Genomic DNA, 57,540 nt, shown 5'->3' on the forward strand with positions numbered 1-57,540 from the left:
AGAACCTCGAAGCCGATTCCATCGGCGTGGTGGTTCTGGGTAACTTCGAGTCCCTCAAGGAGGGCGACGAGGTCACGAGGACCGGCGAGGTCCTTTCCATCCCGGTCGGCGACGAGTTCCTCGGCCGCGTAATCAACCCCCTGGGTCACCCCATCGACGGCCTCGGCGCGATCAACGCCGAGGAGAACCGCGTGCTGGAGCTGCAGGCGCCTACCGTGTTGCAGCGTCAGCCCGTGGAGGAGCCGATGCAGACCGGCATCAAGGCCATCGATGCCATGACGCCGATCGGCCGCGGTCAGCGCCAGTTGATCATCGGCGACCGCAAGACCGGCAAGACGGCCGTCTGTATCGATACCATCTTGAACCAGAAGGCCAACTGGGAATCCGGCGATAAGAACAAGCAGGTGCGCTGCATCTACGTCGCGGTGGGCCAGAAGGGCTCCACGATCGCCGCGGTGCGCCGCACCCTGGAGGAAAAGGGCGCCCTGGAGTACACTACGATCGTGGCCGCCCCGGCCTCGGACGCCGCTGGTTTCAAGTGGCTGGCTCCCTTCGCGGGTGCCGCCCTGGGCCAGCACTGGATGTACCAGGGCAATCACGTCCTGGTCATCTACGACGATCTGACCAAGCAGGCGGAGGCCTACCGCGCGATCTCCCTGCTGCTGCGTCGTCCCCCGGGACGCGAGGCCTACCCCGGTGACGTGTTCTATCTGCATTCCCGCCTCCTCGAACGCGCGGCCAAGCTGTCGGATGACATGGGCGCGGGTTCGATGACGGCCCTGCCGATCATCGAGACGAAGGCGAATGACGTCTCCGCCTTCATCCCGACGAACGTGATCTCTATTACGGATGGTCAGGTCTTCCTGGAGTCCGATCTGTTCAACCAGGGCGTGCGCCCGGCGATCAACGTGGGTGTGTCCGTATCCCGCGTGGGTGGCGCGGCGCAGACCAAGGGCATGAAGAAGGTTGCCGGCTCGCTGCGCCTGGATCTCGCCGCTTACCGCGATCTGGAGGCCTTTGCCACCTTCGCCTCCGACCTCGACGCCGCGTCCAAGGCGCAGCTTGAGCGCGGACAGCGCCTGGTGGAGCTGCTCAAGCAGCCGGAGAGCTCGCCGCAGCCGGTGGAATACCAGATGGTGTCCATCTGGTTGGCCGGCGAGGGCGTCTTTGACGTGGTTCCGGTGGCCGACGTGCGTCGCTTTGAGGCAGAGCTGCAAGAGTACCTGCACGCCAACGCCCCGCAGGTCTTCGACCAGATCGACGGCGGTGCCGCCCTGAGCGACGAATCCAAGCAGGTCCTGCTCGCCGCCACGGAGGAGTTCACGGCTTCCTTCCGCACCAGCGATGGCACCCCCGTGATCAACGAGCCCGAGGTGGACGCCCTGGATTCTTCCGAGGTGAAGAAGAACCAGCTCAACGTCTCCCGTGCTAAGACGGCGTAAGTAGCGGAGATGATTCCGAATACCATGACCGTCATCAAGCGAGAAGGGAGGAGGGTATTCCATGGCTAATCTTCGAGAACTGCGCGATCGCATCAGGTCGGTTAATTCCACCAAGAAGATCACCAAGGCGCAGGAGCTGATCGCTACCTCGCGCATCACCAAGGCGCAGGGCCGCGTTCAGGCTGCCGCCCCGTATGCGACGGAGATTCAGAGCGTGGTGGAGCGGCTCGCCGCGGCGAGTTCTCTCGATCACCCGATGCTGCGCAAACGCGATAACGACAAGGTAGCGGCCGTCCTCGTGGTCACGTCGGACCGCGGCATGTGCGGTGGGTATAACCACAACGTGCTTAAGAAGGCGGCCGAGTTGACCCGCATGCTGGAGGACAGCGGCTACGAGGTGGTTCGCTTCGTCACCGGCACCAAGGGCATTGGGTATTACGATTTCCGCGGCGAGGCTGTCGCGGGTTCGTGGTCCGGTTTCTCTCAGGACCCGAGCTGGGACGCCACGCACGACGTGCGACAGCACCTCGTGCAGGGATTCCTGGCCGGTTCCGCGGGGACGGCGCATTCCCGCCCGGGGGTGGCCGATGCCCAGGGTTTCGATCAGGTGCACGTGGTGTACACGGAGTTTGTGTCGATGCTGACGCAGACGGCTCGCGCCCACCAGCTGTTGCCCATCGAGCCGGTTTTTGAGGACGTTCCCCTGGAACCGGGCGAGGACCTGCTTTCCACGGCGGGCGTGGCGGAGCCGGATTACGAGTTCGAGCCGGATCCGGACACGTTGCTGGAGGCGCTGCTGCCCAAGTACGTCTCGCGCAGCCTGTTTTCGATCTTCCTCGAAGCCGCCGCCGCGGAATCGGCCTCGCGCCGTACCGCCATGAAGTCTGCCACTGATAACGCCACCGCGTTGGTCAATGACCTTTCCCGTGTGGCCAACCAGGCGCGTCAGGCGCAGATCACCCAGGAAATCACAGAGATCGTCGGTGGCGCTGGTGCGCTCGCCGAAAGCGGAGAAAGTGACTAATTATGAGTACAGCTCTCAGTGAGCACAATGCACAGCAGGCGACCACCGCCGGCCGTGTTGTGCGCGTCATCGGTGCTGTCGTCGACGTGGAGTTTCCGCGCGGCGAACTCCCGGCGCTGTACAACGCGCTGACGGTGGAGGTGACCCTCGAAGCGGTTGCCAAGACCATTACCCTTGAGGTCGCTCAGCACCTGGGCGATAACCTCGTGCGCACCATTTCCATGGCTCCCACCGACGGCCTGATTCGCGGTGCCGAAGTCAAGGACAGCGGTGCCCCCATTTCCGTGCCGGTGGGCGACGTGGTCAAGGGCCACGTCTTTAACGCCCTGGGCGATTGCCTGGATGCGCCGGAGATCAACAACGACGCCGAGGTAGAGCGCTGGGGCATTCACCGCGATCCGCCGCCCTTCGATCAGCTGGAGGGCAAGACCGAGATCCTGGAGACCGGCATCAAGGTCATCGACCTCCTCACCCCGTACGTCAAGGGCGGCAAGATCGGCCTCTTCGGCGGCGCCGGCGTGGGCAAGACGGTGCTCATCCAGGAGATGATTACCCGTATCGCCCGCGAATTCTCCGGTACCTCGGTGTTCGCCGGCGTGGGCGAGCGCACGCGTGAGGGCACCGACCTCTTCCTGGAGATGGAGGAGATGGGGGTGCTGCAGGATACCGCCCTGGTGTTCGGGCAGATGGATGAGCCGCCGGGAGTGCGTATGCGCGTGGCGCTGTCCGGCCTGACCATGGCGGAGTACTTCCGTGACGTGCAGCACCAGGACGTGCTGCTCTTCATCGACAACATCTTCCGTTTCACCCAGGCTGGTTCCGAGGTGTCCACGCTGCTGGGTCGCATGCCCTCCGCCGTGGGTTATCAGCCCACCCTGGCCGATGAGATGGGTGTGCTCCAGGAGCGCATCACCTCCACCAAGGGCAAGTCGATTACCTCGCTGCAGGCCGTGTATGTGCCCGCGGATGACTACACCGACCCCGCCCCGGCCACGACCTTCGCCCACTTGGACGCCACCACGGAGCTCGATCGCTCGATCGCCTCCAAGGGTATTTACCCGGCCGTGAACCCGCTGACCTCCACCTCTCGCATCCTGGAGCCCAGCATCGTGGGCGAGCGCCACTACGAGGTAGCCCAGCGCGTGATCAACATCCTGCAGAAGAACAAGGAGCTGCAGGACATCATCGCCATCCTCGGTATGGACGAGCTGTCCGAGGAAGACAAGATCACGGTGCAGCGTGCTCGTCGCATCCAGCGCTTCCTGGGCCAGAACTTCTTCGTGGCCCAGAAGTTCACCGGCGATCCGGGTTCCTACGTCCCGCTGACCGAGACGATCGACGCCTTCGAGCGCATCTGCAACGGTGAGTTTGACGCCTACCCGGAGCAGGCCTTCAGCAACCTTGGCGGGCTGGACGACGTCGAGGCCGCCTACAAGAAGCTGACCGAGAAGTAGGAGAGTCATGGCTGCCATCACCGTAGAATTGGTCTCCGTGGAGGAGAAGCTGTGGCACGGCGAGGCCACCACCGTCACCGCCGAGACCACCGAGGGTGAGATCGGCGTGCTCCCCGGTCACGAGCCGATGCTTGGCCAGTTGGTCGAAAACGGCGTGGTCACCATTCGTCCCGTGGAGGGAGACCGCCTGGTGGCGGCCGTCCAGGGTGGGTTCTTGTCCGTGTCGGCGCAGAAGGTCATCATCCTGGCCGACTACGCCGTCTGGGCCACCGACGTGGACGTGGCCGCCGCCGAAGCCGACCTGGCCTCGCAGGACGATCTGACGCGAAGCCGCGCCGAGGCCGCACTGAAGGCGCAGCGTCGTCTCGCGCAGGCATAGCCTGCTCTCTTGTCCATACAGGCCCTCCCCGTGGGTTCGCCCGGGGGAGGGCTTTTATGTACAATTTTCCTCAATATTGTGGCCGGATAGCGGGCGAAAAAGAGGTGGGTGCCGCCGTGGGTGTCGTCGCCGTGTGGTTGGTTGTAGCGATGGCCGCTGGCTTCGCGGCGCTGGCGGCCTGGCGCTTCTTCGCCCTGCGTTCCCGCGGCACCACGGTGGTTCTGCGCTTGCTGCCGGCCTCGGGGACCCATGGTTGGCGTCACGGTCTGTTGCGCTACGCCGGGGAGGAGCTGCGTTATTACAAGCTGCGTTCTCTGGCCCCCGTGGCCGACGTCATCTTCGATCGTCAAGCCCTCGTTCTTGCCTCGCACCGCGATCTCAGCGCGCGCGAGGCTTCTTTTATGACCGAGGCCGCCAGGGTCGTGGTGGTCGAACACGGTAAGGAAACCTGGGAGATAGCGGTGGACGCGCGCGCGGAGATGGCGCTGCGGGCCTGGTTGGAGTCGGCTCCGGATGCGCGCCAGGAGCGCCCCAATTACCGGGTGCTCAAGAGCCGCATCACCCATCCGCGGCGTCGCTAGCTCGCTTCGATAGGCTAAACCCATGCGTTTAGTGATCGCCCAGTGCTCGGTGGACTACGTGGGCCGCCTGGAGGCTCACCTGCCCCTGGCGGATCGGCTTCTGTTGGTGAAGGCGGACGGATCGGTGAGCGTCCATGCCGACGATCGCGCCTACAAGCCGCTGAACTGGATGACCCCGCCGTGCACCTTAAGCGATATGCCCATTCAGGGTGAGGACGGGGAGGAGACCGGCGCGCGCCTGTGGGTCGTGGAGAACTCCAAGGGCGAGCAGCTGCGGATTACCATCGAGAAGATCCATCACGAGGCCTCCTTCGACCTGGGCGAGGATCCCGGCCTGGTCAAGGACGGGGTCGAGGCTCATCTGCAGGAACTCCTGGCGGAGCACATCGATACGCTGGGCGAGGGCTATAGCCTCATTCGTCGGGAATACCCCACGGCCATCGGCCCGGTGGACATTTTATGCCGCGATGCCCAGCAGGCCACCGTCGCGGTGGAGATCAAGCGCCGCGGCGGGATCGACGGAGTGGAGCAGCTTAGCCGATATCTGGATCTGCTCAACCGCGATTCCCTCCTGGCCCCCGTGAGCGGAGTCTTTGCGGCTCAAGAGATCAAGCCGCAGGCGCGCACCCTGGCGGAGGACCGGGGTATTCGTTGCGTGGTGCTGGATTACCAGGAGCTGCGTGGGATCGAGAGCGACGAGCTACGGCTTTTCTGATGGCGCGGCGTTCTTCCCGGCGGGTCTCGGCGCGCCGAAACCCGCACCGCCCCTTGGGTGCGGTCTGGGAAACCGCGCGCGTCGAGGGGTACCTGATGCGCCCGATCACGGCGGAGCGCGCCCTCAAGGAGTATCGCTGTCCGGGATGCCACCAGGTGATTCCGGCGCGCATGGCCCACGTGGTGGCCTGGCCGAAGGACGGCGGGCCGCAGGAACGCCGTCACTGGCATCGCTTTTGCTTCGAGCGGTGGCGCTAGGGCGGCTGCGACCCTAGTACAGTGGGCCGCATGGTCGTAGCCTTTTCTGTGGCGCCGACGCAGACCCCCGGACGAGACGCGGAGATGGCCGATGCGGTGGCGCGGGCGGTCGCCGTGGTGCGGGCCTCGGGCCTTCCCAATGAAACCAACGCCATGTTCACGCTGATCGAGGGGGAGTGGGACGAGGTCATGGCGGTGATCAAGGAGGCCTCCGAGGCCGTCCTAGCCGCCTCGCCCAGGGTGTCCCTCGTGCTCAAAGCGGATATTCTCCCTGGGCACAGCAATCAATTGCGCGGCAAGGTGGAATCGGTGGAGAAACGTTTGAAGGGAGAGGAATAGTCGTGACGGCCCCGGATAGGTTTATGTACGGTGCGGTGGATCTCGGGAGGGTCAAGGAAGCGGCCCAGGCGAAGGAGGCCTCCGGCGCGGGGATACCGGCGCTCACCGAGGTTACCGCCGCGAACCTGGAGGAGGCGGTGCTGCAGCGCTCCACCCAGGTGCCGGTGGTGGTGCTGGTGGGCACCGGACGCAGCCCCGAATCCGAAGACCTCAAGGCGGATCTGGCGGCCCTGGCCGAGGAATCGCGGCGGGCCTTCCTCGTCGGATACGTGGACGCTGATCGCGCCCCGGAGGTGGCACAGGTCTTTGGCGTGCAGGTGCTGCCCACGGTGGTGGCCGTGGCCGCCGGGCGTCCGGTGACCTCCTTTGAAGGCGGGCAGCCCCGCCAAGCCCTCCAACAATGGACGGACGCCCTGGTGACCCAGGTGGGAGGGCAGTTGACCGGGTTGGCCGAGGGAGGCGGCGACGACGCGCCGGAGGCGTCCGATGAACACACCGAGTTCGAGGTCGCCGTGGATCTTGCGGCCCGGGGCCACGACGCGCAGGCAGGCGAGATCTTCGAACGGCTTGCGCAGGAGGAACAGAATGATCGAGCCGCCGCCTACTTGGCTCTTTTCCGCAGGTTGGCCGCCAACCGCGCTGCTTGGGAGACCTCGGAGGGCGACGAGGCTACTGTGGCCCTGGCCGACGAGCACGCCTGGGCGGGGCGGCTGGGGGAGGCCTTTGACCTCGTCCTGGGGCTGGTGAGCACGGGGGACAAAGAGCGGGGCAGGAAGCGCCTGCTGGAGCTTCTCCGCCTGTGCGATCCTGCCGATCCCGTCGTCACTGCGGCGCGGACTCGCCTGGCCAGCGCCCTGTTCTAGGAGACGGGGTGCGGGGGCAACCAAACCCGGCCCCGCCCGTGAGACAACTTATGCCAAAATGGTGGGCGTGACTACGCAACTCCAGGACTTGTTGATTGATTTCCGGGACGTATCGGTGATCCGGGGCGGCACGACCATTCTCGGCCCGGTGACCTGGCGCGTGGCCCCGGGCGAGCGCTGGGTGATCGTGGGCCCCAACGGCGCGGGAAAGACCACACTGGTCACTATCGCCTCCGCCGGGGGATACCCCTCCCGAGGGCGCGTCGAGATCCTGGGGGAGCGGCTGGGGCGCACGGATCTGCGCGATCTACGCGCCGCCATCGGTATCTCCTCCTCGGCGCTGGCCCACCGCATCCCGACGGAGGAGCGGGTGGGTGACCTGGTGGTCTCGGCCGGCTACGCGGTGCTGGGCCGCTGGCGCGAGCGCTACGAGGACCAGGACTTCGACCGGGCCCACGAGATCCTGGAACAGGTGGGAGCCATGCACCTCACCGAGCGTCGCTGGGGCACCCTGTCCGAAGGGGAGCGCAAGAGGGTACTCCTGGCCCGCGCGCTGATGATTGACCCGGAGATCCTCATCCTGGACGAGCCCACCGCCGCCATGGATCTGGGCGGGCGCGAGGACCTGGTGGCGTATCTCAGCGACCTGGCCGAGGATCCCGCTTCCCCGGCCACGGTGATGATTACCCACCACGTCGAGGAGATCCCCCGGGGCTTTACCCACGCCATGCTCCTCGACGAGGGCGCGGTGGTGTCCCAAGGCCCCATCGAGGAGGTGCTCACCAGCGAGAATCTCACGCGGGCCTTCCATCAGCCCATCGAGCTCACGGAGGCAGACGGCCGGTACTTTGCGCGCAGGACGCGTCGGGGTGGTACTCACCGTCACGCCTGAGCAAGCGCGAAAGAGGCGAGCATGGATGAACCGGCGCTGCTGTCCGCCACGGTGCTCCTGGTCCGCGACGGCACCCAGGGCCTGGAGGTGTGGATGCAGGAGCGGGTGTCCACCATGCCGGACTATCCGGGGATGACGGTTTTTCCCGGCGGCCGGGTGGATGCGCGAGATCGAGGCGAGGTGAGCCGGGCCTGGTCCGGGGGTTCGGTGGAGAATACCGCGCGGGTTCTGGGCACAGATACTCACACCGCGCGCGGGCTCGTTTTCGCCGCCGTGCGCGAGCTCTTCGAGGAGACCGGCACCCTCCTGGCGGTTCACCGCAACGGAGCCACGGTGGGGGATGCCGCACCCTATCATGCTGAGCGCCTGGCCCTAGAGTCGCACCGGTTGTCGCTGACGGAGATGCTTGCCGCCAACGATCTGCGTGTTCACGCGGATCTGCTGCGCCCCTGGGCGCACTGGGTGGGCACCTCGGAGAAAGGGAGGGTCTTTGATACTTATTCTTTTCTCGCGGTGCACCCGGTGGGCCAGGAGCCCGACGGTGCCTCCTCCGAGGCGGACTCTGCGGGGTGGTTTGCCCCCCGCTTGCTTCTTGAGGGGTGGCGCCACGGCCTGGTGCGGTTGGTGATTCCCACCTGGGCGCAGCTGACCAGGCTGTCTCGGTGCGCCACCGTGGCCGAGGCGGTGGCGGAGGCGGAGGCCTCGGACATGACCCCTGTGGTGGGTGCGCCCCGGCACGATCCCCAGTATCACGAGTTTTATGCCACCCCCTTTCACGAGCGAATCTAAACACCGATGTCTTTTTCCCTTTCCGACGTGGAGTTCCTGCACGGCCACCGTGAGCAGATCGACGCTCTTTCCGCCCAGGTGGGCCTGACCAAGGCCACGGCGCTCACCGATGCCCGCCGCGCCCGCGAGCTGTTGGGCGATCGCGGGCGCGGCGCCTTAGAACTCATCCAGGCTCGGCGCGCCGGGGTCGGAAAGTTTCCCGGTTCCTGGTTGGCGGATCACGACGCGGCCCAGCAGGCCACGCCCGCCCCCGTGGCGATGCAACGGGCGCGTCGTATAGCGCGTCACGGCTCGGTAGTGCACGACGTCACCTGCTCCATCGGCACGGAGGCCCCCGCCTTTCAGCGCGAGGGCCTCACCTACCTGGGCTCCGACGTGGACGCGGCCCGGGCGCGTATGGCCGCCCATAATCTGCCCGGAACCCTCATCGCGCGTGCCGATGCCCTGTGTCCCGCCAGCAGCGCGGAGGTCATCGTCGCCGATCCGGCGCGGCGGGCGGGGGGACGCCGGATCAGCGACCCCGCCCGGCTGCTGCCGCCCCTGCCGAGCCTGATCGATGCTTATCGGGGGCGGCACCTGGCGGTAAAGTGCGCGCCGGGCATTGACTACTCCGCGTGGCCGGGTTTGGCCAGCGTGGTGAGCGTGGCCGGGGCGGTCAAAGAAGCCTGTCTGTACAGCCCCGGACTGGCGGAGGGGACCCGGCGCGAGGCGGTGATGGTGGGGCCGTGGGGGACAGATCGGCTGGATGACCTGCTGCCGGATGCCGTCTCTGCGGATGCCCCCGGACGCTATATCCTCGATCCGGACGGGGCGGTGGTGCGCGCCGGATTAGTCCGACACTACGCGGTTCGCGAAGGGCTGTGGATGCTCGACGAGCGCATCGCCTATCTCACCGGCGATCGCCTGCCGGCGGGCCGCAGCGGATTTATGTTCAGGGAAATGGTGCCGCTTAAAAGAGCGCGCGCGGCCCTGAAAAAACACGACGCGGGCGCGGTGGAGATCCTGGTTCGAGGCCTGGATATAGACCCGGACGTGCTGCGAAAGCAGTGGAAGCTCAAGGGCACGGCCTCGATGGCGGTGGTGTGTACCCGGATCGGTCGACAGGCCGTGGCCTTGCTTTGCGGACCCCGGATAAGTGAGGCTTGACTACACTGGCAGCAGCCATCCAGTGAACAAGTCAGGCAAGGAAGAGAGGGGATTGCGATGCCCGCCATCGTGGTGCTGGTAAAGAGCGTGCCGGATACCTGGTCGGAAAAGACCCTGGAACCGGATTACACCATCGATCGCGTCCAAGCGGATACCGTTATTGATGAGATTAACGAATATGCCGTGGAACAGGCGCTGCGCCTGCGCGAGGCCCATCCGGAGTCCGGGTACCGGGTGATCGCGCTGGGCGTGGGGCCGGAATCCGCCGACGCGGCGCTGCGCAAGGCCATCGCCATGGGGGCCGACGATGCGGTGCACGTGGTGGACCCGGCGCTGGCCGGTTCGGATGTTCTGGGCACCACCTGGGCTTTGACCAATGCCCTGAACACCATCGAGGACGTGGCGCTGGTGGTGGCCGGCGATTCCTCCTCCGACGGAGCCAGCGGCGCGTTGCCGGGGATCGTGGCGGAATACCGCCAGGTTCCGGCCCTCACCTATCTGCGCGAGGTACACCTGGAGGACAACGCGGTGGTGGGTGTGCGCGAGGATCACCGAGGAACCTGGGAATTGCGCGCCGGGCTTCCCGCCGTGGTTTCGATAACGGATAAGGCGGACAAGCCGCGCTTTGCCAACTTCAAGGGCATCATGGCGGCGAAGAAACACCAGATCACCACCCTGGACCTGGCCGCCATCGGGGTCGCCCCGGAGCAGGTGGGCTTGGCGCACGCTGCCACCGCGGTTACCGGGGCGACCCAGCGCCCGCCGCGGGCGGCGGGGCGCACGGTGCGCGGCGAGGAGGCCGCGGCCGAGGTAGCACAGTTCCTGGCCGATGAGAACCTGCTCTAACTCGACCTTTTCTTTAAGGAGATCACTATCATGACGAATGCTTATGTTTTGGTCGAGCACGATGGCGCGACCTTGGATCCCATCACCGGCGAACTGCTGACGGCTGCCCGGGTGTTTGGTCAGGTCACCGCCGTGCTGGTGGGCGGCGACCGCGAGGCTCTCGTCCCGCAGCTGGCCGCGCTGGGCGCGCACGCGGTGGCCGTGGCGCCCCCGGCACCTCAGCGCTTGCTGCTGGCGGAAGTAGACGCGGTGCAATCGTTGGCGGCCGTCGAACCCGCACCCATCGTGGTGGCGGCCAACCCGGCCGGCAACGAGATCGGCGGGCGGCTCGCGGCCCGCCTTGCTTCCGGTTTCCTGCGCGACGTGGTGGGCATCAACGCCGACGGCACCGCGCAGCAGTCCATTTTCGGCGATGCCGTTCAGATCAGCGCCGCGGTGGGGGGCACTAGCCCGGTCTACACGCTGCGCCCGGGTGCCGTCTCGGCCGTGCCGCAGGCCGCGCCGGGCGAGGTGACCGAGCTGCCGGAACTGCCCGCCGGTGCCACGGATGTGGAGGTGGCGTCCTTCCAGCCGGCGCAACGCGGGGAGCGCCCGGAGCTCACGCAGGCCACGGTCGTGGTGGCCGGTGGGCGTGGCGTGGGCGATCAGTTCCCGGACATCGTCGAGCGCCTGGCCGATGCCCTGGGTGGGGCGGTGGGAGCCACCCGGGATGCGGTGGATCTGGGCCATTACGACGCCCAGTACCAGATCGGGCAGACCGGGGTGACCGTGGCTCCCGATCTCTACATCGGCCTGGGTGTTTCCGGTGCTATTCAGCACCTGTCGGGGATGCAGACGGCCAAGAAGATCGTGGTGATCAATAACGACGAGGATGCGCCGATCTTCCAGGTTGCGGACCTGGGCGTGGTGGGCGACCTCTTCGAGGTGGTGCCCCAGCTCCTCGAGGAGATCGCCAAGCGTCGATGAGCCACTACTTTGACCATGCTGCCACCGCCCCCATGCGCCCCGAGGCGCGCGAGGAGTGGCTGCGCCATGCCACCGCGCTCAATCCCGGCGGGCAGTATGCCTCTGGCCGCGCGGCACGCAGCGTCCTCGATGAGGCGCGCGAGGAGATCGCGCATCTGCTGGGTGCCGACCCCGTGGAGGTCATCTTCACCGGGTCGGGCACGGAGGCCGATAACCTAGCCGTGCAGGGCCTGTACGAGGCCAGCGCCCTGGATCGCGTGGTGAGCAGCCCGGTGGAGCACCCTGCCGTGCGTGAGGTGCTCTTTCACCTGGGCCGCCGGGGTGCGCTGGTGGAGTGGTTGCCCGTGGACGGCGGCGGGCACGTGTGCGATCTCGCCGCGCTGGAAGCCCCGGCTGCGCTGGTGAGTTGCATGTACGCCAATAACGAGACGGGTGCCCTCCAGCCGGTGATCCCGTTGATCGCGCGCGCCCAGGCGGCGGGCACACCGGTGCACATCGACGCCGTGCAGGCCCTCGGGCGCTGCGCCGTGAACTTTCGCTCCCTGGGGGCGACTACCCTGGCCGGTAGCGCCCACAAGTTCGGCGGGCCGCGGGGAGTGGGGCTTTTGGTGGTTCGGCGCTCTCCGGCCCTCCACCCCGTGCTCTTTGGCGGCGGTCAGGAGCGCGGCCTGCGCCCCGGCACCCAGGACGTGGCCGGGGTGGCGGCCACGGCGGTGGCGCTGCGCCTGGCCCTGGCGGAGAGGGAGGCCGAGGACGCTCGGCTGCGCCGATTGCGCGATGATCTTGCCCGCCGCGTGCTTCACCGGATCGACGAGGTGCGGATCAACACGGTGGAGCCGGCGTTGCCGGGGCATCTTAGTCTCTCGTTCTCCGGGGCGGAAGGCGATAGCCTCATCATGCTGCTCGATTCCTTAGGCATCGAGGCCGCCACGGGTTCGGCCTGTCACAGCGGGGTGAACCGGGCCTCGGAGGTGCTGCTGGCGATGGGCGTACCGGAGGCGCAGGCGCGCGGTACCATCCGGTTGAGCCTGGGGGCGACCACCACCGAGGCGGACGTGGACTATCTGGTGGCACACCTCCCGGAGGTGGTGCGCCGCGCCCGGCTGGCGGGCATGGCTTAGCCGGGAAGTATGCGGGAAAGACTCAGCTTGGTGGCAGTAACCGGGAGTAGAACAAACGGTTATGGATTGGTTGTGGTCTTTTTCCCTGACGGGGGAGTCAGCCCAGGCGCTCATCGCCGCCGGCTGGCTGGGCGGCGTGGTCCTAGCCGCCTGGGGCGGGCATCGATGGCGCGCGGCGGGGTGGGCGCTTGTTCTTACGGTGGCGTTGTGGTGGCTGCTGGAGGTCGGGTGGCGTCCCTTCCCGGATCGGGTGGATTGGCGAGCCTACGCGGCGGGTTCGGGGATCATTTTTAGTCTGATGTGCCTGAGACAGCGTCGCCGAGCGGTTATCATCTCTGTGGTGCTTACCACTGTCGCCACCCTGGGGACGCTCAACTTGGTGTTCCAGGAGTACCCCACGGTGCGGTCCTTCGATCCCCCGCAGGTGGCGGTGCCGATGGGTTATGCGCAGTTTCGATCCATGACTCACCCTCCGCTCCTCGACGGCCGCGAGGTGGGTGCGCTGGTGACCGTCGATCTCCCGGGCTCGGGTTTTCAGCCCCGGCCCGCCGTGGCCTACGTGCCTCCGGCGTATTGGCACGGGCAGCGGCTGCCGGTGATGGTGCTCATGGCCGGCAACCCCGGCAGCCCGGAGCAGTGGTTTGGACCAGGGGAGGCGGCCGAGACCGCCGACGCCTATCAGCGATCCCACGCGGGCGCGGCGCCGATCGTGGTAAGCGTGGATGCCACCGGATCCTTCACCGGCAATCCGTTGTGCGTGGATGGGCCGGAACACAAGGTGATGACGTACCTCACGCAGGACGTTCCCTCCGGTCTTCGGAGCTTGTTTCGTGCCTCCGAAGACCAATCGCGGTGGGTGATCGGCGGGCTGAGCTATGGGGGTACCTGCGCTCTGCAGGTGGCCACCGCCCGCCCGGAGGCTTATGGCACGTTCCTTGACTTCTCCGGGCAGGCCGAGCCGACGCTGGGGGATCACGAGGAGACCGTGGCGCGCTTTTTCGGTGGGCAAGAATCGGTTTTCGCTGCCCATAACCCCGCCGACTTGCTGGCCAACCGGGCCTACCCGCACACCCGAGGGCGTTTTGTGGCGGGGGAGCGGGATAAGGAATCCGTGGCGGCCCTGACCCACCTTAACGACTTGGCCCGCGCGGCCGGGATGGACACCCGCATGTCCACGGTGCCGGGAGGTCATTCCTTCGAGGCCTGGCGGGTGGCCCTGGCCGAGACCTTTGCGTGGGCGGTGCGGGAAAAATAATCATGGCATCACCCAGGACTTTTCTTGCGCGTATACCCGCCGTGCGGCACATGCTCTTTTCCCTCACCACCCTGGCGGCGATGTGGTTGTGCCACTGGGTGGTTCCCCACGGCGTCTTGGCTCTGGGCATGTCCCATGATTCCCGGCATTGGCATCTCCTGAGCGCCGGGATAACCTCCGGTTCGCAGGTGGGGCTTGTTTTCGCCTCGCTCGCCGTGGTGGGGCTGGTGATTCCCGCCGAGCGCACCCTGGGCACGGCGCGCACGGTGGCGGTGGCGGTGAGCGCCCACCTGTGTTCCACCGCGCTAGGCCTGCTGGCGGTGCGCCTGGTCGCGAAGACGGGTTTTCATCGCTGGGGCAGCGATCTCCTCCATGCCTCCCTGCTCTCTCCGGTGTCCTGGATCTTCGGTACGGCGGCCTATGCGAGCACGGCCATGCCGCTGCTGTGGCGGCGTCGGATAGCGGTGTGGCTGCTGGCGCTGGCCAGCACGCTGGTGCTCTTCTCGGGAAGCGTATCCGACCTGGTGGCCCTGATCAGCACGGTGGTGGGATTCGCCGCCGGTGTGGCGCGGCATGGCCGGGTGCGCCTGTACGTCGGATCCGTGCGCGAGGTACGGGTGTTGGTGAGCACCATCCTGGCGGCCATCTCTTTCGGTCCCCTGGTGGCCAGCGCGCACCCGGGTTCCGGTAGCCCCCTGGCCTTCGTGGGCACGCTGACCTGGCTTCCCGTGCGCAGGGGCTACGAGGCGGCGATGATCTGTCAGGGGGAGGTGGACTCCCCTCAGTGCCGCGAGGCGGTGGCCTTGGCCCAGCAGGCCGGCGTGGAGCCCTCGGTGGCCAATCTCATGCCGGTGCTGCTGAATCTGGTGATCATCGCCGGGTTGCTCAAGGGACGCCGTGCCGCCTGGTGGCTCTCCTTGGGTGCGCAGGCCACGGTGATCGTGGCTCTCATCGCGCAGGTGGCGGTGGCCGGACGCGGGCAGTCGATGATGGTGCTGTGTGGCCGCGTCGTGCCGCTGGCCCTGCCGTGGTTGGGGGGGATCGTGCTGCTGCTGGCCAGCCGCCGTCACTTTCAGGTCGCCATCGCTGTGCGCAACATCCGGCATTGCCTTTCGGTAATTCTGTGTGTGCTAGCAGCTACCTCGGTCGCGTGGATCGGCGGTGCTCTACTCATGGGAGTGCCCCGGCCGGTGATCCTGCGGGAGTGGCCGCTGCGGTATCTTCCTTCCTCCTTAGCCCCCTTGTTCCCGATGCACCTGATGCCCACCCAACCCGCGGCGTGGGCCTTGTACTCCTGGCTCGGTGCTATCTTTGCGCTGGTGGCCGCCCTTGCGTTGTACCGCTTGTTGATGAGCGTGCCGGACGAGGATGCCGCGCAGCAGAGGGAGCGGGCGCGCGAGATGCTCGTTCACGGGGATCATCTTCAGGCGATGACGCTGTGGGAGGGCAATCGCTATTGGTTTGGTCGGTGCGGGACAACCCACGGCTACGTGGCCTACCGGGTGTGTCGAGGCATCGCCGTGACCGTGGGGGAACCGGTGGGGCATCCGGGTCTGGCGGATGGCTTCGAGGCCTTTGCCGCGGGCCAGGGGTGGACGGTGGCCTGGTATTCCGTGCGGGAGAGTTTTGCCGATACCCGCCCGGGTGATCCCCGGATCCATGTGGCGGAGGAGGCGGTGCTGTCGGCGGCCAACGTGGAGTTTCGAGGAAAAAAATTCCAAAACGTTCGCACCGCGCGCAACCGGGCGGCCAAGGAAGGCATCCGCGCGCGGTGGACCACCTGGGAAGACGCGGGCGCGGTGGTGCGCCAGCGCATCACGGAGCTCTCCGAGGAGTGGCTGGCCGATAAGGCCTTGCCGGAGATGGGCTTCACCCTGGGCACGCTCCACGAGCTCGCCGCCCCCGGCACGCGGTTGCTGATAGCCCAGGACGCCTCCGGGCGGCTGCACGGGGTGACCAGCTGGTTGCCGGTCTACGAGCGCGGTGCGCTCGTGGGGCTGACCCTGGATTTCCTGCGCCGCGATGCGCAAGGCTGTAAGTCCACCATGGAATTTCTCCTCTCCCAGGCGCTTCTCGACGCCGCAACCGAGGGGTTGGCCTGGATCTCGCTCTCCGGTGCCCCCCTGGCGCGCAGCACCCCGGCGGAGGGTTTCGTGGATCAGGCCCTCGATCGAGTGGGGGCCTCAATGGAGCCCTTTTATGGGTTCCGCTCGCTGGCGGCCTCGAAGGATAAGTTTCACCCGGATTACCAGCCGTGGTACGTGGTGTGCCGCGACGAGCTGGCCCTGCCCAAGGTGGCGCTGGCGGTCTCACAGTGCTACCTGCCGCAGCTCAAACCCGCCGAGGCCGCCCGCCTGCTGCGCGTGTGGCTCAGCGCTGCACTGGCTCGCGGCGGCCGAGGCGAATCTTCTTGACTTCGCGGCCGTTGTCCACGTCCGCGTCGCGGAAGCCGAAAAGGTACGTAAGGATGAAGGCCACCGCGGCGGCCGTGCCCGAGGCGATCCAGAAGCCCCAGAAGCTCACGTCTAGGCCCTCGGGGTTGATGAAGGAGGTAAAACCGATGAGCGAGCCGGTGAAGCCCCACATGTTCACCTTGAGCAGGCCGGTGAGCAGGCCGCCGCAGGCACCCCCGATGGAGGCCATGAGGAAGATCCGGCCGTATTTGAGATTGATGCCGTACATCGCCGGCTCCGTGATCCCGCAGAAGGCCGCGATAGCGGCGGAACCGGAGAGCTCCTTGATCTTGAGCACGCGAGACTTGACAAAAACCGCCAGCACCGCCCCACCCTGGGCTACCATCGTCGCGGAGATGATGGCGTTGAGCGGGGACTGCCCGGTCAACGCGATGTCCTGGGCCACCAGCGGGATCACCGCCCAGTGCAGGCCAAAGATCACCAGCGTTTGGTAGAAACCGCCGATGAGCAGCCCGGAGAGCGAGGGGGAAAGATGATAGAGCCCCTGGATGCCGTTGGCGATCCCGGTGGACAGAAAGGTGACCGCGGGCCCCAGGAGCAGTAGGATGGCCAGGGAAACCACCACCACCTCCACCAGAGGCAGGAAGATCATGCGCACGGTGGCCGGGATCGTCTTTTTTAACCAGGGCTCGATCACGGAGGCCAGCCAGGCGGCCACGATGATCGGGAAGATGCTGTAGCTATAGCTGGCCATATGATAGGGCAGACCGAAGAAGTCGGCGTTGAGGGACATCCCCAGGATGTTGCGGGAACCCTCCGCACCGGAAAGTTCCACGATCTGCGGGTAGGTGAGCACGCCGCCCACGATGGCCACGATGATGGGATCGGCCCCCAGCCGCTTGGCGGCGGTAAAGCCCACGAAGATGGGGAGGAAGAAGAAGACGGCGTCGCTGAGTGCGTTGATCAGAAGGTAGGTGTCCGAGGCGGTGGTGACCACGTCGAAGGTGGTCAGCAGGGAGAGGATTCCCTTGATGATGCCCGAGGCGGCCAGCAGGCCGATGACAGGAATCATGGAGCCGGTGATGACGCCGATGAGGGAGGAAAAGCCGCGGCCCAGCCACCCCATTGCGCTGGTGGGCCGCGGGCGATTTTCCGCCGCGTCCGCGGCGACCTCGCCGCCGGCGGCCCCGTCGCCCAGGGCCGCGATGACCTCTGCGTAGACGTCCTCGACGCCCGGGCCTATCACCACTTGGTACTGGCCGCCGGCACGGATCACGTCGATCACCCCGTCGAGCTCGCGCACGGCATCGTCCTGCGGAATGGACTCCTCGCGCAGGTAAAAGCGCAGCCGGGTGATGCAGTGCGTGACGCTGCGGATGTTCTCCGCCCCGCCCACCGCCGCTATCAGCTCCTCGGTTCCTCGCGGCGCGGGGGCGTCGTCGTTTGCGGCAGGCGGCGAGGCGGTAAGCGCCCGGGCCGCCTCGTCACCGGCCCGCGCGTTTACCACACGCACCCGCAGCCCGGAGAGCACGGCGGCGGAGTTCGTGACCGCCACGATGGTGCAGGTGGATTTCCCCGCATCGGCGATGGCCTTGGCATCCATGCGGGCCAGGGCCTGCCCCGGGCGCACGCTCTGGCCCTTGGTCACCTCCACGGTAAAGGGGGCGCCGCCCAATTCCACCGTGTCGATGCCCAGGTGAATCAGCACGTCCCACCCCTCCTCGGTGCGGATGCCCAGGGCGTGCTTGGTTGCGGCGATCATGGTGACGGTGCCCCCGACGGGAGAAAGAACAACCCCGCCGGGGGTATCGATGACGCCGAACCCCTCGCCCAGGTTTCCCCTGGCAAAGACGGGATCGGGCACCTCGCTCATGGGGATGATCGTGCCGGAGACGGGTGCGAGCAGCGGCGGAAGACAGGCCGGACCCGAGTGATCATGGGTGTGCATGGAGAAGCTCCTCACAGGCGGATAATCTTCGGTTCAGACTAACACCGCCTCCCCGCCACCCCCGCCGGTGTGCTCACCCGCGGGGGTGGCGGGGAGGCGGGGGCGCTGGTGGCCCATGCGCATCGCCGCAAGCGGGGACGCTACACTGGCCTCGAATCGGCCGAGGCGTCCCGCGCGGACTGCCGCGGCACAGCGAGGACAGCGGGAGAAAGGGGCACGGGGTTATGCGGGTACTGGCCGCGATGAGCGGGGGAGTGGATTCCTCCGTGGCCGCCGCGCGGGCCTTGGCGGACGGGCACGAGGTGGTGGGGGTGCACCTTGCGCTCTCCCAGGACCCGCAGGCGGTGCGGGAATCCTCCCGAGGGTGCTGCTCCCTGGAAGATTCCGCGGACGCGCGCCGAGTGTGCGACAAGCTCGGCATCCCCTTTTACGTGTGGGATTTCTCCGATCGCTTCAAGGAAGAGGTGATGGGGGACTTCGTGGACTCCTACGTGCGCGGAGAAACGCCTAATCCGTGCCTGCGATGCAACGAGAAGATCAAGTTCGCGGCCCTCCTGGAGCGAGGAATCGCGCTGGGCTTTGACGCCGTGGTCACCGGTCACTACGCCCGGATCACCCCGGACGGCTACCTGCGCCGGGCGGTGGATCCGCGCAAAGATCAGTCCTACGTGCTGGGGGTGCTGGGCGCCCACGAGATCGAGCACTGCCTGTTCCCGGTGGGCGATACCCCCAAGCCGCAGATCCGGCGAGAGGCCGCCGCACACGGCTTTTCCACGGCCACCAAGCCGGATTCCTACGACATCTGCTTCATCCCGGACGGCAATACCACCGCCTTCCTAGGATCGCGCATCGGGGTACGCCCCGGCATGATCGTCGACGGCGAGGGCACGCCGCTGCGCCAGCACGAGGGCGTGTACGGCTTTACCATCGGCCAGCGTAGGGGCCTGGACATTAAGACCCCGGCCGCCGACGGACGACCCCGCTACGTCACCGATATCGATGCCGCCACCGGCACGGTCACGGTGGGCCCGCGCGAGGATCTCAGCGTGAGAGCGATCGAGGCGAACCGCCTGAAGTATCTGCATCCGGCGATGACGGGCACGCTGGAGTGCCAGGTGCAGGTGCGCGCTCACGGCGGCGTGGTGGATTGCCTGGCACGGGTGGATCGCGAGGCGGATTCGATGACGCTGGAGCTGCGCGAGCCGCTGCTGGGCGTGGCGCGCGGCCAGGCTGCCGTGCTCTACCTCCCGGACGAGGCGGGAGACATCGTGCTGGGCTCGGGCACCATCTGCGGGACGCGACGTTGATGCGGGCCTACGGTTTGGGCGAGCTGCCCGGCGTGGATATCCGCGAGGCCGCCAGCATGGTGCTGGGCGAGACCGGCGACCTGGTGCATCTGCCGCAGCTGCCCCGGCGCGGCCTGGATTCCCACCCAGTGGGGCGCACCGCGGCGCTGCTGCCGGGTATTCCCGTGGATCGCGGTCCCCGTGGCTGGGTGCTGCGTCCCGGCAATCTCCGCCTGTCCGATCGCCTGCGCCGCGACGTAGATGCGTGCGAGGAGGTATGGGCCGGCGCGCCGGGCCGGGTCAAGGTGCAGGTGCTCGGCCCGTGGAGCCTGGCGGCCGGCCTGGAGACCCCCGGAGGACATCGGGCGTTCGCGGACGCTGGGGCGCTGCGCGATCTCACCGAGGCCCTGATCCAGGGCATCGCGGAGCACGCCGGCGAGGTGGCCCGCCGCATGGATGCCGAGGTGATCGTGCAGATCGATGAGCCGCTGGCGGCGCGCATAGCCGCCGGAGCTATCCCCGGCACCCACGATTTCGACCGCATCGCCCCCGTGTCGCAGGAGGATCTGGGAGCGCGCTGGCACGAGGTGATCGAGGGTACCCGGGAGGAGATCCTGGTGAATCTGTGCGCTCAGAACCCACCCTGGGCCGCGGTGCGGCGCAGCCGGGCGCGCACGGTGGTACTTTCGGCGGGTGCCATGCGCGGCACCGCGCTGATAGATGCCCTGGGTGAGCATCTCGACGCCGGGCTGCGCCTCGGGGTAGGGGTGGGGCCGGGGTGCCGCGAGCTGCCCCGGATCTTGCAGGAGTATTCCCCCACCGACGGGGCCATCGACGTGGTGGCCGAAGGGCCGTTCGAGGACTTCGCGCAGGCCACGCGCGCCTATCGCGCGGCGCTGCGGCTGGCGCGGTAGCCAGCCTCCGCCACGGCCGCGCGCACGGCGGCGTCGGTAGCCTCGTCCAGGGCGGCGTCGGTCTCCACCGACAGGGTTCCCCGGACAGCGCAGACCTCGGTGACCTCCACGCCGGGCAGGGCGGAGACCTCCTCGCGCACGGCATTTTCGCAGTGGGAGCAGGTCATTCCGGTGACATCGTAGGTGGTGATCATGTCTCCACTATATACCCACCGGGGGTATGTGGGGCATAGTGAAGCGGCGCGACGGAGAAAATCGCCGCGCCGCCGTTGCCCTGTGACTTACTGGGCCACCAGCGGGGCGGCGAGCATGGAGATCTTCTCGTAACCGTTGAGCTTGAGCACCTTGATGATGCGATCGAGCGCGGCGGCATCGGCCTCGGGATCGAAGGCCTCGTCCTGCTGGATCGTGGCGGAGTGATCACCGGTGAAGGTGACGGTGACTAGCTTGTGGCCAGCGGCCTGCTCCTCCTGGAACACCGCGCGCTTGACGGCCAGTTGTCCGCCGTGGATGAAGGTCGGGCGAGCGTTGTCCTGGCTCGGGGCGGTCGCGGCGGCATCGGTGGAGGAGGAACCCGAGGCGATGTTCGGGATGTGATCGGCCGGGGCCAGGAAGGGATTGAGGGCAAGCAGGCCGGAGAGGGCGGAGGAAAGAAGCGTGCTGAGCATAAGCGGGTCTCCTTGAACTAGATCGGTGGGCGGTTGGGTGCGGGATACGCGCCTCGCCCGGGAACAAAAATCAGGCTACGCCCCCGCGCGCTCGGGGCGGTTATCATCCGCGCATGGGCCAGGCAGTGTGCACATCGCTGGCGTCTCGATCCCGGTTTTCCAGGTACCTTCGGAACTCCGTCTGCATCTCGTAGTAGCCCACGGCCTGAAACTCCATAAGCTCCTCGACGGACATCTCGCGCAGCTCAGGATAGATTTTTGTTTGTTTCCACGCGATCCGGGCCGCCGCCAGGGCGTCCGAGGTGGCTTCGTGGGCGTTATCAATGCGCACCCCGTAGTGTGACGCCATATCGCCGAGGGTTCTTTTGCCTTTTCGGTAACGATCCTTGAGCTTGTCGATGACAAAGGGGTCGAACACGGCACCGGTGACGGTGAAATCCCCGGTGAGGTGGCGCAACACCGTGAGATCGTAGGCGGCGTTGAACACGATGAGCGTCAGCCCCTCGCGCCACCCCTTCTCGATGCCTTCCACGGTTGTGCGCAGCACCTCGTCGTGAGGTTTGCCGTGCTCACGGGCATAGTCCGTACTGATCCCGTGCACCTTGTACGCGGCTTCGGGGATCTCCACCCCGGGGTCGGCCAGCAGTTCCATCGGGCTGGCACCGGAGGCATCGATGCGCACCATCGCGGAGGTCACGATGCGTGCCTGGGTGGGATCCGCCGAGGTGGTTTCCAGGTCGAAGGAGAGCATCGCGCCGGGATCGAAGTGACTCATGCCCACCACAGTACGTGGCCTACGGGTCGATACAATCGGTGAGCGTGAGTGAAAACACCGGGACGAACGCCGACGTCGAACAACAGCAGGCCCAGTTGCGCCGACAGTGGGAGGAGCTGGCCCGGGACATTCGCCGCCACCGAGAGCTCTACGACAATGAGCAGCCGGTCATCCCGGATGCGGAGTATGACGCCCTGCTGCTCCACCTGCGAGAGCTAGAGCGCGCCCATCCGGAGCTGGCGGTACCGGACTCACCCACCCAGCAGGTGGGTGCCCGATCCCCGGAGACCTCGCCGTTTGCGGACGCGGTGCACCCGGAGCGGATGTATTCCCTGGATAACGTCTTCTCCCCGGAGGAGTTGGGGGAGTGGTGCGCGCGCACCCCGGCGCAGGCGTACCTCACGGAGCTCAAGATCGACGGTCTCTCCATCGACCTGATCTACGAGCGCGGCGTCCTGGTGCGCGCCGCCACCCGCGGCGACGGTGCGGTGGGCGAGGACATCACGGCCAACGCCAGGGTGATTGAGGACATCCCCCATCGGTTGCGCGGTGAGGATATTCCCGACATGGTGGAGATCCGCGGGGAGGTCTTTATCGCGGTGGAGGACTTCGCCCGGGTCAATGCTCAGCGCGTTGCTTCTGGGGGCAAGCCCTTTGCCAACCCCCGCAACGCGGCGGCCGGCTCGCTGCGCCAGAAAAACGTCGAGGACGTGCGCACCCGCCGACTGCGCATGATCTGCCACGGCATCGGCGCGCGGGAGGGCTTTGCCCCCGCCAGCCAGCACGAGGCCTACGAGGCGCTGCGTCGCTGGGGCCTGCCCGTGTCTCCCTACACCCGCCTGGTGCATGGCCCGGAGGAGATCTACGCGCAGGTCCGCCATTGGGAGGAGCACCGCCACGACGCCGTGCACGAGATGGACGGCCTCGTCATCAAGGTGGATTCCTTCGATCAGCAGCGCCAGTACGGCTTTACCAGTCGCGCCCCCCGCTGGGCCATCGCCTACAAGTACCCCCCGGAGGAGGTGACCACCGAGCTGCTGGATATCCGCGTGGGCGTGGGCCGCACGGGCCGGGTGACCCCCTTTGCCGTCATGCGCCCGGTCACGGTGGCCGGCTCCAGCGTGGCGATGGCCACCCTGCACAACCAGACGGAGGTCAAGCGCAAGGGCGTGCTCATCGGAGATACCGTGGTGATCCGCAAGGCCGGTGAGGTGATCCCCGAGGTACTGGGCCCGGTGGCGGAGCGCCGCGACGGCACCGAGCGCGCCTTTCTCTTCCCCACCCTGTGTCCGGTCTGCGGCACCCGCCTGGCCCCGCAGAAGGAAGAGGATGCGGACTGGCGCTGCCCCAATCATCGCAGCTGCCCGGCGCAGCTCTCCGCGCGTTTGACCTATCTGGCCGGGCGTGGAGCCTTCGATATCGAGGCGCTGGGGGAAAAGGGTGCGGAGGATCTGATCCGCACAGGGGTGCTGGAGGACGAGGCCACCCTTTTCGATCTCACCGAGGAGGACCTGCGCGCCTCGGCGGTGTACACCACCACCAAGGGGGAGGTCAATGCCTCCGGCCGCAAGCTCATCGCTAACCTGGATCAGGCACGCCGCGCCGATCTATGGCGGGTGCTCGTGGCGCTGTCCATCCGGCACGTGGGGCCCACCGCCGCCCGGGCCCTGGCGCGGCACTACGGGGACCTGCGGGTGATCCTGGGCGCACCGGTGGAGGAATTGGCACAGATCGAGGGCGTGGGCCCGGCCATCGCGGCTTCCGTGGCGGCTTGGGGCGAGGTGGGCTGGCACCGGCGGATCGTGGATCGCTGGGACGCCGCCGGGGTGACCATGCGTGAGGAAGTGAGCGATCGGCCCGCGCAGGTGCTGGCGGGGATGACCGTGGTGGTCACCGGGACCCTGGAGGGATGTAGCCGCGACGAGGCCAAGGAGGCTATTATCGCCCGCGGTGGCAAGGCCGCGGGATCGGTGTCCAAGAGGACCACCTATGTGGTCGCCGGGGCCAACGCAGGTTCGAAGGAGGATAAGGCCCGTCAGCTGGGGGTGCCGGTGCTCGACGAGGAAGAGTTCGTCGCGCTGTTGCGCGGAGAGCTCCCGGCGAACGAGGTGGGGTGATCCCCGCCGCCTCGCTAGCGCCGTCGGCCCAGGATCGCCCCGCAGACCGTAGCGAGGTTGCCTAGGTGGGTGACCTCGCTGGCGAGGAAATCCGGTCCGCCGGCGCGTCCCACGATCACCACGAGGTCGGTGCCAGGCAGAGGCGCGGCGGCCAGGGCGGAGTCGAGCAGTGCCCAGGACTCCGGCACCCATTGCTCCGCCTCCGGGTTGAGGGTGCGCGCCGAGGTCACGGGGATGGCCTCGGGATTGTTGCGATTGTCTTCCGGCGCGCCGGGGGAGGCGGCCACTCGGGTCACGGGGGTGGCGGTATCGAGCACGATGGCCCACGAGGAGGTCATGGATCGCGGCAGCACCCGCACGAGCTCCTCCATCGCCGGGGCCACGCTCGCGGCGTGGCGGGCGACGTCGGCCAGCATTTCGATTTGTCCGCGGCGGTCCACCCTGCCGGAGAAGGGGCGGATGGAATCCACCAGCACGCCTTCGACGGACTGCGCGGCGGAGATCAGGTTGTCGGCCAGGGTGCCGGTGGGCAGGCTGATGACGAGGTCGTCCATCACGGTGCCGTCGGGGAAGGACTCCACCACGTCCACGGATTGGATGTTGGCGTCGATCGCCCCGAAAGCCTGGGTGAGCAGGCTGAGGCTGCCCGGGGAATCCGGGAGGAGAACACGAATGAGGTAGGGCACGGGGCTTCGCCTTCCGAGCGATCCGGTGGATGGGTACGCTCAACATGGTAGCGGGTGCAACGAGTGAGGGTAGCCTTTCATGGTCGCTCCGCGGCCCGGGGCCTCCTGCGCCGCGGGGTGCATTATCATGGGCGGGAGTCTGGAACGAACGAGCCGAAGAAGGATTTGAGAGCGTGCCTAAGATTTCGCGCGACGAGGTGGCGCACCTCGCACAACTAGCCCGCCTTGCGCTCAGCGAGGAGGAATTGGCGCAATATGCCGAGCAGATCGACGGCATCATCGCCAACGTATCCGGTGTGCAGCGGGTCGCGGCGCAGGGCGTGGAGCCCATGAGCCACCCACATTCCATCAGCACCACCATGCGCGCCGACGTTCAGGAGACCACGCTCACCGCCGAGCAGGCCCTGGATCAGGCGCCCGAGGTGGAGCAGCAGCGTTTCGTCGTACCGCAGATTCTGGGGGAGTAATCCATGACCACCTACATCAAGCCCGAGGACGGCCTGACCTCGCTGAGCGCGGTCGAGCTGGCCGCTAAGATCCATTCCCGCGAGGTCAGCTCCCGCGAGGTCACTGAGGCACACCTGGATCGCATCGAGTCCACCGACGCCGCCCTGCACGCCTTCCTCCACGTGGGCGCGCAGGAGGCCCTGGAGGCCGCCGACGCCGTGGACGCGGCCCTGGACGCGGGCGAGGCCCCGGCCTCTCCGCTGGCGGGCGTGCCGCTGGCGCTGAAGGACATCTTTACCACCACCGACGCCCCCACCACGGCGGCCTCGAGGATGCTGGAGGGCTACCGCGCTCCCTACGACGCTACAGTGACCCGCAAGATCCGCCAGGCCGGTATTCCCATCCTGGGCAAGACCAACCTGGACGAGTTCGCCATGGGTTCTTCCACGGAGAACTCCGCCTTCGGCCCCACGCATAACCCCTACGACCTGGATCGCACCGCGGGTGGCTCCGGCGGCGGAACCTCGGCGGCCCTGGCCGCGGGCCAGGCCCCCCTGGGCATCGGCACGGATACCGGCGGCTCGATTCGCCAGCCCGCGGCGCTGACGAACACCGTGGGGGTCAAGCCCACCTACGGCACCGTCTCGCGCTACGGCCTCATCGCGTGCGCCTCCTCCCTGGACCAGGGTGGTCCCTGCGCGCGCACCGTGCTCGATACCGCTCTGCTGCACGAGGTCATCGCCGGGCACGATCGCTTCGACGCCACCTCCGTGGACAGGCCGGTGGCCCCCGTGGTGGAGGCCGCGCGCCGGGGCGCCTCCGGAGACCTCAAGGGGGTCACGGTGGGCGTGATCAAGCAGTTCGACCGCGAGGGTTGGCAGCCCGGCGTCATGGAGAACTACCACGCGGCCCTGCGCCAGCTGGAATCCCAGGGCGCGGAGCTGGTGGAGGTGGACTGCCCGCACTTCGACGACGCCCTCAACGCCTACTACCTCATCCTGCCCTGCGAGGTGTCCTCGAACCTGGCTCGCTTCGACGGTATGCGCTACGGCAAGCGGGTGGGCGACGACGGCACCCGCTCGGCCAACGATGTGATGGCGCTGACCCGAGCCGAGGGCTTTGGTCCGGAGGTCAAGCGCCGCATCATCCTGGGTACCTACGCCTTGTCCGTGGGCTACTACGACGCCTATTACCTCCAGGCGCAGCGCGTGCGCACCCTGATCGCCCAGGACTTCGCCCGGGCCTACGAGCAGGTGGATATCCTGGCTTCCCCGACCACCCCCACCACGGCGTTCAGGCTGGGGGAGAAGGCTGCCGACCCGCTGGCGATGTACAACTTCGATCTGTGCACCCTGCCGCTGAACCTCGCCGGATTGTGCGGCATGTCGGTGCCCTCCGGATTTGCTCAGGATACTAACCTTCCGGTGGGCCTGCAGCTGATGGCCCCGGCGTTTGCCGATGACCGCCTCTACCGGGTGGGGGCGGCTTTCGAGACCGGGCGGGCCTAGCGGGCGTCGGAAAGCAGGTGTGCGGCACCCGAGGCCGCGGCGGTGACGGCGAGCACCGCCGGCCAGGGGCCGATCTTCTTTGCCAGCGGATGGCTGGCGCCAAAGGCGCCGACGTAGGTGGCGGCCAGCGCGGCGGTGGTGGCGGGGTTCGTCTTGGCCCACCAGCTGCGGCTGGCCCACACGCCGGCGGCGGCGAGCAGCGCGCCACCCAGGGGGCGGATTCCGGTTTCACGGGCGGCAAGCCAGCCGCCGATGAGGCCGGTGGCGGTCACCGCGGCGGTATTGACCTCGCGGGGGTTCTTTATCTCGATCATTCCCATGCTCGCTCATCCTAGCGCGGTTCGAGGCCGCGTCGGCGTGCTACTAGAATGGTCTGCATGCGTATTGCGACCCTTACCTCCGGCGGTGACTGTCCCGGCCTCAACGCGGTGATCCGTGGCATCGTGCGCACGGCCAGCTCCGAGTTCGGATCGACGGTTGTTGGTTACGAGGACGGCTGGGTGGGCCTGATGGAGGATCGCCGGGTGCAGCTCTACGATGACGAGCGCATCGATAAGATCCTGCTTCGCGGCGGTACCATCCTGGGCACCGGCCGTCTTCACCCGGATAAGTTCAAGGAGGGGCTGGATCGGATCAAGGCCAATCTTGCCGATGCCGGGGTGGATGCGCTCATTCCCATCGGCGGCGAGGGAACGCTCAAGGGCGCTAAGTGGCTCTCGGAGAACGGCATTCCGGTCGTCGGCGTGCCCAAGACGATCGACAACGATGTCAATGGCACCGACTATACCTTTGGCTTCGACACGGCGGTCTCCGTGGCCACCGATGCCATCGATCGCCTCCACACCACCGCGGAGTCCCACAATCGCGTGATGATCGTGGAGGTGATGGGCCGCCACGTGGGCTGGATCGCCCTGCACGCGGGCATGGCCGGTGGCGCGCACTATACGGTCATTCCCGAGGTGCCCTTCGACATCGCGGACATGTGCAAGGCGATGGAGCGCCGCTTCCAGATGGGGGAGAAGTACGGGATCATCGTGGTGGCCGAGGGGGCTCTGCCGGCCGAGGGCACGATGGAGCTGCGCGAGGGCGAGGTGGATCAGTTCGGCCACAAGACCTTCACCGGGATCGGCCAGCAGATCGCGGACGAGGTGCACGCCCGCCTGGGCCACGACGTGCGTACCACGGTGCTCGGCCATATTCAGCGCGGCGGCACGCCCACCTCCTTCGACCGGGTGCTGGCCACCCGCTATGGCGTGCGGGCGGCCCGCGCCTGTCATGAGGGGCACTTCGGCAAGACGGTGGCCCTGCACGGCGAGAACATCGCCATGATCCCCCTGGCCGAGGCCGTGGGCACGCTCAAGGAGGTTCCCCTGCGCCGCTACGAGACCGCCCAGGCGATGTTTGGCTAATCATCGTAGCCGGATGAAGTGTCCCCCGTCGCTCCTGCGGCGGGGATGTGCACCATCAGTATAAGGAGGGCGCCATGCCGCATGTTCCAGCCGTTTCTTCCCCGGGGCAGGCCCGTCAGCCTCGCGCCTATTTTCTCGCCGCGGTGGGCTTTCCCCTGTTGGTGTTTTGTGGTGGGGCGTGTGGTTTCGCCGCCCCCGGCGCCGTGTCCGCCCTTTCCGGGGCCACCACCTGGCTGCTGGGCCTGGTGATGTTCGCGATGGGCCTGAGCCTGCGACCGACGGACTTCCTTCTGGTGGCGGCGCGCCCCTGGCCGGTGCTGCTGGGGGTGGCGGCACAGTACGTCATCATGCCCTTGGCGGCCGTGGCGGTGGTCTGGGTTTTGCACCTTCCCGCGGGGATCGCGGCGGGGGTGATCCTGGTGGGCTGCGCGCCCGGAGGAACCAGTTCGAACGTGGTGTGCCTGCTCGCCCGCGGAGATGTGGCGCTGTCGGTGGCCATGACCTCGGTGTCCACGCTGCTTGCCCCGGTGTTCACCCCGCTGCTGACGCTCTGGTTGGCCGGGGCATACATGCCGCTTTCGGCTTCTGCCATGGCGCTGTCCATCGTGCAGATGGTGCTCATCCCCGTGATTGGCGGCCTGACGTTGCGCGCGCTGTGCGCGTCGGCGGTGGAGCGGGTACTGCCCGCGCTGCCGTGGGTCTCGGCGGGGGTGATCGCGCTGATCGTGGCGATCGTGGTGGCCGGTTCGCGCGATAAGATCCTCGACGCCGGCCTGATGGTATTGGTAGCGGTGATATTCCACAACGCCCTGGGCTACCTGCTGGGGTACGCGGCGGCCAGGATCACCGCTCAGCCGATCCCGGTGCGTCGCACCATGAGCATTGAGGTAGGGATGCAAAATTCCGGCCTGGCCGCCAGCCTGGCCGCTCAGTACATGAATCCGCTATCCGCTCTACCGGGCGCCGTCTTTTCTGTGTGGCACAACGTCTCCGGTGCCCTGCTCGCGGCCGCGTGCGGAGTGAGAGACAAGAGAGCCGGATGGCAGGGGGCACCTGGCCACGTGAGGAAAGTCCCGCCCGCGGTGTGACGGAAGGCGGGGGAGCATTAGACTGTGGGGCTATGACTGCCGCGAGCTATGACCTGATGGATTACGACGAGGTTCTGGAGAAGTTTGACCCGGTAATGGGCCTTGAGGTGCACGTGGAATTGGCCACGGAAACCAAGATGTTTTCCTCCTCCTCCGCGCACTTTGGGGCGGCGCCCAACACCAACGTCGATCCGGTCTCCCTCGGCCTACCGGGGGCGCTGCCGGTGGTCAATGCCAAGGGGGTGGAGTGGGCCATCAAGATCGGTTTGGCGCTGAACTGCTCGATCGCGGAGTCCTCGCGTTTTGCGCGCAAGAACTATTTTTATCCCGATCAGCCCAAGAACTATCAGATCTCCCAGTATGACGAGCCGATCGCCTACGACGGCTACTTGGACGTGGTACTCGACGATGGCACCGAGTGGCGCGTCGAGATCGAGCGTGCACACATGGAGGAGGACACCGGCAAGCTCACCCACCTGGGTGGGGCCGACGGCCGCATTCACGGCGCCACCGCCTCCCTGGTGGACTGCAATCGGGCGGGAATTCCCCTCATCGAGATCGTCACCAAGCCTATCGAGGGGGCCGGATCGCGTGCCCCGGAGGTGGCCCGGGCCTACGTGTCCGCGTTGCGCGATCTGGTCAAGGCGCTGGGAGTTTCTGATGCGCGCATGGATCAGGGTTCTATGCGCGTGGACTCCAACCTTTCCCTGCGTCCCGTGGGTACCACGGAGTTCGGCACCCGTACGGAGACCAAGAACATTAACTCGTTGAAGTCCGTGGAGCAGGCCGTGCGCTTCGAGATGCAGCGCCAGGCAGCCGCCATCGAGGCGGGCGAGGAGATCGTGCAGGAGACCCGCCACTACCAGGAGTCCGACGGCACCACCTCCAAGGGGCGCCCCAAGGAGACGGCCGAGGACTACCGCTACTTCAACGATCCCGACCTGCCCCCGGTGCTCGCCCCGCGCGCGTGGGTGGAGGACATCCGCGCCACCCTGCCGGAGCTGCCCTGGGTGCGCCGCGCCCGGATCCAGCGGGAATGGGGGCTTTCCGACGCCGAGATGCGCGACCTCGTCAATGCTGGTGCCCTGGATCGGATCGTGGAGACCACCGAGGTGGGCGCCAGTGCCGAAGAGGCTCGCGCCTGGTGGGTCTCCTACCTCTCCCAGAAGGCCAACGAGGCCGGGGTGGAGCTGGAATCTCTGCCCGTGACCCCGCGTCAGGTGGCGCGCGTGGCCGAGCTGGTGCGCGAGGGCAAGCTCACCAATAAGCTGGCCCGACAGGCGATCGACGGGGTGCTGGCCGGCGAGGGCGACGTGGATGCCGTGGTGGCCGCCCGCAGCCTGGAAGTGGTGCGCGATGACGGCGCCATCGAAGCGGCGGTGGAGGAGGCCCTGGCGGCCAACCCGGACATCGTGGAGAAGTACAGGGCGGGCAATATGAAGGTCACCGGGGCCATCGTCGGAGCGGTGATGAAGGCCACCCGCGGCAAGGCCGACCCCCAGCAGGTCAATGAACTCATAGCGCGGAAACTTCAGGCATAACTGTCGCTTTCGTCTGGAAACAGCTACCCTGGTACCTCGTTCATACCCCGGCGCGTGGCGGCGGGTGCGTCGCGGGGGAGGCGCGCCGGCCCCGGCTGGGCCCGGTGGCGCGGGGACGTCGATAAGCTTTAAGGAGCTGTTTCTTGCTGTGAGGAAGTCAATATCGATCGCTTTGTCCTTCGTGGGACTGCTGGTGGGAGCCGGCTTTGCCTCGGGGGCGGAGGTCATTCAGTACTTCATTTCTTTCGGAAGCATCGGTATCGTCGGCGCGGTGATGTCCGGCATCATCATGACGATCGCCGGCGCGGTGATCCTGGGCCTGGGCAGTTATTTCATGGCCGACGAGCACAACATGGTGTTTCGCAACGTTGCCCACCCGGTGATGTCGAAGATCCTGGACTTTGGCGTCACGGTCACCTTGTTCGCCATCGGTTTCGTCATGCTGGCCGGTGCGGGAGCCAACCTGGAGCAGCAGTTTGGTATTCCCTCGTGGATCGGCTCCGGCATCATGACGCTCATCGTCATGGGCGTGGGCCTGCTCGACGTGGACAAGGTGTCCAGCATCATCGGCGGCATCACCCCGCTCATCATCGTTGCCGTCATCGGGGTGTTTATCTACACGATGGCGAACCTGCCGGGAAGTACCGAGGGGCTCAGCGAGCTGGCGCAGCAGGTGGATTCCCCGGTGAGCCCGTGGTGGCTGTCCGCCCTGAATTACAACGGCCTGGCGCTCCTGCTGGGCGTGTCTATGTGCCTGGTCATCGGCGGTAACCACTCCGATCCTCGCGCCGTGGTGCGCGGCGGCGTGATGGGCGGGGTGACCTACATGGTGCTGCTGGTGGTGGCGGCCGTGGTGCTCTTCTTGAACTTTCGGGAGGTCGGTACCGCGAGCGTGCCAATGCTCTCGCTCTATGAGAGCATCTCCTCGGTGCTGGCCTTCATCATGGCGCTGATCATTTTCGCCATGATCTTTAATACCGCCATCGGCATGTTCTATGCCCTGGGTCGGCGTATGACGGCCAGCAATCCCGCCCGCTACAAGCCGGTGTACCTGGTGCTGTGCCTGATCGGGTACGCCATCAGCTTCTTCGGTTTCGAGGCGCTGATGAACTACGTGTACCCGGCCATCGGCTATACCGGCATCGTGATGGTGGGCATGCTGGTGTACTGGTGGGTGAAGAACCGCTCCACGATTAAGGAAGAGGTCGCTCGCCGCGACCGCATTCGCGAGCTGACCTATAACCGTGAGCATCCGGACGAGGACTTCTCCCGGGCCGACGCCCGCGAGCTTGAGCGCCACGCGCAGGATTCCAACGTCACCGACGAGGTGCTGACCACCTCGATCGAGGAGGAGGTGACCACGGAACTCATCGAGGACGATTCCGTGGATTACGAGGGGCCGGAGCAATCCGGACAGGATCACGGCGCCGAGGCCGCTCGGTAGTCGGCTTTCACCGCGTAGGGTGGTGGGTATGACCTATCAGCCTGACCCGCACCGCTATGAGGATATGCCCTATCGCCCGGTGGGTCGCTCGGGGCTACGGCTCCCGGCGATCTCCCTGGGCCTGTGGCACAACTTTGGCGAGGACAAGCCGCTGGACATCCAGCGCGCGATCCTGCGCCGCGCCTTTGACCGAGGGATCACCCACTTCGACCTGGCCAATAATTATGGTCCGCCCGCAGGCAGCGCGGAGGAGAACGTCGGGAAGATCCTGCGCGAGGACTTTGCGCGATATCGTGACGAGATGATTATCTCCTCCAAGGCCGGATGGTATATGCACCCCGGTCCTTACGGCTTTGGCGGATCGCGTAAGTATCTGGTCAGCTCCCTGGATCGCTCGTTGCGCCGCCTGAGAGTGGATTATGTGGACATCTTTTACCACCACCGCCCCGATCCCGATACCCCGCTGGAGGAGACCATGTATGCGCTGCGCGACATTGTGGTCTCCGGCAAGGCCCTCTACGTGGGGATCTCCTCCTACGGACCGGAGCTCACCGAGCGCGCCGCCGAGATCATGGAGGAAGAGGGATGCCCGCTGCTGATCCATCAGCCCAGCTATTCCATCCTCAATCGCTGGGTGGAGGAGCCGGGGCAGCGCAGCGGGCAATCCCTGCTGGAAACCGCCGCGGAGAGCGGTTTAGGGGTGATCGCCTTTTCGCCCCTGGCTCAGGGGCTGCTGACCGACCGCTACCTCCATGGGGTTCCCCCGGATTCCCGCGCGGCCTCGGGAAAGAAATCCTTCCAGGAATCCATGCTCTCGGAGCAGAATCTGGAGATGGTGCGGGCCTTGAATGAGATTGCCGCCGCACGCGGGCAATCCCTGGCGCAGATGGCGATCGCCTGGGTGCTGCGCCGCCCCGAGGTCAGCTCCGCCCTGGTGGGTGCTTCCTCTGTCGCGCAGCTTGACGCGAACCTGGATGCACTGGGCAACCTACACTTCTCCGAGGAGGAGTTGAAGGCCATCGATGCGACCGCCCGCGACGCTGGCATTAATATTTGGGCCGGGGCCACGGCCTCCAAGCGCGGCTAGGCGAACGGCGGTGCAGTTCTTAGCGCGATGGCGCGGACAAGGAGGAGGGACACCTTTGACGGTCGTGTGGGGGCACCGGTACTAGCGTTCGATACGGGTTGTCCCGAGCGCTTGTTAGCGTGAATGGCATGATGAAGAAACTGCGCACCGCCGTCGTGGTGTGCCTCCTGTGCTTCGCCGGTGTGACCTATTACGGCCCCGGCGAGCAACCCCGGGATCCTGCGCCCCCCGCACCGGAATACGTCGATGATGTCCAGCTTGAATCCTTGACTGTGAAGGGGCGCGCGCCCATGACCGGGTATTCTCGCGAGACCTTTGGTCAAGCCTGGTCCGATGACGTGGAGGTTGAGGGCGGTCATAACGGTTGCGATACCCGCAATGACATTCTGCGCCGGGACCTCACCGATGTGGTGTTCAAGCCGGGGACTCGCGATTGCGTGGTAGCTTCGGGGGTTCTCCACGACCCGTATTCGGGGCACACGATCGACTTCCTGCGTGGGGCTACCACCTCGCGGGCCGTACAGATAGATCACGTGGTGGCCCTTGGGGACGCCTGGGCCAAGGGAGCTCAACAACTCGATGAGGACACCCGGCGCAATCTGGCCAACGATCCCTTGAACCTCCTGGCGGTGGACGGGGGGCTTAATGGGCAGAAGAAGGCGGGGGATGCCGCGACATGGTTGCCGCCGAATAAGGCTTTTCGGTGCGAGTACGCACGCCGTCAAGTGGCGGTCAAGCAGCGCTACGGGTTGTGGGTAACCCAGGCGGAAAAAGACGTGCTGCGCGATCTGCTTTCTCGATGCCCGGCCTAGATCGGCGCGCCAGGGTGGGCGGGGTCCCAGGGTCTGGCTATCCTGGCAAACATGAGTCACGATTCCTCGACGCCAGACCGGGCCGATAAGGCCGACGCAGACGATCTGGACATCCCCACCTTCGATCCGGCCGATCATCCCACCGACCCCTACAAGAAGGTAGGTCGCGCGGCTCCCCAAGAGATCCCTCCGCGCGCCGTGGTGGAGGGTAAGGCGCAGCCTGACGAACCCGTTTTGCCCGCCGCCGAGGGGGGGAGCGCCGACGACAAGGGCGACAAGAAGAAAGAAGACCGCAGCGCGCCGCTGCTGTCCGATGCTCCCACCACGCTCGCGGCCCCGAAGATCGAGGCGGAGGCGAAAAAAGAGGACAGAGATACGGCGGAGGCGCCTTCCGCCTCGGTGATAACCGAGGATGCCCCGGCCGTCGCTCCCGCCTACGCCGGTGCGGCGGCCCCCGTCGTGGCGCAGGAGGAGGAGCGGGAGCCCGCCGAGGCTCGCCGTGGCACCCTGGATTTGGGGCTGCTGCTTGTGCGCCTGGGGCTCGGCGGATGGTTGATCGTGCAGTCCCTGAGCGCGTTTTTCCACCTGGGAGGTTCCGCTGGGCTCTCGGGTTTGGAGGAGCAATACGCGCCCTACGCGGCCTCTCATGCGCTCGCCGTGGGGATTCCGGCCGCAGGTCTCGCCGCCGGGGTCTTCGTGCTTCTGGGGTTGATCACCCCGCTGTTTGCGGCATTGGCCACCGTGATCACGGGCTTCATGGCGGCCGATGCCCTTGCCCACGCCCACGTGGGCCTGGATGTCTTTTCCTGGCCAGAGAGCGTGTGGCTCTGTGTGATCCTTGGTGTGGCCTCGGTAGCCCTGCAACTGACGGGCCCTGGTCGTTACGGTCTCGATTTCTCCCAAGGCTGGGCGCGCCGTCCCCTGGTCAGCGCTTGGGTGAGCCTAGTGCTGGCGGTCGTCGGTCTGGGGGGCCTGTGGTGGTTCGGCGCGGGGGTTAATCCGCTGGCGTAGCGGTGCCGGTGGCCGGGGGCTGCGCCAGAGCCACCACCAGGAAAAAGAGCAGCGCCATCCAGACGTAGTCGGAGACCACGAAGCGCTGGGTAAGGGAGAGCTCCTCGTAGCCGATGCCGTCGCCAAACCACCACTTGGGCGGGCGGGTGACCACCATGAGGACCCAGGTGCCGGTGACAACGCCGAGGGGCCAGCGGTGGCGCAGGGGGGAAGCACACAGGTGCCAGGCGGCCACCGGGAGGATGAGGGTGAGCCACACCCAGTGGTGCGACCAGGAGACGGGGGAGATCAGTAGCATAACGAGCGCGCCGATCAGCCAGGCCTCCGTGGGGTGATCGGCGGCGATGAGGCGGCGCATGAGCCGGGCTCCTGCCGCGATCACCAGGAGGACGCAGCAGGCCCATAGCGCGATGAGCAGGCCATGGTGGGCGTCAGCCCAGTCCGGGGTGGGCGACCAGCGGATGATCATGGCCTGCAAAGAGCTATTGGAGGTGTAGCTGGGATCGACCCCGAAGTCGGCCCCGGAGCCCATGCCCAGGAGCACGGAGCCGAAGTATTCCTTGGTGGCGTCCCACCGCACCAGGGCAGCCAGCACGGTGGCGGCCAGCGCGGAAAGAGCGGCAGTGATGAGGGCCCGGGCGTCCCTGCGCAGCGCAAAATACAGCAGCATGGCGGCGGGGGTGATCTTAATCGCGGTGGCCAGGCCGATGAGCCAGCCCTGAGGTACCAGGCGGCGCCGGGGAACCAGATCGAGTACCACCAGGGTCATGACGACGATGTTGATCTGTGCGAAGCTATTGTTGAGCTCCACCGGTTCCCAGTAGAGGGTGACGGCCCAGGCCAGCGTGCTGAGCGGCATGCGCCACGAGGCCGCGGAGGCGGGCAACACGGCACGCGCCACGAGGATCAGGCAGAGCAACAGCAGGCCGTTGGAGAGGATCAGCATCGCGTCGCCCGCGAGGTTGTGGCTCAGGGCAGGATGGGAAAATGGAGCGAGGGCCAGGGCACCGAAGGGCGGATAGATGAAGGGGAGTGCGACGTCGCCCGCCATCATGGGCACCGAGTACACCTCGCGCCCCTGGAAGAAGGCCCATACCCCCTCCCGGTAGACCACCATGTCAATGGGGAAATCCGTGGCGGCGCAGTGGCGCGCCGTGGCGACCAGCCCTAGCACGAGGCCGAGGAGGCCAAAGAGAGGGCGCAGGGCGGGGCTCGATGGTGAGAGCTGCGAAGGCATAATGGCGGCCATCTTACCGCTTATGCCTAATCCACTTGACGTACGGCCCCTTTGTCCGCGGAGGTGGCCATAGAGGCGTAGGCGCGTAGCGCTTTGGACACCGTGCGCTTTCGGTCCAGCGGGGTCCACGGCTTCTCGCGGGCCTCCATGGCAGTGCGGCGCTGTTCAATAACCTCCTCGGGGACGTCGAGGGTGAGTCGGCGCGTATGCACGTCGATGGTGATGGTGTCGCCGTTTTCCACCAGACCGATCAGTCCGCCGTGGGCGGCCTCGGGGGACATATGCCCCACGGACAGCCCGGAGGTGCCGCCGGAGAAGCGCCCGTCGGTGATGAGCGCGCACTTTTTGCCCAGGCCTGCGCCCTTGAGGAAGGAGGTGGGGTGCAGCATCTCCTGCATCCCCGGCCCACCCGCGGGACCCTCGTAGCGGATCACCACCACCTCGCCGGGTTGCACCTGGCGCGTGAGGATGGCCGATACCGCCTGCTCCTGGCTGTCCACCACGCGCGCGGGGCCAGAGAAGTGCCAAAGCTCCTCGTCGATGCCGGCGGACTTGATCACCGCGCCGTCGGGGGCGAGGTTGCCGCGTAGGATCACCAGGCCGCCGTCGGCGGTGTAGGCGTGGGCGACGTCCCGGATGCAGCCGTTTTCCGCATCCGTATCCAGGCTATCCCAGCGATTGGACTGGGAGAATGCCTCGGTTGTGCGCACCCCACCGGGTGCAGCATGGAAGAGTTCCACGGCGGCGTCGGTGGCCTTGCCGCCGCGCACGTCCCAGTCATCGAGCCATTCGTCCACGGAGCCGTAAAGGGCGGTGTGCACGTCTTTTTCCAACAGCCCGGCCCGGCGCAGCTCCCCGAGGATCGCCGGGATACCGCCAGCGCGGTGGACGTCCTCGATGTGATAATCGGAGTTCGGGGAGACCTTGGAGACACAGGGGATGCGGTAGGAGAGCTCGTCGATGTCCTCCAGCGTGAAATCCACCTCGCCTTCTTGGGCGGCGGCGAGGGTGTGCAGGACGGTGTTGGTGGAGCCGCCCATCGCCATGTCGAGGGCCATCGCGTTGTGGAAGGCCTGCTTGGTGGCGATGCTGCGCGGGAGCACGGACTCATCGCCTTGTCCGTAGTAGCGCTGGCACATGTCCACGATCATGGCTCCGGCCTTCTCGAAAAGGGCGCGGCGCGCGGTGTGCGTGGCCAGGGTGGTGCCGTTGCCGGGGAGGGAAAGCCCCAGGGCCTCGGTGAGGCAGTTCATGGAGTTGGCGGTGAACATGCCGGAGCAGGAACCGCAGGTGGGGCAGGCAATGCTTTCCATGGTGGCGAGCCCGGCGTCGGAGACGTTCTCGTTGGCCGAGGCAGTGATAGTGGTGATGAGGTCGGTGGGCGGGTGCGCTACGCCGTCGATGACCACGGCCTTGCCAGCTTCCATGGGGCCGCCGGAGACAAAGATCGCCGGGATGTTCAGCCGCATGGCGGCGTTGAGCATGCCGGGGGTGATCTTATCGCAGTTGGAGATACACACCATGGCGTCCGCGGTGTGGGCGTTGACCATGTATTCCACAGAGTCGGCGATGATCTCCCGGCTGGGCAGGGAATACAGCATGCCGCCATGACCCATGGCGATGCCGTCGTCGACGGCGATGGTGTTGAACTCCTTGGGCACACCGCCGGCGGCGCGTACCGCCTCGGCCACCACGTCGCCCACGTTTTTTAGGTGCACGTGGCCGGGGACGAACTGGGTGTATGAGTTCACGATGGCCACGATGGGCTTGCCGAACTCGTGTTCCTTGGTGCCGGTGGCGCGCCAGAGGGCGCGTGCGCCGGAGGCGTTGCGGCCGACGGTGGTGACCTTAGATCGCAGCGGGATCACGGGAAACTCCTCTTGCTGGGAAACTGCGTTATCACTGTGGGTGCCACGCACGGGGTGGATCGGGCGGGGTCAGTGATCTGATTGCTCTGTGCGCTCGTTGCGCATGGCGGCGTATTCCTCGCGGGTGATGAGGACGCGATCGCCGTTGCGACGAACAATGGCTACTTTGTCGTCTACCGCTTTCCGTCCCACGGTCAGTGCGTCGGGAATGCGTCCACCCGAGGCCTGCGCCAACGCCGGGAGGGAATTGAAGCTCACCGCGGGGAGCGAAAACTGGTCGCCCCGACGGGAGCGGGCAAAACTGGTGGAGCCCTTGAATCCGATTCCCTCGAACTCCTCCCAGGTCATCGAGCGCGGACCCCGGAAAGCGTAGTGCGCGGTGATCCCCCTGGTGGTCACGGTGGTGCGTGCTCGCGCCAGCCACCACAGGTAGCAGGCTGGCAGCAGCAGGAACCAGCCGAGTAGCGCGGGGGCGTGGCTGATGGGAATGAGCATCGTGAGGGACATGAAGATCACCACCGCGAGGTGAAAGCGCTCCGGGCGGAACTGCGTGGCGGATGGTGCTTCAGGACTCATGCCCCACATGGTAGCCAACGGCTGTGACATTGCTCAAAAGGATCCGGGAGATCCCGCCCTGGGAGAGGAGGGCGATAGGGATACAGGCACAGTGAATAAAAATAATGGTTTTTATCACGCCGTGGTGTATAGTGCTCCTCATGCTGATTATTCGACTTGCTTTCGTACCCGGGCGGCGCGTGCCGTAATGGCTGATTGAGGTCGAAGAGCAGGCGCCCTCCGCAACACCCACTCACGGTGGATGCGCGAGGGCGTTTTGCATAATCGCGCCAGCCTCACCCAACGGCTTCCGCGACACACTGCATAACCATGGAAGTTTGAAGAACCACTGATGAATCAAGGAGCCTGACACTCGTGAATGCGGAAGCAAAGCAACCTCCGCTGCCGTCCACGCTTGCTCGCAAGGCCGAGGCCGATCGCTCGGCCCCACAGCGCATGAGCGGGGCCCAAGCGGTGGTGCGCTCGCTGGAAGAACTGGGGGCCGACGTGGTTTTTGGCCTTCCCGGGGGGGCCGTGCTGCCCCTGTATGATCCGCTATATTCCTCCACCAAGGTGCGCCACGTTCTCATGCGTCACGAGCAGGGCGCGGGCCACGCGGCGGAGGGATACGCCCAGGTCACGGGACGGGTGGGGGTGTGCATCGCCACCTCGGGGCCCGGGGCTACCAACCTGGTCACCCCGATTGCCGATGCGAACTTGGATTCCGTCCCCCTCGTGGCCATCACGGGGCAGGTGGGCAGCGGGCTTTTGGGCACCGACGCCTTCCAAGAGGCGGATATTCGTGGCATCACCATGCCGGTGACCAAGCACAATTTTATGGTCACCGACCCCAACGATATTCCCCAGGCGCTCGCCGAGGCCTTTCACCTCGCCTCCACGGGACGGCCCGGGCCGGTGTTGGTGGATATTCCCAAGGACGTGCAGGATGCGCAGATGGATTTCTCCTGGCCGCCCACCATCGACCTGCCCGGTTATCGGCCGGTGACCAATCCGCATGCCCGCCAGATCTCCCAGGCGGTAGAGCTGATAGCCCGCTCGTGTAAGCCGGTGCTCTACATCGGCGGCGGTGTGATCAAGGCGGATGCCGCCGCGCAGCTGCGCGAGTTCGCGGAGGCCGCCACCATCCCGGTGGTCACCACGCTTATGGCGTTGGGTGCCTTCCCGGAATCGCATCGCCTGCACATGGGGATGCCCGGCATGCACGGCTCGGTGCCCGCGGTGGGGGCGCTGCAGCGCGCGGATCTGCTCATCGCCATCGGCACGCGCTTCGACGACCGCGTCACCGGTAAGGTGGATGCCTTCGCCCCGGGGGCCAAGGTGATCCACGCGGACATCGATCCGGCGGAGATCGGCAAGATCCGCGCCGTCGATGTCCCGATCGTGGGTGACGCCAGGGAAGTGCTCGTCGGGCTGATCGAGGCCTATCGGGAGGCCCAGCGGGGTGGGGTAGAAGGCCCCGATACCGCGGAGTGGCTGGCCTATCTCGACGACCTCTGCGAGCGCTTCCCCCGCGGTTACGAGGAGCCCTCGGACGGGTTGCTGGCCCCGCAGCGGGTGCTTGAGGCATTGTCCGCCGAGGCGGGCCCGGAGGCGATTTACGCCGCAGGCGTGGGCCAGCACCAGATGTGGTCGGCGCAGTTCCTGGACTTTGAAAACCCCCGTACCTGGCTTAACTCCGGTGGACTGGGAACGATGGGCTACGCGATTCCGGCCGCGCTGGGGGCCAAGGCCGGCGCCCCGGAGTCGGAGGTATGGGCCATCGACGGCGATGGCTGCTTCCAGATGACCAACCAGGAGCTCACCACCGCCGCGGTGGAGGGCATGCCGATCAAGGTGGCGCTGATTAATAACGGCAACCTCGGCATGGTGCGCCAGTGGCAGACGCTCTTCTATGGTGGGCGCTACTCGAATACCAAGCTGCGCGAGCAAGGCGAGTACCTGCCGGACTTCGTGGCCCTGGCCGAGGCCCTGGGGTGCGCGGCGCGCCGAGTGACCTCGGAAGAAGAGATCGTCCCGGCCATCCGGTGGGCGAGGGAGATTAACGATCGTCCGGTGGTCTTGGATTTCATCGTCGGGCAGGATGCGCAGGTCTGGCCGATGATCGCTTCGGGTTCCTCGAACTCGGAGATCCGCTACGCTCACGATCTGCGGCCGCTATTTGTCGAGGAGGAGCAGGCGTAATGGCTTATACGGACAAGACTCGTCACGTCCTGAGCGTTTTGGTGCAGGATGTGGATGGCATCATCTCTCGGGTCTCAGGGATGTTTACCCGCCGGGGCTTTAACCTCGTCTCCTTGGTCTCGGCCAAGACCTCCACGCCGGGGATCAATCGCATCACTATCGTGGTGGATGCTGACGAGGTGCGCATCGAGCAGATCTCCAAACAGCTCAACAAGATCGTCCAGGTCATCAAGGTGGTGCGCCTGGAAGAGGAGGCCACTGTGGCCCGGGCGCTGCTGCTGGTGAAAGTGGACGTGAATAATCACACCCGTCCGCAGGTGGTGGACGCAGCCACGATTTTCCGGGCGCGGGTGGTAGACGTGGCCCCGGAGTCCGTGGTCATCGAGGCCACGGGTACGCCGGGCAAGCTCCAGGCGCTTCTCGACGTCCTGGAGCCGTTCGGGATCAGGGAGATGCTGCAATCCGGTCAGATTGCGCTCAATCGCGGTCCGCGCACCCTCTCGCCCGTTCCTTCCCGAACCTAGATGTTTCATCCGGTGAGACACCTAGCGCCGGTCTATCCCGCACAATGAAACGCAATCCGGTAAGGTGGCAAGAGGAACCTTCCGGTACTTCCGATAAGAAAGGTGAGAGTCGCTCTCATGGCTATTGAAGTTCTCTACGACGCTGACGCGGATTTGTCCATCATCCAGGGGCGCAAGGTGGCCGTCATCGGCTACGGTTCCCAGGGGCACGCCCACGCGCAGAACCTGCGGGATTCCGGTGTGGAGGTCGTGATCGGCCTGCGTGAGGGTTCCCGCTCCGCGGAGAAGGCGCGCGAGGCGGGCTTCGAGGTGAAGTCGAATGCCGAGGCTGCGGCCTGGGCGGACGTCATCATGATTCTGGCCCCCGATACCACCCAAGCATCCTTGTTTACCGAGGAGATCGAGCCGAACCTCAAGGACGGTGACGCCCTGTTCTTTGGCCACGGTCTGAACATTCACTTCAAGCTGATCGAGCCTCCGGCCAACGTCACCGTGGGAATGGTTGCCCCCAAGGGGCCGGGCCACCTGGTGCGTCGCACCTACGTCGACGGCAAGGGTGTTCCCTGCCTTATCGCCGTGGACCAGGATCCCAAGGGGGAGGGGCGCGAGCTGGCGCTGTCCTACGCGGCGGCCATCGGCGGCGCTCGCGCCGGGGTGATCCCCACCTCCTTCCGGGAGGAGACGGAGACGGATCTCTTTGGCGAGCAGGCCGTGCTCTGTGGCGGCCTGGAGTACCTCATCACGAGTGGTTTTGAGGTGCTCACGGAGGCCGGTTATGCCCCGGAGATGGCCTACTTCGAGTGCCTGCATGAGATCAAGCTCATCGTGGATCTGATCTACGAGGGTGGCCTGGGGAACATGAACTACTCTGTGTCCGATACTGCCGAATACGGTGGTTATCTCTCCGGCCCGCGCGTGGTGGACGAGGGTGCGAAGGATCGGATGCGTGAGGTGCTCAAGGATATCCAGGACGGTACCTTTGTCAAGGCGCTCATCGCCAACGTTGAGGGGGGAAACAGGGATCTGGAGGCCCGCCGCGAGAAGATTGCCCAGCATCCCATCGAGGAAACCGGCGCGAAGCTGCGCGACCTGATGAGCTGGGTCAAGGCCCCGCTGGACGCGACGGCCTAACAGTATTACCAAAAGGCTTTCAATAAGCCTCTCGAGGCGTTAGAATCGTGGCCATGAGCGCCCACGACCACGATCACGCCCCCGCCTCCCTGAGGTCCCTGCTGGGGGTTATCACCCTCACGGGGGCTATTTTCTTTGCCGAGCTCATCGCGGGCATCGCCGCCGACTCGCTGGCGCTCCTTTCCGACGCGATGCACATGCTCTCGGATTCCACCGGGCTCATCTTGGCCCTGCTGGCCCTGCTGGTGGGTCGCCGCCCACCCACCCGCAAGGCCACCTTTGGTTATCGCCGCGTGGAAGTGCTGGCGGCGGCCGTGAACGCGGTGACGGTCACGCTCATCTGCGTGTGGATCGCGGTGGAGGCCATTGAACGGCTGGGCAGGGGCACCGAGATCGATACCTCCCTCATGCTCGTTGTCGCTTTCATCGGCCTGGTGGCCAACGGCGCGTCCGCGATGATCTTGGTGCGCCGTCAGCACGACAGTCTCAACATGCGCGGGGCCTACCTGCACGTGCTCTCGGACTTGTTGGGCTCGGTGGCGGTGATCGTCGCGGGACTTATCATCCGCTTGACGGGTTTCGTGGCGGCTGATACCATCGCCTCGCTCATCATCGCCGCCCTGGTCGTCCCGCGCTCGGTGGACCTGGCGCGAACGTCCGTGCGGGTGCTGCTCAATCAGGTCCCCGAAGGCGTCGATACCCGCGTGGTCGAACGGCGGCTGAGGGCGGTACCCGGGGTGTGCGAGGTGCATGATCTTCATCTGTGGTCCACCGATGGTAACCACGCACTGGTGACCTGCCACCTCGTGGTGCGCCGCGGTGGGTACGCGCAGGTGCTCGACGAGGCGCAGGCCACCTTGCGTCAGATCGGTATCGAGCACTCGACGATCCAGGTGGAGGAGCCCGGTCACAGGGGGCATGAAAAGGTATGCGACCACTAGCGCACGCCCAGTACCATGGGGAACATGGGATTCTCCACGCCGAGCTATGGCCTCACCGACCTCTTTGACCGCATCGATCGCGGGGACATCCAGCTTCCCGATTTTCAGCGCGATTACGCCTGGGATGTCGATCGCATCCGCTCACTCATCGTTACCGTCCTGCGTGGTTACCCGGTGGGTTGCTTCATGGCGTTGGATACCCGCAACACCCCCATGCGCTTCCGGCCGCGCCCCATCGAGGGCGCACCGGATACCGGTGCCGCGCCGGGGATGCTGCTTCTCGACGGCCAGCAGCGCCTGACCACGCTATACCACAGCCTCCAGGGCGATGGCTTTGTGCGCGGCGTGGACTTTCGCGGCCGCCCGGTGCGGCGTGCGTTCTACGTGGATGTGGATAAGGCCACCTCGGCGGACGTTCTTCCCGACGAGGCGGTTTTTGCCGTCGCACACGATGGCACCATCTGTTCCCACTTCGCCCCGGACGAGGTGGGCAAGCGGTGCATTCCGGTGTCCACCCTCCTGGGAGCGGGAGCCACCGACAAGCTCTTCGACCTTATTGATGGCGCGGACGCCGCCACCAGGGATGCCGTCAAGACCTTCTATCACAGGATCGTCTACCCGCTCGCGGCCTACTCCGTGCCCATGATCCGCTTGTCGAGGGAAACCGCGCGCTCCGGGGTGGGATCGATCTTTGCCCAGGCCAACTCCGCCGGCCTGCAGATGGATGTGTTTGAACTCCTCACCGCCGTCTTTGCGATGGAGGATGAAGACTTTTCCCTCGCCCAAGACTGGGCGGACACTGAGAGGATCCTGCGCCGCTATCCGGCCCTGGACGGCATCGACCGCACGGCCTTTCTCACGGCCGTCTGCCTGCTGGCCACCGCGCGGCGCGGCCATGCCGCGGGCAACAGAGAGGACATTCTGGCGCTTAACCTGGACGAATATCACAGGGCCGCCCACGATATCCGCATCACCCTGCGCGAGGCTGCCGAGTTCTTGATCCAGCGGTGCATCTTCGACCTCACTCAGGTTCCCTACGTGGCGCAGATCGTGCCGCTGTCGGTTATCCTCGCGCTACTCTCCGATACCCCGGCCGCCCTGACGACCTCGACGGCATGGGATCGCCTGGATCGTTGGTTCTGGTCGGGAGTGCTGGGCGAGCTGTACGGATCCGCGGCCGTGATCAACCGCATGGCCCACGACGTGGATCAGGTGACCGCCTGGATCAGGGAGGAGACCGAGGAGGAGCCCAAGACGGTGCGCGATGCCCTTTTTCACGAAGAGCGCCTCTACAGCGCGGATGAAAGATCCGGGGTGTTTCACGGGATATACGCCCTGTTGATGAGCCGGGGCGCGCGGGATTGGCGCACGGCGGCCCCCTTCGATCGCTGGACCTTCCGCGACCTCAACCCCACCTACGCGCAGATCTTTCCCGCGCAGTGGTGTCGGGATAACGGCGTGGCGCCCCGGTTGGCCGATGGGGTGATCAATCGCACCCCGATGGGCAAGCGCACGGAGGTGGTGCTCGATGGCTTCAGTCCCGCGCGTTACCTGCCTCGAGTGCAGTCGAAGTCCCTCATGGAGGACGAGGAATTCGATGCTGTCGTGGCCACCCATCACCTTGACGCCAAGTTGCTCCACGCGGGCAAGGCAGAGGAGTGCCTGGAGGATCGGGCCGAACGCTTGCTGGGATTGATCGCCGCCGCGATGGGCAAGGAGGTGCTCCGCGAGGAGGAAGAAAAGTTGGCTACGATGAGCGGGAAAGACCGCGTGGAAGACCATGAGAAATAAGGGGATTAGTGGAGTGAAGTTTCGTGGGACGCTAGGTGTTCTCGCAACAGTAGGAATGAGCACAGGCCTCCTCGTGGCCTGCTCCTCCGGGGAACCGGAGCCCTCCGCCGCCGACCGCAGCGCCGTCGATAGTGCGACCGCGCCGGGAGATAGCATCGCGGCGGCCAAGGCGGAAAACCGCAGCCGCCACGTGGATGAGCGCTTCGGCGATCGCCCCCGGGTGCTCGCCGGGGAGGATCGATCGGGGCTGGAGTCCTCGCGGCTCTTCTTCGATAAGTCGGAGACCGCCGTGGTTGTGGCCGGAGCGGAACCGCAGCGGTTACGCGCGGTTTCCCTGAGCATGACGGCCCATGCTCCGGTGCTGGGCCTGACCGAGGACAACGCCGAGCAGGTCAAAAAGGAACTCGACCGTCTGGGCGCTACCACGGTGCTCGCGGTGGGGGAGGTCCGCATCCCGGAGGTCCCTGCCGAGATGACCATCGTGCGCGATCCCGGTGGCGACGAGGCGCTGAGCGCCCTAACATCGCTGCACTTCGAGAAGGCCCCGGTACCGGCGCCGGGGGCGATGGCGAAATCGGTAGCGGACTTTACTCCCTCCGAGCCCGCCGAACTCACGGCGGAGTGGTTGCCCGAGGCGGGCGCGGTTGCCTCGGAGAAGAAGTCTCCGGAGGAAAAGAAGGAGACCGGTAGCTTCCCCGTGCAAAGCGCCCGGGATGGTGCCAGCGCACCGGTAGTGGTGGCCTCCCCGCAGAGCCCCATCCTGGACGTGGCCAACGCCCGAGCTTACGGGGCACAGGTGCGCATGATGGATTACCCGGACCCGCGCATCAGCGAGGAGGCCACCAAGATGGTCGCCGGCCTCGAGGATCGCCCCGTGGTGGCCCTGGGGGTGGGTTTTGGCACGGGAGAGCAGCTGGCGGAGAAGATCTCCCTGGCCCAAAACGTGACCGAGCACCTGCCCGGCGGGGGAACGATGGTTTTCCCGGGCCGTAGAATGATCGCCCTGTACGGCCACCCCTCCGGGGGAGCGCTGGGGGTGATGGGGGAGCGCACCCCGGAGGAGTCCGTGGCCTACGTGCGCGACCTCGTGGACCAATACCAGGCCCTTAATCCCGCCGAGCCGGTGATCCCCGCCTTCGAGATCATTGCCACCGTGGCCTCCGAGTTTCCCGGAGAAGACGGCGACTACTCTAATGAGGCCGCGCCGGAGGAACTGCTGCCCTACGTCGATGCCATCCTGGAGGCCGGGGGATACGCGGTGCTGGATCTGCAGCCGGGCCGGGCGAATTTCCTGGACCAGGCCAAGCGCTACGAGGAGCTACTCAAGCGTCCCAATGTGGGCCTGGCGCTGGATCCGGAGTGGCGCATCGGACCGGATGAACAGCCCCTGACCAGGGTGGGGAGCGTGGAAGCCTCGGAGGTCAATGAGACGGCCGATTGGCTGGCCAAGCTTACCCGGGACAATAATCTCCCGCAGAAGACCTTCGTGCTCCACCAGTTCCAGCTTCAGATGCTGCGCGATCGCGAGCAGATCCGCACCGACCACCCCGAGTTGGCCTACGTCCTGCATGCCGATGGGCATGGCGTGGCGGAGGAGAAGTTCGATACTTGGAACGTCATGCGCCAGGACCTTGGCCCCGGTTGGTTCATGGCCTGGAAGAACTTCTTTGACGAGGATGCTCCCATGTTTACCCCGGAGCAGACCTACGCGGTGGAACCCCGGCCCTGGTTCGTTTCCTACCAGTGAATAGAAAAGAGGGCACGGAGGCGGGACACGTCGTAGAATGATCGCAGGTATTCACCGCGATCATGCAAGGAGAGTAATCCTCGTGTCCCGTCCCGTTGTTCTTATTGCCGATAAATTGTCCCAGTCCACCGTCGATGCGCTGGGGGATGCCGTCGAGGTGCGCTGGGTGGATGGTCCCAATAGGCAGGAACTCCTTGCCGCTGTCCCCGAGGCGGATGCTCTTCTCGTGCGTTCCGCCACCACCGTGGATCGGGATGTGCTCGAGGCGGCCCCCAAGCTCCAGATCATCGGTCGCGCCGGGGTGGGGCTGGACAACGTGGACGTGGAGGCCGCCACGGAGCGCGGCGTGATGGTGGCCAATGCCCCCACCTCGAACATCCACTCCGCCTGCGAACAAGCTATCGCGCTCCTGCTCGCCACCGCGCGCCAGATCCCGGCGGCCGATCGCACCCTGCGCGAGGCCACCTGGAAACGCTCGGACTTCAAGGGCGTGGAGATCTTTGGCAAGACCGTAGGCATCGTGGGCTTCGGTCACATCGGCCAGCTCTTTGCCCAGCGTCTTCAGGCCTTCGACGTCGCCAAAATCCTGGCGTACGACCCCTACGCCAATCCCGCGCGGGCCGCCCAGCTCGGAGTGGAGCTGACCGATCTTGAGGACCTCATGGGCCGCAGCGACTTCGTGACCATCCACCTGCCCAAGACCAAGGAGACGGCGGGGATGTTTGGTACGGAGCTGCTGGCCAAGGCCAAGGAGGGGCAGATCCTTATCAACGCCGCGCGCGGCGGACTTGTGGACGAGCAGGCCCTGGCCGAGGCGATCTCCTCCGGGAGGATTCGGGGTGCGGGCTTTGATGTGTATGCCACCGAGCCCTGCACGGATTCCCCGCTTTTTGACCTCGACGAGGTCGTGGTCACCCCGCACCTGGGGGCTTCCACCGTGGAGGCTCAGGATCGCGCGGGCACCGACGTGGCGGCCTCGGTGCTCAAGGCCCTGGCCGGGGAGTTCGTCCCGGACGCCGTGAACGTCTCCGGTGGTCGCGTGGGCGAGGAAGTGGCCGCATGGATGGAGCTGACCCGCAAGCTCGGCGCGCTGGCCGCCTCCCTGCTGGGGGCCGCTCCCGACACCCTTATCGTTTCCGCTCGTGGTGAGCTCTCCACGGAAAAGGCGGATGGTTTGGGACTCTCCGCGCTGCGTGGCCTCTTCTCGGGGATCTCACAGACACCGGTGACCTTCGTGAACGCCCCGCGCATCGCGGAGGAGCGCGGCGTGAAGTTGAAGGTAGAGGCGCACTCGGAGTCTGCCTTCCACCGCTCCGTGGTGGAGGTCAAGGTCATCGGCGCCGACGGCGCTCAGGCCAGCGTGATCGGTGCCCTGCCGGGCTTGGAGCGCGTGGAGAAGATCGTGCGGATTAACGGCCGCGGCGTGGACATGCGCGCCACCGGTCACAACATCTTCCTGCGCTACACCGATGCCCCAGGTGCCTTGGGCACCGTCGGTTCCATGCTGGGAGAGCGCGGTATCAACATCGAGGCCGCGGCGCTGACGCAGGCCTCGGAGGGCGACGACGCCATGCTGATTCTGCGCGTGCTGGAAGAGGTGCCCCAGGAGCTGCTCGATGCCATCGCCGAGGCTCTCGATGCCACGGCGTTCCAGCTTTCGCTGAATTAACCGGCTCGGGCGCGGTAGACTGGCCTCACATGACCATCATGTGAGAAAGGAATCCCGTGCCATGAAAATTGCCGTGATCCCCGGCGACGGTATCGGCCCCGAAGTCACCGCCGAGGCTCTCAAAGTCTTGCGCGCCGTGCGGTCCGATGTCGAAACCACCGAGTTCGACCTCGGAGCCCGCCGCTACCTGCGCACCGGGGAACTGCTCAGCGATGCCGACCTCGCCTCTCTGCGCGAGCACGACGCCATCCTCCTCGGCGCTATCGGAGCCCCCCACGACGTGCCCCCCGGAGTTCTGGAGCGCGGGCTGCTCCTCAAAATGCGCTTTGCCCTCGATCACCACGTCAATCTCCGCCCCGCAGTGCTTTATCCCACCGCGACCTCCCCGCTCGCCAATCCGGGAGAGATCGACTTCGTAGTTGTGCGCGAGGGCACCGAGGGCCTCTACTGCGGCAACGGCGGCACTCTACGCGAGGGCACCCCGCATGAGGTTGCCTCCGAGGTTTCGCAGAACACCCGTTTTGGGGTAGAACGCGTGGTGCGCGACGCCTTCCGCCGTGCCGCCCAGCGCCGCAAACACCTCACCCTCGTGCACAAAACAAACGTGCTCGTCCATGCCGGTGGGCTGTGGCAGCGCACTGTGGATGAGGTCGCGCAGGAATACCCTGACGTGACCGTGGAATACAATCACATTGACGCCGCCACCATTTACATGGTGACCGACCCCCAGCGCTACGACGTGATTGTGACCGACAACCTCTTTGGTGACATCCTCACCGACCTTGCCGGAGCGATCACCGGAGGCATCGGACTGGCGGCCTCCGGTAACATCGACGCCTCCGGACAAAACCCCTCCATGTTCGAGCCGGTACACGGCTCCGCCCCCGATATTGCGGGGAAGGGTATTGCCGACCCCACGGCGGCAATCCTTTCCGCGGCGCTCATGTTGCGCCATTTGGGAGACGAGGAGGGCGCGAACCGCATCGAGAAAGCTGTGGCCGATGACGTGGCCCGGCGCTCGGGCGATCTTGTGACCTCGGAGGTAGGGGATAGGATCGCGGCAGTGGTATGACGCGGACAAGTTGTATCTAAAAAGTGCTAAGCTCTTGTATTACCGCAGGTAAGGAAGTGTGTTCCCCGCGCTAGCGGGGATGAGCCCTTTTAAAGACCGCCATTGAACAATACAACTAGGTGTTCCCCGCGCTAGCGGGGATGAGCCGCGCCTCCGGGAACGCAAGACTATGGGGGGATGGTGTTCCCCGCGCTAGCGGGGATGAGCCCCCCCCTAAAAGGAGACTGAGAGATGAAAGAGAGGGTGTTCCCCGCGCTAGCGGGGATGAGCCGAACATTTCCGCATTGCGCTTCCCGAAATCCCAGTGTTCCCCGCGCTAGCGGGGATGAGCCCACATGAGGCAATGATGGCAGATGCTTGAAGGGGTGTTCCCCGCGCTAGCGGGGATGAGCCCACATGAGGCAATGATGGCAGATGCTTGAAGGGGTGTTCCCCGCGCTAGCGGGGATGAGCCGCCGTATATCTATGTCGCGGACGAGGGGGAGTAGTGTTCCCCGCGCTAGCGGGGATGAGCCGAGACTGAACTTTGCTTTTCCTTGGGCTAGGCGGTGTTCCCCGCGCTAGCGGGGATGAGCCCAAGTCCAAGGAATCTCAGTGCAGGCAAAAACAGTGTTCCCCGCGCTAGCGGGGATGAGCCCTCTAGGTGCTCAGTCCACATTCCCAGGGCGTCGTGTTCCCCGCGCTAGCGGGGATGAGCCCAGTGGTAGCCCCATAGCGTCGATAGGACCACCGTGTTCCCCGCGCTAGCGGGGATGAGCCTCCCTGGTAGGTGGTCGTCATGCTCGCGTCCCCGTGTTCCCCGCGCTAGCGGGGATGAGCCGGTTTTACGTGCCCGCTGAGCAGACATTATTGAGTGTTCCCCGCGCTAGCGGGGATGAGCCCTGATGAAGGATGGGTGCGGGTCGAATTGTTCCGGTAAAAACTGCCGCGTGCAATCTGGGCAGTATTCACCGCAGAGCTAATCTGCTAGCTGCCCCGATGGGGCGAGGGTATGCACAGTGCAACGCTTTGGTTTCCCGACTACGGGGAGTTATGCAAATTACGTGGATCTTCGTCGGGCGTTGGAAAGGGGATCGGAATGGCTCGACGGAAAGGCGTTGTATGGGGTTAGCCACTCCGCCCATCCTCACCGGCTGAGCAGCTGGCGGGTCGCATTCGTCGTCGCCCTTGCCGCTTTCCACGCCGAGCACACTTCCGTTGCGGGATCGAGGATGCTCATGCAGGTCGGCAACTGAGTGTCGGGTCTGCTTTTTCGTGTTGCCGCAGTTCGCGTGCAGTCCAGCCACAGGTGTTGTGAGGGCTATTTCTTTGCCGCCACGAGCATCCTGTCGATGGAGGCGAGGACCTCATCGACGTAGGCCGGGTTGGCTCCGCGTTCCCACCGGGCCGCTAGTAGCTCTTCCTGGGCGGCTTGGAGAGCACCCACGCGCACCTTTCCGGCTGCGTCGCGCCAGCGGGTCAGTTCCTCGTGGTGCTCCTCTTCATTGTGAAACTGTCGCTCCAACCATCCGCTCATCGCGGCCGTGGCCTCCGGGGGGAGGTGGTGGGTCTCGTGTTTCATGTGTGCGTAGGCTGCTCGCCAGGCGCGGCGGCGCAGGGCCTCGATGGCCTCATCACCGGCGGCATCGGGACCATCCTCCAGGTTGAGCCTGCGCATGAGCCAGGGCAGGGTGAGCCCGGGTATGACCATGGTGCATAGCAGTACCACCAGGGCGATCACGGCAGCCTCGCGGTGCAGGGTCGCGGAGACGCCGGCGGGGATGGAAAGAACGAGGGCCAGCGTGACGAGCCCGCGCATTCCGGCCCAGGTCATCAGCAGTACTTCCTGGCGGCGCAGGGGGGCGGCGAACTCGCGGTGGTTGCGAGTGTTCTTGCGCAGGGCGAGGGAGAGCCAGGCGAAGCGCACGAGCATGGCCACGAGGGAGAGCACGATGCCCACCCACACGGCGTGCCAGAGGTCGGAGCCCACCTCGTCGATGGCGGTGCGCACGCTGAGTCCGATGAGTCCGAAGGCCACGCCGGTGAAAAGCATCTCCACGGGTTCCCAGAAGGCCTCGCCGGAGAGGCGATCCTCGGCCCCCAGGGAGGCGCGCGAGTTCATTTCCACGGCGGCGATGACGATGGCGATCACGCCGGAGGCGGCGACCTCCTCGGCCAGGATGTAGACGGTAAAGGGCAGCACCCAGGTCAGCGAGTTGCGCGCTGCGGTGTTGTCCACGTGATCGGTAAACCATGCCGCTCCGCGCCCCACCGCCAGCCCGATGACGATGGCACCCACCACCGACCAGGCGAAGCTGCCCAGTCCGTGCAGCCAGGAAAGCTCCGAGCCGGCCAGGGCGGCGGTCAGGGCCACGTGGAAGGCCACGATGGAGGCGGCGTCGTTGAAGAGGCCTTCGGTTTGCAGCGAGGTGGTGATCCGCTTGGGGATGCCCACGGGTTCGGCCACGGCATCGACGGCCACGGGGTCCGGTGGGGCGAGGGCGGCGGCCAGGACGATGGCTCCGGTGACCCCCAGGCTGGGCAGGAGCAGCAGGATCGAGCCGGTGAGCGCGGCGATGGTGGCGAAGACGAGGAGAACGGACATCCACACGATGGTGGAGATCTGGGTCTTGATCACCGACCATGAGGTGCGCCTGGCCAGGGCCCACAGCAGCGGGGGCAGAAAGATGGGGAGCATGAGATCGGCGGGGATGGTCAGCTCGGTGGTCCAGGGCAGGAACACGCCGCCGGCGGCCACGAGGGTGAGTAGCACCGGCCAGGGCAACCCCAGCCGGTCGCCCAGGGCCACCACGACCACGGTGGCGAGCAGCAGCCCGGAAAGCATGAGGAGGGTAGTCATGATAGACAATTTATACGTGCGCGGGAACCTGCGGCATCGGTGGTTGTACGATGTTCCTCATGCGTTTTGGTCGAATTGCAACCCCCGAGGGTATGTGCTTTTGCGTCGTGGATGACGAGGGCACTACCGCTAAGCAAATTGAAGGTACTCCTTTTACCCCGCCCGTCTATACCGGCAAGGAATGGCCGTTGAGCGAGGTGCGCCTGCTGGCCCCGATGCTACCGAGCAAGGTGGTGGCCATCGGCCGCAACTATGCCGATCACGTGGCCGAGGTTTTTAAGAAGTCCGCAGAGTCCCTGCCGCCCACGCTCTTCCTCAAGCCGCCCACGGCGGTGGTGGGCCCGGGTGCGCCGATTAAGATTCCCGAGTTTGCCACGAAGGTGGAGTTTGAGGGCGAGCTGGCGTTGGTGATCGGAAAGCCGTGTAAGAACGTCAAGGCCCAGGATTGGCGCTCCGTGGTGCTGGGCTTCACGGTGGTCAATGACGTCTCCTCCCGCGATCTTCAGTTTTCCGACGGCCAGTGGGCGCGGGCCAAGGGCATTGATACCTTCTGCCCGCTGGGGCCCTGGATCGAGACCCATCTGGATAATGTCGATGAGCTGCCGATCAAGGCCCGCCTCACCCACGACGGCGTGACCGAGGTCAAGCAGGACTCCAATTCCAACCAGATGATTATGGATCTGGGGGAGATCATCGAGTTCATTACTGCCTCGATGACCCTGCTGCCCGGCGATATTATTTGCACGGGTTCCCCGGCGGGCACGGCGGCGATGGAGCCGGGGGATTTCATCGAGATCGAGATTCCCGGGGTGGGCACGCTGGGCAACCCGGTGGAGCGCGCCTAAAACCCTGTGGAACCTCAGCGCAGCCGCGTGCCCTCGCTGAGGTCGAAGAGATGACGCAGGATCTCCCCTCCGCTGGCGCGCAGGCCGTTGTGCTCGTGTTCGCTGGTTACCAGCGTGCGTAACCCGGGCATGTGCCGGGCGGTGTCGAGGGAAAATTCGAGGGGCACGTAGGCATCGTTGGCGTAGATCGCCGCGGCCCCGCGCGCGTCGCGGATGGCCTCCGGGTCGTAGAGGAGAGGCCAGGCGGTGTCCGCGACCTCGTGCGCGGCGGCCTTCCAGGGCCGAAAGGCCGGCACGGTGTCGAGCCACTCGGGATGGACGTGCTCGCCGGTCAATAGGGTGGGGTCATCCTGATAATCCTGGGGCATGGCGCGCTGGGCCGCCCAGCCGGTGGTAGCACCGTTGGCGTAGCAGGATTCGTGTAGTACGTAATAGAGGGGGTTGCGGCCGCTAAAGGGCAGCGCGGCCGCGAGGTCGTGGGAGAAGGCGGGGCAGCCCCAGGGTAGATCGAGTAACCCGTGGAGCTGGATCCAGCCGTCGTTGGTGCCCAGCAGGTGACCTATGCTGCGCAGGCGCGAGGGGCTGACCACCTCGCCGTCGGGAAGGATAAGCTCGCCGCGCTCCGCGCGCATCGTGAGGTCGGTCATGCGGTCGCGATGCTCGGGGAAACGCCGGTAGTAGTCCTCGGTGTGGCGGCGCATGGTGTCGTAGGTGGCGGCGTAGATCTCCTCGGGGGCGTGGGTGAGGGAGGGCAATCCGCCGGTGAAGAACACGCGGTCGAGGCTGTCCGGATGTGCGCTGAGATAGCGCAGCGCGCTAAAACCTCCAAAGGACTGCCCGAGCACGCACCAGGACCGCACGCCGAGATGTTCGCGTAGGTCTTCGGCGTCTTCTACGATGGCGTCGGCACGCAGGTGACGCAGGTATTCGGCGGGCTGGGGTTGGTTGATGGGCGTGGAGCGCCCCGTGCCACGTTGATCCAGCAGCACCACCTGGTAGCGCTCCAGGGCCACCGGCATCCAGGCCGGCCACAGCCGCGGGGTTTCGCAGCCGGGCCCGCCCTGGAGGTAGAGCAGGTGCGGTAGCCGGGGATCGCGGCTGAGCACCCGGGCAAAGACCTCCACGCGGCGTTCGTCGCGCGAATCCGCGCGGTGCAGGGGCACGGTGATGGTGTGTTCGTGAACGGAAAGGCTCTCCACGCCTCTATGCCTACCGGGCGTCGTGGCCGCGCACAACCCCGAGGTCGAGGTGTGGTGAAATAGGGGCATGAGTGACATTCGCGTGAGATTCTGCCCCTCGCCCACCGGCACGCCACACGTGGGCATGGTGCGCACCGCCCTATTCAATTGGGCCTATGCCCGTCATACTGGCGGACGGATGGTGTTCCGCATCGAGGACACGGACGCTGCGCGTGATTCCGAGGAGTCCTACCAGGCCATCATCGAGTCTCTGCGCTGGCTGGGGTTGGACTGGGACGAGGGGATCGACGTGGGTGGTCCGCAGGAACCCTACCGCCAGTCGCAGCGCATGGAGATTTATGCGGAGGTACTCAAAAAGCTTATCGACGCCGGCGAGGTGTACCCCGCGTATTCCACCGCCGAGGAGGTCAAGGAACGCCACCTCGCCGCCGGGCGCGATCCGCAACTTGGCTACGACAACTTCGACCGCGACCTCACCGAGGAGCAGATCAAGGCCTTCGAGGCCGAGGGGCGCAAGCCCGTGTGGCGCCTGCGCATGCCGGATCACGACTGGTCCTGGCACGACCTGGTGCGCGGGGACATGATCTTCAAGGCGGAGACGCAGCCCGACTACGTGGTGGCGCGCTCCAACGGCCAGCCGCTCTATACCTTGGTCAATCCGGTGGACGATGCCCTCATGGGGATCACCCACGTGCTGCGCGGCGAGGATCTGCTTTCCTCTACCCCCCGTCAGCTGGCCCTCTACGAGGCGTTGATCCGCATCGGGGTGGCCGATGCGGTGCCGCAGTTTGCGCACCTGCCCTTCGTCATGGGGGAGGGCAACAAGAAGCTCTCCAAGCGCGATCCCGAGTCCAACCTCTTCAACCACGTGGAGGCGGGCATCATCCCGGAGGGCATGCTCAACTATCTGGCGCTGCTGGGCTGGTCTTTGTCCGCGGACAAAGACATTTTCTCCCGCGAGGAGATGGTGGCCGCCTTCGACGTAGCCGACGTGCTGGGCAACCCGGCCCGCTTCGATCAAAAGAAGCTAGAGTCCATCAACGCCGATCAGATTCGGCTGCTCGATCCCGCCGACTTCCGCGAGCGTCTGCGCGTTTACCTCACCGACCATACGGACTTTCCAGTGGACTATCCGGAGGAGAAGCTCGCCTTTGCCGCCGAGCTGGTGCATACCCGCATCAAGACCCTCGGCGATGCCTATGGTCTGTTGCGGTTCCTCGTGGTGGCCGACGACGCCCTGGTGCTTGACGAGAAGGCCGCGCGCAAGAACCTCAAGGAGGATGCCGCCTCGGTGTTGGATACATCCATCGAGCGCCTGACGGCCCTGGGGGAGTGGACCCACCCGGAGATCGAGAAGACGTTGTCCGCAGCCTTGATCGAGGAGATGGGACTCAAGCCCCGTAAGGCCTACGGCGCGCTGCGGGTGGGCATCACGGGTGCGGCGGTGTCCCCGCCGCTGTTCGAATCGATGGAGCTGCTGGGCAAAGATTCCACCCTGGCTCGGCTTCGAGCCGCGCGCGAGCGAACTCCCTTTAGCGTCTAAGAAAAGCGCTTCTAGCTGGTAGTTTGTTCCTTTTGTGGCGTTGTGGTTATAGTGTTTCCCGTTGCACGGCGCGAAACGCCGCCGGGAAGCAACAATGGCCTATGGTGTAATTGGCAACACTACGGTTTCTGGTACCGTCATTCTAGGTTCGAGTCCTGGTAGGCCAGCAGCGATTTTATCGCCGCGCCCCGTTCGTCTAGTGGCCTAGGACGCCGGCCTCTCACGCCGGTAACACGGGTTCAAATCCCGTACGGGGTACTTCTGATCCCCCACCGATATTCTCGGTGGGGGATTTTCCGTATCCGCATGTTCCCTAGGTTCCCCTATCACCTGTGCCGGTACGGTGCCGTTTCCGCCGAAGCACCCCGGAGCGCAACGCTACCAACCCGCCGCAGGCGCTCCCGGAGACGCTTGGCATGAGTCCGGAGAACACCCACCCATGCCATCTATTCTTATCCGGGCAACGAGCGGCCCTACGTGAGCTTTGTCCTTCGCTTCGTCTTTTCCAGTTCCTTCGCCGTGTCGTACTGCGTGGTGGCGGAGTGTTAGCCCGCGATCGAGGCGTGGTTGTCTCCGCGACCTTGCGCGTGGGCCTCATGCCGATGTTCGGGGTGGTACCCGCGCCCTGGGATCGGCTCCTGGGTGAGCATGCCTCGGAGCGCTTCGGGCACATCGTGTGGATGTGGAGCATTGAGATCGTGCGGCGAGATCTGCGCAATCGGATCACGGAGTGCCTGGATGCAGGGGTGGCGATCCCCGCAGCGGGCTACTTTTATCGCTGTGAACAGGGGGTTTGTGTATATGTTCCTGCTTACATTATTGTAATCCGAGTCAGCGCGACGCGCCCCGTTCGTCTAGTGGCCTAGGACGCCGGCCTCTCACGCCGGTAACACGGGTTCAAATCCCGTACGGGGTACAGTATAAAGCCGCGATCTCTTTGTGGAGGTCGCGGCTTTAATTGTGCTTTCACGCTCCGTGGAGTTGCGCCGTGTGTTATGCGATGGTCACCGAGAGATAGTGAGCATTCTGCTTATGAACGGCCCACCCGGTTTGAAGGCTCCCTAAACCGCGCCGCCGCGCGGTGGACGTGGAAAAATACGCCGGTGAGGTCTTTGACGTGGGACTGAACTAGCAATCGTTGCTCCTCGGCGAT

51 protein-coding genes, 3 tRNA genes and 1 CRISPR repeat array (1 of these 55 cut by a window edge) are annotated in these 57,540 nt (G+C 65.9%); of the genes, 43 read left to right on the forward strand and 11 right to left on the reverse strand.

All coding sequences use genetic code 11. The features are described from left to right. The 17 genes from atpA to H7347_RS06480 form a co-directional block, all read left to right on the forward strand. Positions 1–1,442, forward strand: partial view of a F0F1 ATP synthase subunit alpha gene (gene atpA / locus H7347_RS06400; protein ID WP_152822419.1) — the 3' portion only. The gene continues 199 nt to the left of window position 1, outside the view; only the last 1,442 of its 1,641 coding nucleotides appear in the window; its start codon lies off the left edge, out of view; its stop codon occupies positions 1,440–1,442. A 61-nt stretch (positions 1,443–1,503) separates the two neighbouring features. Next, the gene (locus H7347_RS06405) at positions 1,504–2,466 is read left to right on the forward strand and encodes a F0F1 ATP synthase subunit gamma (RefSeq protein WP_152822422.1); all 963 of its coding nucleotides are present in this window, start codon (positions 1,504–1,506) and stop codon (positions 2,464–2,466) included. Positions 2,467–2,468: 2 nt separating this feature from the next. Next, complete coding sequence (atpD, locus tag H7347_RS06410; RefSeq protein WP_152822424.1) at positions 2,469–3,920, forward strand: F0F1 ATP synthase subunit beta; 1,452 nt, start codon at positions 2,469–2,471, stop codon at positions 3,918–3,920. A gap of 7 nt (positions 3,921–3,927) precedes the next feature. After that, positions 3,928–4,299, forward strand: a complete 372-nt coding sequence (locus tag H7347_RS06415) for a F0F1 ATP synthase subunit epsilon (RefSeq protein WP_152822427.1) — start codon at positions 3,928–3,930, stop codon at positions 4,297–4,299. 116 nt (positions 4,300–4,415) lie between these two features. Beyond that, positions 4,416–4,880: a DUF2550 domain-containing protein gene (locus H7347_RS06420; RefSeq protein ID WP_186337326.1), complete on the forward strand. Its 465-nt coding sequence runs from the start codon at positions 4,416–4,418 to the stop codon at positions 4,878–4,880. 22 nt (positions 4,881–4,902) lie between these two features. After that, complete coding sequence (nucS, locus tag H7347_RS06425; RefSeq protein WP_152822433.1) at positions 4,903–5,595, forward strand: endonuclease NucS; 693 nt, start codon at positions 4,903–4,905, stop codon at positions 5,593–5,595. Positions 5,596–5,690: 95 nt separating this feature from the next. Further along, the gene (locus tag H7347_RS06430; protein ID WP_186337327.1) at positions 5,691–5,852 is read left to right on the forward strand and encodes a hypothetical protein; all 162 of its coding nucleotides are present in this window, start codon (positions 5,691–5,693) and stop codon (positions 5,850–5,852) included. 30 nt (positions 5,853–5,882) lie between these two features. Further along, positions 5,883–6,191, forward strand: a complete 309-nt coding sequence (locus H7347_RS06435) for a thiamine-binding protein (RefSeq protein WP_152822437.1) — start codon at positions 5,883–5,885, stop codon at positions 6,189–6,191. Positions 6,192–6,193: 2 nt separating this feature from the next. Next, on the forward strand, positions 6,194–7,054 hold the full coding sequence (locus H7347_RS06440) for a tetratricopeptide repeat protein (RefSeq protein WP_370513928.1): 861 nt from the start codon (positions 6,194–6,196) through the stop codon (positions 7,052–7,054). A gap of 58 nt (positions 7,055–7,112) precedes the next feature. Then, complete coding sequence (locus H7347_RS06445) at positions 7,113–7,946, forward strand: ABC transporter ATP-binding protein (RefSeq protein ID WP_152822440.1); 834 nt, start codon at positions 7,113–7,115, stop codon at positions 7,944–7,946. Positions 7,947–7,967: 21 nt separating this feature from the next. After that, on the forward strand, positions 7,968–8,735 hold the full coding sequence (locus H7347_RS06450; protein WP_152822443.1) for an NUDIX domain-containing protein: 768 nt from the start codon (positions 7,968–7,970) through the stop codon (positions 8,733–8,735). Between the two features lie 6 nt (positions 8,736–8,741). Further along, positions 8,742–9,881, forward strand: a complete 1,140-nt coding sequence (locus tag H7347_RS06455; RefSeq protein WP_152822446.1) for an SAM-dependent methyltransferase — start codon at positions 8,742–8,744, stop codon at positions 9,879–9,881. A gap of 57 nt (positions 9,882–9,938) precedes the next feature. After that, the gene (locus tag H7347_RS06460; RefSeq protein WP_152822449.1) at positions 9,939–10,727 is read left to right on the forward strand and encodes an electron transfer flavoprotein subunit beta/FixA family protein; all 789 of its coding nucleotides are present in this window, start codon (positions 9,939–9,941) and stop codon (positions 10,725–10,727) included. Positions 10,728–10,757: 30 nt separating this feature from the next. Further along, positions 10,758–11,693 (forward strand): electron transfer flavoprotein subunit alpha/FixB family protein, encoded by a 936-nt coding sequence (locus H7347_RS06465; RefSeq protein ID WP_152822451.1) that lies wholly within the window; start codon positions 10,758–10,760, stop codon positions 11,691–11,693. Further along, a complete protein-coding gene (locus H7347_RS06470) occupies positions 11,690–12,814 on the forward strand; it encodes a cysteine desulfurase family protein (RefSeq protein ID WP_152822454.1) in 1,125 nt (374 codons plus the stop codon). The genes H7347_RS06465 and H7347_RS06470 overlap by 4 nt, the downstream gene beginning before the upstream one ends. A 61-nt stretch (positions 12,815–12,875) precedes the next feature. Continuing rightward, positions 12,876–14,069 carry an alpha/beta hydrolase family protein gene (locus H7347_RS06475; RefSeq protein ID WP_227659042.1) on the forward strand — a complete coding sequence of 398 codons (1,194 nt, stop codon included), beginning with the start codon at positions 12,876–12,878 and terminating at the stop codon, positions 14,067–14,069. Between the two features lie 50 nt (positions 14,070–14,119). Then, complete coding sequence (locus tag H7347_RS06480; protein ID WP_186337328.1) at positions 14,120–16,483, forward strand: bifunctional lysylphosphatidylglycerol flippase/synthetase MprF; 2,364 nt, start codon at positions 14,120–14,122, stop codon at positions 16,481–16,483. Here the strand turns inward: H7347_RS06480 and H7347_RS06485 are convergent. Continuing rightward, the gene (locus tag H7347_RS06485; protein WP_152822460.1) at positions 16,440–18,431 is read right to left on the reverse strand and encodes a PTS glucose transporter subunit IIABC; all 1,992 of its coding nucleotides are present in this window, start codon (positions 18,429–18,431) and stop codon (positions 16,440–16,442) included. The genes H7347_RS06480 and H7347_RS06485 overlap by 44 nt on opposite strands. 224 nt (positions 18,432–18,655) lie before the next feature. Between H7347_RS06485 and mnmA the strand changes: the two genes are divergently transcribed. Together mnmA and H7347_RS06495 are read left to right on the forward strand one after the other, a co-directional pair. Beyond that, positions 18,656–19,738, forward strand: a complete 1,083-nt coding sequence (gene mnmA / locus H7347_RS06490; RefSeq protein WP_152822463.1) for a tRNA 2-thiouridine(34) synthase MnmA — start codon at positions 18,656–18,658, stop codon at positions 19,736–19,738. Next, entirely contained in the window at positions 19,738–20,631 is an 894-nt protein-coding gene (locus H7347_RS06495; protein WP_152822466.1) for a hypothetical protein, read from the forward strand. The genes mnmA and H7347_RS06495 overlap by 1 nt, the downstream gene beginning before the upstream one ends. Here H7347_RS06495 and H7347_RS06500 read toward each other — a convergent pair. From H7347_RS06500 to H7347_RS06510, 3 genes are all read right to left on the reverse strand, one after another. Next, positions 20,601–20,825, reverse strand: coding sequence for a heavy-metal-associated domain-containing protein (locus H7347_RS06500; RefSeq protein WP_152822469.1), 225 nt, complete (start codon positions 20,823–20,825; stop codon positions 20,601–20,603). The two genes, H7347_RS06495 and H7347_RS06500, sit on opposite strands and share 31 nt — an antisense overlap. An 87-nt stretch (positions 20,826–20,912) precedes the next feature. Next, a complete protein-coding gene (locus tag H7347_RS06505) occupies positions 20,913–21,299 on the reverse strand; it encodes a hypothetical protein (RefSeq protein ID WP_152822472.1) in 387 nt (128 codons plus the stop codon). Between the two features lie 103 nt (positions 21,300–21,402). Continuing rightward, positions 21,403–22,074, reverse strand: a complete 672-nt coding sequence (locus tag H7347_RS06510) for a 3'-5' exonuclease (RefSeq protein ID WP_152822475.1) — start codon at positions 22,072–22,074, stop codon at positions 21,403–21,405. A gap of 29 nt (positions 22,075–22,103) precedes the next feature. On the opposite strand from H7347_RS06510, the gene ligA reads away from it, so the two are divergent. After that, the gene (ligA, locus tag H7347_RS06515; protein WP_370513933.1) at positions 22,104–24,191 is read left to right on the forward strand and encodes an NAD-dependent DNA ligase LigA; all 2,088 of its coding nucleotides are present in this window, start codon (positions 22,104–22,106) and stop codon (positions 24,189–24,191) included. Between the two features lie 14 nt (positions 24,192–24,205). Here ligA and H7347_RS06520 read toward each other — a convergent pair whose 3' ends face one another. Continuing rightward, positions 24,206–24,877, reverse strand: coding sequence for an amino acid-binding ACT domain protein (locus H7347_RS06520; protein ID WP_186337330.1), 672 nt, complete (start codon positions 24,875–24,877; stop codon positions 24,206–24,208). 173 nt (positions 24,878–25,050) lie between these two features. Between H7347_RS06520 and gatC the strand changes: the two genes are divergently transcribed. After that, a complete protein-coding gene (gatC, locus tag H7347_RS06525) occupies positions 25,051–25,344 on the forward strand; it encodes an Asp-tRNA(Asn)/Glu-tRNA(Gln) amidotransferase subunit GatC (protein ID WP_186337331.1) in 294 nt (97 codons plus the stop codon). Between the two features lie 3 nt (positions 25,345–25,347). Next, positions 25,348–26,832, forward strand: a complete 1,485-nt coding sequence (gene gatA / locus H7347_RS06530) for an Asp-tRNA(Asn)/Glu-tRNA(Gln) amidotransferase subunit GatA (protein ID WP_152822478.1) — start codon at positions 25,348–25,350, stop codon at positions 26,830–26,832. Here the strand turns inward: gatA and H7347_RS06535 are convergent. Next, positions 26,829–27,152 (reverse strand): hypothetical protein, encoded by a 324-nt coding sequence (locus H7347_RS06535; protein ID WP_152822482.1) that lies wholly within the window; start codon positions 27,150–27,152, stop codon positions 26,829–26,831. The two genes, gatA and H7347_RS06535, sit on opposite strands and share 4 nt — an antisense overlap. Positions 27,153–27,209: 57 nt before the next feature. On the opposite strand from H7347_RS06535, the gene H7347_RS06540 reads away from it, so the two are divergent. From H7347_RS06540 to H7347_RS06570, 7 genes are all read left to right on the forward strand, one after another. After that, positions 27,210–28,241 carry a 6-phosphofructokinase gene (locus H7347_RS06540; RefSeq protein ID WP_186337332.1) on the forward strand — a complete coding sequence of 344 codons (1,032 nt, stop codon included), beginning with the start codon at positions 27,210–27,212 and terminating at the stop codon, positions 28,239–28,241. Positions 28,242–28,315: 74 nt separating this feature from the next. Then, entirely contained in the window at positions 28,316–29,329 is a 1,014-nt protein-coding gene (locus H7347_RS06545) for a bile acid:sodium symporter family protein (protein ID WP_152822487.1), read from the forward strand. A gap of 32 nt (positions 29,330–29,361) precedes the next feature. Continuing rightward, positions 29,362–30,870: an Asp-tRNA(Asn)/Glu-tRNA(Gln) amidotransferase subunit GatB gene (gene gatB / locus H7347_RS06550; RefSeq protein ID WP_152822490.1), complete on the forward strand. Its 1,509-nt coding sequence runs from the start codon at positions 29,362–29,364 to the stop codon at positions 30,868–30,870. Between the two features lie 148 nt (positions 30,871–31,018). Then, the gene (locus H7347_RS06555; protein ID WP_370513929.1) at positions 31,019–32,314 is read left to right on the forward strand and encodes a hypothetical protein; all 1,296 of its coding nucleotides are present in this window, start codon (positions 31,019–31,021) and stop codon (positions 32,312–32,314) included. Between the two features lie 19 nt (positions 32,315–32,333). Next, positions 32,334–33,401, forward strand: a complete 1,068-nt coding sequence (gene mgrA, locus H7347_RS06560; RefSeq protein ID WP_370513930.1) for an L-glyceraldehyde 3-phosphate reductase — start codon at positions 32,334–32,336, stop codon at positions 33,399–33,401. A gap of 128 nt (positions 33,402–33,529) precedes the next feature. After that, complete coding sequence (locus tag H7347_RS06565) at positions 33,530–34,213, forward strand: HNH endonuclease family protein (protein ID WP_152822493.1); 684 nt, start codon at positions 33,530–33,532, stop codon at positions 34,211–34,213. Between the two features lie 51 nt (positions 34,214–34,264). Beyond that, positions 34,265–35,224, forward strand: coding sequence for a DoxX family protein (locus H7347_RS06570; RefSeq protein WP_152822495.1), 960 nt, complete (start codon positions 34,265–34,267; stop codon positions 35,222–35,224). Here the strand turns inward: H7347_RS06570 and H7347_RS06575 are convergent. The 3 genes from H7347_RS06575 to H7347_RS06585 form a co-directional block, all read right to left on the reverse strand. Continuing rightward, positions 35,208–36,461 (reverse strand): glycosyltransferase family 87 protein, encoded by a 1,254-nt coding sequence (locus tag H7347_RS06575; protein WP_152822497.1) that lies wholly within the window; start codon positions 36,459–36,461, stop codon positions 35,208–35,210. The genes H7347_RS06570 and H7347_RS06575 overlap by 17 nt on opposite strands. A gap of 26 nt (positions 36,462–36,487) precedes the next feature. Then, on the reverse strand, positions 36,488–38,329 hold the full coding sequence (ilvD, locus tag H7347_RS06580; RefSeq protein WP_186337333.1) for a dihydroxy-acid dehydratase: 1,842 nt from the start codon (positions 38,327–38,329) through the stop codon (positions 36,488–36,490). A gap of 69 nt (positions 38,330–38,398) precedes the next feature. Then, positions 38,399–38,905, reverse strand: coding sequence for a PH domain-containing protein (locus H7347_RS06585; protein WP_227659043.1), 507 nt, complete (start codon positions 38,903–38,905; stop codon positions 38,399–38,401). A gap of 354 nt (positions 38,906–39,259) precedes the next feature. Between H7347_RS06585 and H7347_RS06590 the strand changes: the two genes are divergently transcribed. The 8 genes from H7347_RS06590 (at position 39,260) to H7347_RS06625 (ending at position 49,961) form a co-directional block, all read left to right on the forward strand. Next, the gene (locus tag H7347_RS06590; RefSeq protein ID WP_186337334.1) at positions 39,260–41,086 is read left to right on the forward strand and encodes an acetolactate synthase large subunit; all 1,827 of its coding nucleotides are present in this window, start codon (positions 39,260–39,262) and stop codon (positions 41,084–41,086) included. Continuing rightward, entirely contained in the window at positions 41,086–41,610 is a 525-nt protein-coding gene (gene ilvN, locus H7347_RS06595; protein WP_152822502.1) for an acetolactate synthase small subunit, read from the forward strand. The genes H7347_RS06590 and ilvN overlap by 1 nt, the downstream gene beginning before the upstream one ends. A 117-nt stretch (positions 41,611–41,727) precedes the next feature. Further along, positions 41,728–42,741 carry a ketol-acid reductoisomerase gene (ilvC, locus tag H7347_RS06600; protein WP_152822505.1) on the forward strand — a complete coding sequence of 338 codons (1,014 nt, stop codon included), beginning with the start codon at positions 41,728–41,730 and terminating at the stop codon, positions 42,739–42,741. Positions 42,742–42,794: 53 nt separating this feature from the next. After that, positions 42,795–43,682: a cation diffusion facilitator family transporter gene (locus H7347_RS06605; protein WP_152822508.1), complete on the forward strand. Its 888-nt coding sequence runs from the start codon at positions 42,795–42,797 to the stop codon at positions 43,680–43,682. Between the two features lie 24 nt (positions 43,683–43,706). Beyond that, positions 43,707–45,473, forward strand: a complete 1,767-nt coding sequence (locus tag H7347_RS06610) for a DUF262 domain-containing protein (RefSeq protein WP_152822510.1) — start codon at positions 43,707–43,709, stop codon at positions 45,471–45,473. A gap of 55 nt (positions 45,474–45,528) precedes the next feature. Beyond that, complete coding sequence (locus tag H7347_RS06615; RefSeq protein ID WP_152822513.1) at positions 45,529–47,220, forward strand: MBL fold metallo-hydrolase; 1,692 nt, start codon at positions 45,529–45,531, stop codon at positions 47,218–47,220. Positions 47,221–47,302: 82 nt separating this feature from the next. Beyond that, the gene (gene serA / locus H7347_RS06620) at positions 47,303–48,889 is read left to right on the forward strand and encodes a phosphoglycerate dehydrogenase (RefSeq protein WP_186337336.1); all 1,587 of its coding nucleotides are present in this window, start codon (positions 47,303–47,305) and stop codon (positions 48,887–48,889) included. 61 nt (positions 48,890–48,950) lie between these two features. Beyond that, entirely contained in the window at positions 48,951–49,961 is a 1,011-nt protein-coding gene (locus H7347_RS06625; RefSeq protein WP_152822519.1) for a 3-isopropylmalate dehydrogenase, read from the forward strand. 58 nt (positions 49,962–50,019) lie between these two features. Next, positions 50,020–50,842: a CRISPR direct-repeat array (repeat unit 28 nt; unit sequence GTGTTCCCCGCGCTAGCGGGGATGAGCC). 419 nt (positions 50,843–51,261) lie between these two features. Here H7347_RS06625 and H7347_RS06630 read toward each other — a convergent pair. Next, on the reverse strand, positions 51,262–52,800 hold the full coding sequence (locus tag H7347_RS06630) for a sodium:proton antiporter (protein WP_152822521.1): 1,539 nt from the start codon (positions 52,798–52,800) through the stop codon (positions 51,262–51,264). A 59-nt stretch (positions 52,801–52,859) separates the two neighbouring features. On the opposite strand from H7347_RS06630, the gene H7347_RS06635 reads away from it, so the two are divergent. Then, on the forward strand, positions 52,860–53,645 hold the full coding sequence (locus H7347_RS06635) for a fumarylacetoacetate hydrolase family protein (RefSeq protein ID WP_152822524.1): 786 nt from the start codon (positions 52,860–52,862) through the stop codon (positions 53,643–53,645). A 14-nt stretch (positions 53,646–53,659) separates the two neighbouring features. On the opposite strand, the gene H7347_RS06640 is transcribed toward H7347_RS06635, so the two are convergent. Then, positions 53,660–54,913, reverse strand: coding sequence for an alpha/beta fold hydrolase (locus tag H7347_RS06640; RefSeq protein ID WP_152822527.1), 1,254 nt, complete (start codon positions 54,911–54,913; stop codon positions 53,660–53,662). Here H7347_RS06640 and gltX point away from each other — a divergent pair. The 5 genes from gltX (at position 54,912) to H7347_RS06665 (ending at position 57,303) form a co-directional block, all read left to right on the forward strand. After that, positions 54,912–56,387: a glutamate--tRNA ligase gene (gene gltX, locus H7347_RS06645; RefSeq protein WP_152822529.1), complete on the forward strand. Its 1,476-nt coding sequence runs from the start codon at positions 54,912–54,914 to the stop codon at positions 56,385–56,387. The genes H7347_RS06640 and gltX overlap by 2 nt on opposite strands. 95 nt (positions 56,388–56,482) lie before the next feature. Continuing rightward, positions 56,483–56,554: transfer RNA gene (locus tag H7347_RS06650), tRNA-Gln, on the forward strand. An 18-nt stretch (positions 56,555–56,572) separates the two neighbouring features. Beyond that, a tRNA-Glu gene (locus tag H7347_RS06655) sits at positions 56,573–56,645 on the forward strand. A gap of 344 nt (positions 56,646–56,989) precedes the next feature. After that, positions 56,990–57,253, forward strand: a complete 264-nt coding sequence (locus tag H7347_RS10960; RefSeq protein ID WP_370513934.1) for a hypothetical protein — start codon at positions 56,990–56,992, stop codon at positions 57,251–57,253. Then, a tRNA-Glu gene (locus H7347_RS06665) sits at positions 57,231–57,303 on the forward strand. The genes H7347_RS10960 and H7347_RS06665 overlap by 23 nt, the downstream gene beginning before the upstream one ends. Positions 57,304–57,540 lie beyond the last annotated feature (237 nt).

This window comes from Corynebacterium sp. zg-331, from assembly GCF_014267345.1.
Lineage (GTDB): Bacteria > Actinomycetota > Actinomycetes > Mycobacteriales > Mycobacteriaceae > Corynebacterium.

Coding starts and splice junctions, on each gene's coding strand:
- H7347_RS06635 (WP_152822524.1), top strand. CDS start 52,860: ATGCGTTTTGGTCGAATTGCAACCCCCGAGGGTATGTGCTTTTGCGTC.
- ilvN (WP_152822502.1), top strand. CDS start 41,086: ATGGCTTATACGGACAAGACTCGTCACGTCCTGAGCGTTTTGGTGCAG.
- gatB (WP_152822490.1), top strand. CDS start 29,362: ATGACTGCCGCGAGCTATGACCTGATGGATTACGACGAGGTTCTGGAG.
- H7347_RS06450 (WP_152822443.1), top strand. CDS start 7,968: ATGGATGAACCGGCGCTGCTGTCCGCCACGGTGCTCCTGGTCCGCGAC.
- H7347_RS06445 (WP_152822440.1), top strand. CDS start 7,113: ATGGTGGGCGTGACTACGCAACTCCAGGACTTGTTGATTGATTTCCGG.
- H7347_RS06465 (WP_152822451.1), top strand. CDS start 10,758: ATGACGAATGCTTATGTTTTGGTCGAGCACGATGGCGCGACCTTGGAT.
- H7347_RS06610 (WP_152822510.1), top strand. CDS start 43,707: ATGGGATTCTCCACGCCGAGCTATGGCCTCACCGACCTCTTTGACCGC.
- H7347_RS06430 (WP_186337327.1), top strand. CDS start 5,691: ATGCGCCCGATCACGGCGGAGCGCGCCCTCAAGGAGTATCGCTGTCCG.
- H7347_RS06500 (WP_152822469.1), bottom strand. CDS start 20,825: ATGATCACCACCTACGATGTCACCGGAATGACCTGCTCCCACTGCGAA.
- mnmA (WP_152822463.1), top strand. CDS start 18,656: ATGCGGGTACTGGCCGCGATGAGCGGGGGAGTGGATTCCTCCGTGGCC.
- H7347_RS06480 (WP_186337328.1), top strand. CDS start 14,120: ATGCTCTTTTCCCTCACCACCCTGGCGGCGATGTGGTTGTGCCACTGG.
- H7347_RS06630 (WP_152822521.1), bottom strand. CDS start 52,800: ATGACTACCCTCCTCATGCTTTCCGGGCTGCTGCTCGCCACCGTGGTC.
- H7347_RS06605 (WP_152822508.1), top strand. CDS start 42,795: ATGAGCGCCCACGACCACGATCACGCCCCCGCCTCCCTGAGGTCCCTG.
- H7347_RS06585 (WP_227659043.1), bottom strand. CDS start 38,905: ATGAGTCCTGAAGCACCATCCGCCACGCAGTTCCGCCCGGAGCGCTTT.
- gatA (WP_152822478.1), top strand. CDS start 25,348: ATGACCACCTACATCAAGCCCGAGGACGGCCTGACCTCGCTGAGCGCG.
- H7347_RS06435 (WP_152822437.1), top strand. CDS start 5,883: ATGGTCGTAGCCTTTTCTGTGGCGCCGACGCAGACCCCCGGACGAGAC.
- H7347_RS06455 (WP_152822446.1), top strand. CDS start 8,742: ATGTCTTTTTCCCTTTCCGACGTGGAGTTCCTGCACGGCCACCGTGAG.
- H7347_RS06535 (WP_152822482.1), bottom strand. CDS start 27,152: ATGGGAATGATCGAGATAAAGAACCCCCGCGAGGTCAATACCGCCGCG.
- H7347_RS10960 (WP_370513934.1), top strand. CDS start 56,990: ATGTTCGGGGTGGTACCCGCGCCCTGGGATCGGCTCCTGGGTGAGCAT.
- H7347_RS06570 (WP_152822495.1), top strand. CDS start 34,265: ATGAGTCACGATTCCTCGACGCCAGACCGGGCCGATAAGGCCGACGCA.
- H7347_RS06495 (WP_152822466.1), top strand. CDS start 19,738: ATGCGGGCCTACGGTTTGGGCGAGCTGCCCGGCGTGGATATCCGCGAG.
- H7347_RS06565 (WP_152822493.1), top strand. CDS start 33,530: ATGATGAAGAAACTGCGCACCGCCGTCGTGGTGTGCCTCCTGTGCTTC.
- H7347_RS06460 (WP_152822449.1), top strand. CDS start 9,939: ATGCCCGCCATCGTGGTGCTGGTAAAGAGCGTGCCGGATACCTGGTCG.
- H7347_RS06505 (WP_152822472.1), bottom strand. CDS start 21,299: ATGCTCAGCACGCTTCTTTCCTCCGCCCTCTCCGGCCTGCTTGCCCTC.
- H7347_RS06545 (WP_152822487.1), top strand. CDS start 28,316: ATGCCGCATGTTCCAGCCGTTTCTTCCCCGGGGCAGGCCCGTCAGCCT.
- H7347_RS06615 (WP_152822513.1), top strand. CDS start 45,529: ATGAGCACAGGCCTCCTCGTGGCCTGCTCCTCCGGGGAACCGGAGCCC.
- H7347_RS06640 (WP_152822527.1), bottom strand. CDS start 54,913: ATGCCCCTATTTCACCACACCTCGACCTCGGGGTTGTGCGCGGCCACG.
- H7347_RS06485 (WP_152822460.1), bottom strand. CDS start 18,431: ATGCACACCCATGATCACTCGGGTCCGGCCTGTCTTCCGCCGCTGCTC.
- ilvC (WP_152822505.1), top strand. CDS start 41,728: ATGGCTATTGAAGTTCTCTACGACGCTGACGCGGATTTGTCCATCATC.
- H7347_RS06470 (WP_152822454.1), top strand. CDS start 11,690: ATGAGCCACTACTTTGACCATGCTGCCACCGCCCCCATGCGCCCCGAG.
- H7347_RS06625 (WP_152822519.1), top strand. CDS start 48,951: ATGAAAATTGCCGTGATCCCCGGCGACGGTATCGGCCCCGAAGTCACC.
- gltX (WP_152822529.1), top strand. CDS start 54,912: ATGAGTGACATTCGCGTGAGATTCTGCCCCTCGCCCACCGGCACGCCA.
- nucS (WP_152822433.1), top strand. CDS start 4,903: ATGCGTTTAGTGATCGCCCAGTGCTCGGTGGACTACGTGGGCCGCCTG.
- atpD (WP_152822424.1), top strand. CDS start 2,469: ATGAGTACAGCTCTCAGTGAGCACAATGCACAGCAGGCGACCACCGCC.
- H7347_RS06415 (WP_152822427.1), top strand. CDS start 3,928: ATGGCTGCCATCACCGTAGAATTGGTCTCCGTGGAGGAGAAGCTGTGG.
- H7347_RS06475 (WP_227659042.1), top strand. CDS start 12,876: ATGGATTGGTTGTGGTCTTTTTCCCTGACGGGGGAGTCAGCCCAGGCG.
- H7347_RS06510 (WP_152822475.1), bottom strand. CDS start 22,074: ATGAGTCACTTCGATCCCGGCGCGATGCTCTCCTTCGACCTGGAAACC.
- H7347_RS06405 (WP_152822422.1), top strand. CDS start 1,504: ATGGCTAATCTTCGAGAACTGCGCGATCGCATCAGGTCGGTTAATTCC.
- H7347_RS06540 (WP_186337332.1), top strand. CDS start 27,210: ATGCGTATTGCGACCCTTACCTCCGGCGGTGACTGTCCCGGCCTCAAC.
- H7347_RS06575 (WP_152822497.1), bottom strand. CDS start 36,461: ATGCCTTCGCAGCTCTCACCATCGAGCCCCGCCCTGCGCCCTCTCTTT.